Origin of the sequence: Paenibacillus senegalimassiliensis (genome assembly GCF_001486585.1) — a bacterium.
Taxonomy (GTDB): Bacteria; Bacillota; Bacilli; order Paenibacillales; family Paenibacillaceae; genus Fontibacillus; species Fontibacillus senegalimassiliensis.
This window is the reverse complement of the sequence record NZ_LN909044.1, coordinates 115,344-173,014: the sequence shown is the minus strand read 5'-3', so window position 1 is coordinate 173,014 and position 57,671 is coordinate 115,344. Positions and strand designations below refer to the sequence as shown.

General features: G+C 50.4%; 49 protein-coding genes, 1 pseudogene and 1 riboswitch (2 of these 51 cut by a window edge). Of the genes and pseudogenes, 37 read left to right on the top strand and 13 right to left on the bottom strand.

Annotated features, from left to right (window positions below; all coding sequences use genetic code 11):
* The 7 genes from BN3279_RS06545 to BN3279_RS06515 form a co-directional block, all read left to right on the top strand.
* Positions 1–1,192: the 3' portion of a response regulator gene (locus BN3279_RS06545; protein ID WP_059049844.1), read on the top strand. Its footprint begins 428 nt before the window's first position; 1,192 of the gene's 1,620 nt are visible here — the last part of the coding sequence; its start codon lies off the left edge, out of view; it ends in the stop codon at positions 1,190–1,192.
* A gap of 23 nt (positions 1,193–1,215) precedes the next feature.
* Positions 1,216–3,060, top strand: coding sequence for a cache domain-containing sensor histidine kinase (locus tag BN3279_RS06540; RefSeq protein ID WP_059049843.1), 1,845 nt, complete (start codon positions 1,216–1,218; stop codon positions 3,058–3,060).
* A gap of 173 nt (positions 3,061–3,233) precedes the next feature.
* Complete coding sequence (locus tag BN3279_RS06535; protein WP_082673005.1) at positions 3,234–4,100, top strand: ABC transporter permease; 867 nt, start codon at positions 3,234–3,236, stop codon at positions 4,098–4,100.
* 12 nt (positions 4,101–4,112) lie between these two features.
* Positions 4,113–4,988, top strand: a complete 876-nt coding sequence (locus BN3279_RS06530) for a carbohydrate ABC transporter permease (RefSeq protein WP_059049841.1) — start codon at positions 4,113–4,115, stop codon at positions 4,986–4,988.
* 44 nt (positions 4,989–5,032) lie between these two features.
* Positions 5,033–6,562, top strand: coding sequence for an extracellular solute-binding protein (locus BN3279_RS06525; protein WP_059049840.1), 1,530 nt, complete (start codon positions 5,033–5,035; stop codon positions 6,560–6,562).
* A 17-nt stretch (positions 6,563–6,579) separates the two neighbouring features.
* Entirely contained in the window at positions 6,580–7,923 is a 1,344-nt protein-coding gene (locus BN3279_RS06520) for an FAD-dependent oxidoreductase (RefSeq protein WP_059049839.1), read from the top strand.
* Positions 7,924–7,986: 63 nt separating this feature from the next.
* On the top strand, positions 7,987–10,308 hold the full coding sequence (locus BN3279_RS06515; RefSeq protein WP_059049838.1) for a golvesin C-terminal-like domain-containing protein: 2,322 nt from the start codon (positions 7,987–7,989) through the stop codon (positions 10,306–10,308).
* A gap of 58 nt (positions 10,309–10,366) precedes the next feature.
* Here the strand turns inward: BN3279_RS06515 and BN3279_RS06510 are convergent, their stop codons facing one another.
* The gene (locus BN3279_RS06510) at positions 10,367–13,081 is read right to left on the bottom strand and encodes a glycoside hydrolase family 2 protein (protein WP_059049837.1); all 2,715 of its coding nucleotides are present in this window, start codon (positions 13,079–13,081) and stop codon (positions 10,367–10,369) included.
* A 123-nt stretch (positions 13,082–13,204) separates the two neighbouring features.
* On the opposite strand from BN3279_RS06510, the gene BN3279_RS06505 reads away from it, so the two are divergent.
* Together BN3279_RS06505 and BN3279_RS06500 are read left to right on the top strand one after the other, a co-directional pair.
* Complete coding sequence (locus BN3279_RS06505; RefSeq protein WP_059049836.1) at positions 13,205–14,242, top strand: LacI family DNA-binding transcriptional regulator; 1,038 nt, start codon at positions 13,205–13,207, stop codon at positions 14,240–14,242.
* 27 nt (positions 14,243–14,269) lie between these two features.
* Positions 14,270–14,728 carry a DinB family protein gene (locus tag BN3279_RS06500; protein WP_059049835.1) on the top strand — a complete coding sequence of 153 codons (459 nt, stop codon included), beginning with the start codon at positions 14,270–14,272 and terminating at the stop codon, positions 14,726–14,728.
* A gap of 70 nt (positions 14,729–14,798) precedes the next feature.
* Here the strand turns inward: BN3279_RS06500 and BN3279_RS23355 are convergent, their stop codons facing one another.
* The 3 genes from BN3279_RS23355 to BN3279_RS06485 are packed head-to-tail and all read right to left on the bottom strand — an operon-like array spanning position 14,799 to position 19,310.
* Complete coding sequence (locus BN3279_RS23355; protein WP_232436775.1) at positions 14,799–16,331, bottom strand: methyltransferase domain-containing protein; 1,533 nt, start codon at positions 16,329–16,331, stop codon at positions 14,799–14,801.
* Positions 16,328–18,151, bottom strand: coding sequence for a glycosyltransferase family 2 protein (locus BN3279_RS24190; RefSeq protein WP_232436774.1), 1,824 nt, complete (start codon positions 18,149–18,151; stop codon positions 16,328–16,330). Before BN3279_RS24190 ends, BN3279_RS23355 begins: the two co-directional genes overlap by 4 nt.
* Positions 18,144–19,310 carry a tetratricopeptide repeat-containing glycosyltransferase family 2 protein gene (locus BN3279_RS06485; RefSeq protein ID WP_059049834.1) on the bottom strand — a complete coding sequence of 389 codons (1,167 nt, stop codon included), beginning with the start codon at positions 19,308–19,310 and terminating at the stop codon, positions 18,144–18,146. Before BN3279_RS06485 ends, BN3279_RS24190 begins: the two co-directional genes overlap by 8 nt.
* 117 nt (positions 19,311–19,427) lie before the next feature.
* Here BN3279_RS06485 and BN3279_RS23955 point away from each other — a divergent pair, with 117 nt between their 5' ends.
* From BN3279_RS23955 to BN3279_RS06465, 4 genes are read left to right on the top strand one after another with little or no spacing between them, the layout of a single operon-like run.
* On the top strand, positions 19,428–20,105 hold the full coding sequence (locus tag BN3279_RS23955) for an alpha-helical endospore appendage domain-containing protein (protein WP_187377747.1): 678 nt from the start codon (positions 19,428–19,430) through the stop codon (positions 20,103–20,105).
* Complete coding sequence (locus BN3279_RS06475) at positions 20,092–20,526, top strand: hypothetical protein (protein WP_059049833.1); 435 nt, start codon at positions 20,092–20,094, stop codon at positions 20,524–20,526. Before BN3279_RS23955 ends, BN3279_RS06475 begins: the two co-directional genes overlap by 14 nt.
* A gap of 28 nt (positions 20,527–20,554) precedes the next feature.
* Positions 20,555–21,685: a glycosyltransferase gene (locus tag BN3279_RS06470; RefSeq protein WP_148466811.1), complete on the top strand. Its 1,131-nt coding sequence runs from the start codon at positions 20,555–20,557 to the stop codon at positions 21,683–21,685.
* Positions 21,682–22,014: an alpha-helical endospore appendage domain-containing protein gene (locus BN3279_RS06465; RefSeq protein ID WP_059049831.1), complete on the top strand. Its 333-nt coding sequence runs from the start codon at positions 21,682–21,684 to the stop codon at positions 22,012–22,014. The genes BN3279_RS06470 and BN3279_RS06465 overlap by 4 nt, the downstream gene beginning before the upstream one ends.
* Positions 22,015–22,855: 841 nt before the next feature.
* Here BN3279_RS06465 and BN3279_RS24180 read toward each other — a convergent pair.
* Positions 22,856–22,954, bottom strand: a pseudogene (locus tag BN3279_RS24180) (hypothetical protein); the annotation flags it as partial.
* A gap of 242 nt (positions 22,955–23,196) precedes the next feature.
* Here BN3279_RS24180 and BN3279_RS23565 point away from each other — a divergent pair.
* Positions 23,197–23,703, top strand: a complete 507-nt coding sequence (locus BN3279_RS23565) for an exosporium glycoprotein BclB-related protein (RefSeq protein ID WP_187377760.1) — start codon at positions 23,197–23,199, stop codon at positions 23,701–23,703.
* 162 nt (positions 23,704–23,865) lie between these two features.
* Here the strand turns inward: BN3279_RS23565 and BN3279_RS06455 are convergent, their stop codons facing one another.
* Together BN3279_RS06455 and BN3279_RS06450 are read right to left on the bottom strand one after the other, a co-directional pair.
* Positions 23,866–24,024 carry a hypothetical protein gene (locus BN3279_RS06455; protein ID WP_018749814.1) on the bottom strand — a complete coding sequence of 53 codons (159 nt, stop codon included), beginning with the start codon at positions 24,022–24,024 and terminating at the stop codon, positions 23,866–23,868.
* Between the two features lie 62 nt (positions 24,025–24,086).
* A complete protein-coding gene (locus tag BN3279_RS06450) occupies positions 24,087–25,025 on the bottom strand; it encodes an oxidoreductase (RefSeq protein ID WP_059049829.1) in 939 nt (312 codons plus the stop codon).
* Between the two features lie 379 nt (positions 25,026–25,404).
* Here BN3279_RS06450 and BN3279_RS06445 point away from each other — a divergent pair, with 379 nt between their 5' ends.
* The 9 genes from BN3279_RS06445 to BN3279_RS06405 all read left to right on the top strand — a co-directional run bounded on the left by BN3279_RS06445 (position 25,405) and on the right by BN3279_RS06405 (position 34,266).
* Positions 25,405–25,815, top strand: coding sequence for a MerR family transcriptional regulator (locus BN3279_RS06445; RefSeq protein WP_059049828.1), 411 nt, complete (start codon positions 25,405–25,407; stop codon positions 25,813–25,815).
* Between the two features lie 575 nt (positions 25,816–26,390).
* On the top strand, positions 26,391–26,783 hold the full coding sequence (locus BN3279_RS06440; protein ID WP_059049827.1) for a NusG domain II-containing protein: 393 nt from the start codon (positions 26,391–26,393) through the stop codon (positions 26,781–26,783).
* Entirely contained in the window at positions 26,767–27,321 is a 555-nt protein-coding gene (locus tag BN3279_RS06435; RefSeq protein ID WP_059049826.1) for a Gx transporter family protein, read from the top strand. The genes BN3279_RS06440 and BN3279_RS06435 overlap by 17 nt, the downstream gene beginning before the upstream one ends.
* A 48-nt stretch (positions 27,322–27,369) precedes the next feature.
* On the top strand, positions 27,370–28,176 hold the full coding sequence (locus tag BN3279_RS06430) for an ATP-binding cassette domain-containing protein (RefSeq protein ID WP_059049825.1): 807 nt from the start codon (positions 27,370–27,372) through the stop codon (positions 28,174–28,176).
* A gap of 14 nt (positions 28,177–28,190) precedes the next feature.
* Positions 28,191–29,123, top strand: coding sequence for an energy-coupling factor transporter ATPase (locus BN3279_RS06425; protein ID WP_059049824.1), 933 nt, complete (start codon positions 28,191–28,193; stop codon positions 29,121–29,123).
* 1 nt (position 29,124) lies between these two features.
* The gene (locus BN3279_RS06420) at positions 29,125–29,925 is read left to right on the top strand and encodes an energy-coupling factor transporter transmembrane component T family protein (protein ID WP_059049823.1); all 801 of its coding nucleotides are present in this window, start codon (positions 29,125–29,127) and stop codon (positions 29,923–29,925) included.
* Between the two features lie 65 nt (positions 29,926–29,990).
* Entirely contained in the window at positions 29,991–32,018 is a 2,028-nt protein-coding gene (locus tag BN3279_RS06415) for a peptidase U32 family protein (protein ID WP_059049822.1), read from the top strand.
* Positions 32,019–32,073: 55 nt separating this feature from the next.
* Positions 32,074–33,357, top strand: coding sequence for an aspartate aminotransferase family protein (locus BN3279_RS06410; RefSeq protein ID WP_059049821.1), 1,284 nt, complete (start codon positions 32,074–32,076; stop codon positions 33,355–33,357).
* A 36-nt stretch (positions 33,358–33,393) separates the two neighbouring features.
* Positions 33,394–34,266, top strand: a complete 873-nt coding sequence (locus tag BN3279_RS06405; protein ID WP_059049820.1) for a UbiA-like polyprenyltransferase — start codon at positions 33,394–33,396, stop codon at positions 34,264–34,266.
* 66 nt (positions 34,267–34,332) lie between these two features.
* Here BN3279_RS06405 and BN3279_RS06400 read toward each other — a convergent pair whose 3' ends face one another.
* From BN3279_RS06400 to BN3279_RS06385, 4 genes are all read right to left on the bottom strand, one after another.
* A complete protein-coding gene (locus tag BN3279_RS06400) occupies positions 34,333–35,316 on the bottom strand; it encodes a polyprenyl synthetase family protein (protein WP_059049819.1) in 984 nt (327 codons plus the stop codon).
* Between the two features lie 13 nt (positions 35,317–35,329).
* Positions 35,330–35,782 carry a hypothetical protein gene (locus BN3279_RS06395; RefSeq protein ID WP_059049818.1) on the bottom strand — a complete coding sequence of 151 codons (453 nt, stop codon included), beginning with the start codon at positions 35,780–35,782 and terminating at the stop codon, positions 35,330–35,332.
* A gap of 140 nt (positions 35,783–35,922) precedes the next feature.
* A complete protein-coding gene (locus tag BN3279_RS06390) occupies positions 35,923–37,800 on the bottom strand; it encodes an NAD(P)/FAD-dependent oxidoreductase (protein WP_059049817.1) in 1,878 nt (625 codons plus the stop codon).
* Positions 37,801–37,842: 42 nt separating this feature from the next.
* Positions 37,843–38,742, bottom strand: a complete 900-nt coding sequence (locus tag BN3279_RS06385) for an FMN-binding protein (RefSeq protein WP_059049816.1) — start codon at positions 38,740–38,742, stop codon at positions 37,843–37,845.
* 383 nt (positions 38,743–39,125) lie between these two features.
* Here BN3279_RS06385 and BN3279_RS06380 point away from each other — a divergent pair, with 383 nt between their 5' ends.
* The 10 genes from BN3279_RS06380 to BN3279_RS06340 all read left to right on the top strand — a co-directional run bounded on the left by BN3279_RS06380 (position 39,126) and on the right by BN3279_RS06340 (position 51,142).
* Entirely contained in the window at positions 39,126–40,550 is a 1,425-nt protein-coding gene (locus BN3279_RS06380) for a sensor histidine kinase (RefSeq protein WP_392396842.1), read from the top strand.
* 62 nt (positions 40,551–40,612) lie between these two features.
* A complete protein-coding gene (locus BN3279_RS06375; RefSeq protein WP_059049815.1) occupies positions 40,613–40,993 on the top strand; it encodes a RidA family protein in 381 nt (126 codons plus the stop codon).
* Between the two features lie 198 nt (positions 40,994–41,191).
* A complete protein-coding gene (locus tag BN3279_RS06370; RefSeq protein ID WP_059049814.1) occupies positions 41,192–44,374 on the top strand; it encodes a DEAD/DEAH box helicase in 3,183 nt (1,060 codons plus the stop codon).
* Positions 44,371–44,997: a hypothetical protein gene (locus BN3279_RS06365; RefSeq protein WP_059049813.1), complete on the top strand. Its 627-nt coding sequence runs from the start codon at positions 44,371–44,373 to the stop codon at positions 44,995–44,997. Before BN3279_RS06370 ends, BN3279_RS06365 begins: the two co-directional genes overlap by 4 nt.
* 411 nt (positions 44,998–45,408) lie before the next feature.
* Positions 45,409–46,845, top strand: a complete 1,437-nt coding sequence (locus BN3279_RS06360; protein ID WP_059049812.1) for a hypothetical protein — start codon at positions 45,409–45,411, stop codon at positions 46,843–46,845.
* A 215-nt stretch (positions 46,846–47,060) separates the two neighbouring features.
* Positions 47,061–47,228, top strand: coding sequence for an aspartyl-phosphate phosphatase Spo0E family protein (locus BN3279_RS23350; protein ID WP_082672964.1), 168 nt, complete (start codon positions 47,061–47,063; stop codon positions 47,226–47,228).
* Positions 47,229–47,416: 188 nt separating this feature from the next.
* Complete coding sequence (locus BN3279_RS06355; RefSeq protein WP_059049811.1) at positions 47,417–48,253, top strand: zinc-ribbon domain-containing protein; 837 nt, start codon at positions 47,417–47,419, stop codon at positions 48,251–48,253.
* Between the two features lie 220 nt (positions 48,254–48,473).
* Positions 48,474–48,779 (top strand): hypothetical protein, encoded by a 306-nt coding sequence (locus BN3279_RS06350; RefSeq protein ID WP_059049810.1) that lies wholly within the window; start codon positions 48,474–48,476, stop codon positions 48,777–48,779.
* Between the two features lie 113 nt (positions 48,780–48,892).
* A riboswitch (purine riboswitch) is annotated at positions 48,893–48,992 on the top strand.
* A 174-nt stretch (positions 48,993–49,166) separates the two neighbouring features.
* A complete protein-coding gene (locus tag BN3279_RS06345) occupies positions 49,167–49,745 on the top strand; it encodes a xanthine phosphoribosyltransferase (RefSeq protein ID WP_059049809.1) in 579 nt (192 codons plus the stop codon).
* A 53-nt stretch (positions 49,746–49,798) separates the two neighbouring features.
* On the top strand, positions 49,799–51,142 hold the full coding sequence (locus BN3279_RS06340; RefSeq protein ID WP_059049808.1) for a nucleobase:cation symporter-2 family protein: 1,344 nt from the start codon (positions 49,799–49,801) through the stop codon (positions 51,140–51,142).
* A gap of 42 nt (positions 51,143–51,184) precedes the next feature.
* Here the strand turns inward: BN3279_RS06340 and BN3279_RS06335 are convergent, their stop codons facing one another.
* Positions 51,185–51,523 (bottom strand): DUF4870 domain-containing protein, encoded by a 339-nt coding sequence (locus tag BN3279_RS06335; protein WP_059049807.1) that lies wholly within the window; start codon positions 51,521–51,523, stop codon positions 51,185–51,187.
* Between the two features lie 367 nt (positions 51,524–51,890).
* On the opposite strand from BN3279_RS06335, the gene BN3279_RS06330 reads away from it, so the two are divergent.
* Both BN3279_RS06330 and map read left to right on the top strand, forming a co-directional pair.
* A complete protein-coding gene (locus tag BN3279_RS06330; protein ID WP_059049806.1) occupies positions 51,891–52,079 on the top strand; it encodes a hypothetical protein in 189 nt (62 codons plus the stop codon).
* A gap of 107 nt (positions 52,080–52,186) precedes the next feature.
* A complete protein-coding gene (map, locus tag BN3279_RS06325) occupies positions 52,187–52,963 on the top strand; it encodes a type I methionyl aminopeptidase (RefSeq protein ID WP_392396841.1) in 777 nt (258 codons plus the stop codon).
* Between the two features lie 179 nt (positions 52,964–53,142).
* On the opposite strand, the gene BN3279_RS06320 is transcribed toward map, so the two are convergent.
* The gene (locus BN3279_RS06320) at positions 53,143–54,459 is read right to left on the bottom strand and encodes an IS4 family transposase (protein WP_198343571.1); all 1,317 of its coding nucleotides are present in this window, start codon (positions 54,457–54,459) and stop codon (positions 53,143–53,145) included.
* 520 nt (positions 54,460–54,979) lie between these two features.
* Between BN3279_RS06320 and coxB the strand changes: the two genes are divergently transcribed.
* Together coxB and ctaD are read left to right on the top strand one after the other, a co-directional pair.
* The gene (gene coxB, locus BN3279_RS06315; protein WP_059049805.1) at positions 54,980–56,038 is read left to right on the top strand and encodes a cytochrome c oxidase subunit II; all 1,059 of its coding nucleotides are present in this window, start codon (positions 54,980–54,982) and stop codon (positions 56,036–56,038) included.
* 106 nt (positions 56,039–56,144) lie between these two features.
* A protein-coding gene (gene ctaD / locus BN3279_RS06310; RefSeq protein WP_187377759.1) for a cytochrome c oxidase subunit I crosses the window boundary here: on the top strand, positions 56,145–57,671 show its 5' portion. The gene runs 324 nt beyond the window's last position; 1,527 of the gene's 1,851 nt are visible here — the first part of the coding sequence; its start codon is at positions 56,145–56,147; its stop codon lies beyond the right edge, outside the window.

The following is a 57,671-nucleotide window of genomic DNA, read 5'->3' as shown; positions in this document are numbered from 1 at the left end:
CATGCCATTACTCAGGGAAAAGTTCCTGATGTCGCTCATCAAGGACGGGTTAAAATACCAGCCTGATCAGGTTCAGGAGAGGCTGGAGTTCCTCGGGCTGAAGCTGCCGGTCGATGCTGATTACTGGATTATTTCAGTCAGTCTCGATGGACAGAAGGAACTGGCAGAGCAGCAGACTGAGGCGTCCAGGCAATTGGTCTCCTATGCGATTATGAATGTCTGCCAGGAATTAATTGATCAATATATGGGCGGTTATATCATTGAGAACAGGGACGGCGAATACATCGGCATCTTATGGTCTGAGCAGGCAGATGACCCGGAGGATGGACTTTACTTCCTGGCTACCGAGATTCGCGACAATCTGGAACGTTGGCTGGGAGTGAGCGTGACGATCGGAGTGGGGGAGCGGGTGAATGGGCTGGCGGAATTACCCTTGTCCTACAGCTATGCGCGGGAAGCGGTTCAACAAAAATGGTATCTGGGAGGCCAGCGCATTATTACCCTCGATCACTATGCCAGTAGAGAGGATGAATATCCACGGGTGGAGCATGGCTCCAATGATGTATTTGTATCTGCCATGCGGACGGGCGATGCTGCCGAATTGAAGGAAGAGCTGCGCCAAATATTCGGCCAGTGGGCGCGTCACCGCCACAAGGGTGTAATCTATGTCCGCAACATCACCCTGGAATGGCTGCTTATCGCCAATCGGCTGCTGATTGAGTTGCAGATTCATGATGCGGAGACGGACAGCAAAGAGAAGGAATTGTTCGAGCGCTTGTATCGTCTGGAGACATTAAGCGAGCTGGAGCAGGCAGTTACGGGCTATTTGCTGGAAATCTGCGAGAAGATTCGCGACAAGCGGCGGACGAAGCCCAAAAATGCGGTAGAACGGATCAGACAGGTCATTGGTGCGAAGTACGGGGAAGATTTGTCGATTGAAAAAATAGCGGAGGAGGTCTTTCTGTCTCCGACCTATATGTGTTTTTTCTACAAGCAGGAAACGGGCGAAACGGTGGTAGAGTATCTGACCAAGGTACGGATGGAGAAGGCCAAGGAGATGCTGCGCGACCCAGCCATTAAATTTTACGAAATAGCCAGCAAGGTGGGCTACATGAACCCAAGCTATTTCAGCAAGCTGTTCAAGAAGCATACCGGTGTGACACCCAGCGCTTACCGCAATGAGGTGCTGTGAGTGGCTGAAGGAGGAGAACATCCGTGGCAATCCGCTTGAGAAGACATTGGGATGGCTTGAAGAGTATGCTTCGCGAGCTGGTGGGAGCCCGCAAGTGGCTGGCCGCTTACCTGATCATAGTGTTGCTGCCAGCTTCCTTCATGATCCATTTCTACTCGGGACGCGCTTCGGATATCCTGGTGGATGAAGTGACCCAGACGATGCTGCAAACGTTGAAGCAAGCCGGAACCAACATTGATTACCACTTTGGACGCATCGAGGATTTATCGGATTCATTGATGATCAATCCCGTCTTGATTGGCTCGCTGAGCACCGACGGTACTGTGGAATCTTATATGGAGCAGCATAAGCAACTGAAGGATTTACGCGAGAAAGTCATTGAGCCGGCACAGACAAATGACAAGGTGGATAAGATCCGCTTGTATGTAGACCATTCAAAAAATTATTCCCGGGAGGGCATTAATTTCTTTGCCCTTGATGATGTGTTTGGCACCCCTTGGGTAACTCGGGCACTGGAGGCAGGCGGCTCGGGCGTGTGGGGTGGCTTGCATCTTCAAAGCTATCTTGACCAGTCCCCCGCCTATGTATTTTCCAATGCCCGGGTCTTGCGTTTCTACCGCGATTTCAATGTGCCCTCGGGCTTGCTGGTCATTGATCTGGACATGCAGGCGGTAAGTGACATTGCAGCCGATCTTGGTGGAATTGGCAGCGGCGAGGCCGGAGCCGTATATTTGGTGGATGAACACAATACAGTCATGTACCATAGCGATTTGCAGGCAGTTGGCGGAACGTTGGCGGAGGACGTGCGCGGCGTAATCTCCAATCGTACGGAGGGCGTGCAGGCTTTTGAACGGGAAGGGGACAAGCAGTACGCGATTTTCACCTCGCTTCGTACGACGAATTGGAGGCTGGTTGTGGAAGTGCCGCAGGAAGTCATTGCTGGCCGGGTGGTGGAACTGAATCAATTTTCCGGACTTACCGGCTTGCTGGGAACCACGTTATTGTTCGTCATCTTGCTGTTTGTGCTGCAAATGTTCTTTGTGCGCAGCATGAGCCGACGAGTGCGCACAGTGGTCCATTCAATTCGCCGGGAGGGGATTGAGAGTCTGGACGAGCAGATGCAGGATGGTGCTAAAGACAACCGGATACTTGAGAGTAGCGTCAACGTATTGATTCACAAGCTCCACCGCTTGATGGGAGAGGCCTATACTGCCAAGGTTCAGGAGCGTGAGGCCATGCTGCGAGCTTTGCAGGCACAGATTAATCCCCACTTTCTCTACAACACGCTGGATTCAATTAATTGGCTGGCGCGGAAGCATGATGCTCCGGATATAAGCCAAATGATTGACGGACTGGCCCAGTATTTCCGCTTGAGCTTGAATAAGGGGCAGGATATGGTCAGTGTTGCGGATGAATTGGAGCTGGCCAGAGTGTACCTGGAAATTCAGAGACATCGGTTCAAAGATAGCTTCGAATACGAAATTATTGGTGGTGACGAATTGGCGGGGTACATGATGCCAAAGCTGACGCTCCAGCCTTTAGTGGAGAATGCTCTACTGCACGGTATTCAACATACAAGAGATATGTCGGGACGAATTCAAATCGAAGCTTATACCGAAGGGGAGGAATTGTGGATGGTGGTGTCGGATGACGGCGTAGGAATGGAGATGCAGACAGCCAAGCGAATGCTGCACTACGGTAAGCCTGATGCTGATGCTGCGGGTCGGGGAGGCTCGTATGGACTGTATAATGTACATGAGCGCATCCGGCTGTTCTCTGGCGAAGGTTATGGCTTGAGCATTTATTCCGAACCGGGTAAGGGAACGGCCGTTACCGTAAGGATGCTGCTGCAACGGATAGAAAAATAATACATTTCAGCCTTCTCTTGTTGGTTTAGGGAGAGGGCTTTTTGATACTTCGATAAATCGAGTCAGAAATCGAAAGATCGATATCTACTAACCTCCTCCTGCCTTTTCTATAATGAGGCTAACAACGGAGGGGGGAGACAAAAGTGGTTAGGCAGATTCGACAACACTGGGAGATGTATCTGTTATTACTGCCCGGGATTTTATTCATGCTGTTGTTCAAATATACGCCGATGTACGGTGTGCTAATCGCCTTTCAAGACTTTAATATTTTTAGCGGCATTGGGGGAAGTCCGTGGGTGGGGCTTAAGCAATTCGAGAAGCTGTTCCATTCACCGGAATTTCTCCAGGTATTGGTCAATACCTTGCTGATCAGCTTTTACAAAATCGTGCTGCTCTTTCCGCTGCCGATTTTGATCGCGCTGCTGCTAAACGAAGTGAGAATTCTATGGTTCAAGAAAACCGTGCAAACAATCGTATATTTACCCCATTTTCTATCCTGGGTCATTATTACGAGCTTGTTTGTCACCATCCTATCACCCTCGGGAGGGATGGTTAATGAACTGATCAAGATGTTTGGGGGATCGCCAATTGCCTTCTTTACCGACAACAGCGTCTTCCGAAGCCTGGTAGTCTTCACTGCTGGGTGGAAGGAGTCGGGCTGGAACGCCATCATCTTTATCGCAGCCATCTCCGGGATCGAGCAGGAGCAATATGAAGCGGCCGAGATTGATGGAGCAGGGCGGATACAACGTATGCTGCATATTACGCTGCCCGGCATTTTGCCTACCATCGTGTTAATGTTCATTTTGCGAATTGGCAATGTGCTGGAGGCCGGGACCGAGCAAATCCTGACGATGTACAATCCGATTGTTTATGCCACGGGGGATGTCATCGGGACTTATGTGTACCGAATGGGCTTGGGTAAGCTGGATTACAGCTTCAGTACCGCCGTGGGCCTGTTCAATTCCGTTGTCGGATTTTTGCTGGTTATCTTCGGGAATCAAATGAGTAAAAAGCTAGTGAAGCGCAGTATTTGGTAAGGGGGAGCAGCTATGCTAAAAAAGAGGAACGCCAAGGACTGGCTGCTTGACGGATTCATCTATCTGTTCATGATCGCCTTGGCTGTAATGACCTTGACGCCGTTCCTGAACTTGCTGGCCAAGTCAGTCAGTGAAGAATGGGCGGTTGTCTCGGGGAAGGTTACAATCCTTCCTATCGGCTTTCAATTGGAAACGCTTAAATTTGTAGTAACCTCCAGCAACTTTACAAGCTCGCTGGGAATATCTGCGCTGGTCACTGTAATCGGTACTGTCATGGCCATATTGCTAACCGCCGTCACCGCGTACCCGCTGTCCAAGCCGCAAATTCCGGGAGTCAGCTTCATTCTTATTTTGTTCGTGTTCACGATGCTGTTCAGTGGAGGGATTATTCCCAACTACTTGCTGATTCGCGAACTGAACCTATTGAATCATTTAGGCTCGTTAATCTTGCCGGGCATGATCAGCGTGTTTAATTTGCTGGTGATGAAGAGCTATTTCGAGGGACTGCCTGAAGCATTGGAGGAATCGGCAAAAATAGACGGAGCAAGAACGTTCACCATTTTGTTCCGCATCATTCTACCGATTAGCAGTCCTGTGATTGCGACGATTTCGTTGTTTTATGCCGTAGGCTACTGGAACGATTTCTTTAGCGCCATGTTGTATATCAGTGATCCGGCTCTAAAGACTTTGCAAATTTACTTGAAGGACATCGTAATCAATGCGGACCTGGCAGCCTTGGGAATGTCACCTGACGACATGATGAACTTGCCGGGTGAGGGTGTCCGGGCGGCAGCGGTCATTGCGTCGACGGTTCCAATCCTTTGCGTCTATCCTTTTTTACAAAAGTATTTTGTCAAAGGGGTTTTGATTGGCTCAGTGAAGGGATAACTACCTGGGCAAGAAGTGGCAACTAACTTAGAGGAGGGTTCTGCATGTTACAGAGAAAATGGTTGAGTGTGTTATTATCGGTGGCCTTAATGCTGGGATTGGCGGCGTGCAATACAGGAGGAGGGCAGCAAGGGGATACCTCGACGGCACCTGGGCAGGAAGCGAATGCGACCAAGCCGAAGTTGAAGGTGCTGTATCCGAGCCAGCCGGAGGATTACAATACGTATCCGGTGGCAGCGGTGCTTGAGGAACGAACGGGATACAAAGTTCAATATGATATGCTGCCTGCCGATAATCCGCAAGACAAATTGAACATCGTCATTGCCTCGGGCGAGGAGTATGACGCCATTGCGGTGAGGGGAACCAGTGCGGATAAAGCGCTGTTTGCGGACTATGCGGTGCGTGGTGCTTTGACGGACCTGACCCCGTTAATTGACGAATACGGTCCCAATATCAAGAAGGCACTTTCCGAGGTTACCTTGGACGCCTTGACGATTGACGGCAAGATTTATGGTATTGGCAACCGTACGATGGAATTTGTGGGCGGCGGCTTGCTGATTCGCCAGGATTGGCTGGATCAATTGGGATTGCCGCTTCCAACAACGGTAGATGAATTTGTTTACGTGCTGGAGCAGTTTCAGGAGAAGGACCCTGGAGGCAATGGGGGTCAGAATATTCCGTTCAGTATTTTGGGAACCGATCCTTTTCCGGCCAATATTTCCGGTGCTTTCGGCTTGACCAATGCCTGGAACGAAGTGGATGGGGAACTGTTACCACGTGCGCTGGCTCCGACCCTGGAGGATTATGTAGCCTTCATGAACGACTTGTTCCAACGGAAGCTGCTGGATAACGATTTTGTTATTAACAAGGTCGCTAACCTTAAGGAAAAATTGACGAACGGTCAGGCCGGTGTCATCCCGACAACCTGGGCTGAGGTAACACCTTTGGTAGAAGCCATTAAGAAGAATCATCCCGAAGCCAAGCTGGCTTTTATCCCGACACTCCAGGGAGCCGACGGACAGATGGGCCTATCGGCAGCGAGTGGCTTTGACCGGATTACGATGATTCCGAAGTCTGCCAAACACAAGGAGGACATCATCAAATGGATTGATGCCATGCTGGAAGAAGAGACCTTCAAGCTGGTGGTACTGGGGGAAGAGGGCAAGCATTACACCTATGAGAACGAAGCTTATGTGCCGATCAACCCTATTTTCACGGATGAGCGCAACCGGGCTAACAATTTCCTGATCGGACTGGATGAGGAGAAATACCCGATTTACTGGCAGGCTCGGGTACGTAAGGACCCGGTCATGTTTGAGGCTTACGAGTTCCTGAACATGAAGCAGCCGGAGGAAGCGGCACAGCGTGATGCGTTGCGTCTGGCTCCCTACCTTCCCGAGTTCTCCAAGAACAGCCAGAGCCTGGACACCTTGTCCAACGATACGATGGTCAATCTAATTTTTGGCTCGACATCAGCCGGCAGTCTGGAGAGCTTCCGTCAGCGGTTCAACGCCGAGGGTGGGGAAGCTACGGTGCAAGAAGTGAATGATTGGTACAAGACATCAGGCAACTAATACAGGAGGTGATCCAAGTGAATCGAATCATAGAAGCGGATGTGGTAGTAGTAGGTGCAGGTCCGGCGGGAGTGAGTGCGGCGATTGCTGCCGGACGCACAGGAGCGCGTACGGTACTGATTGAACGCTATGGCTTTATCGGCGGCATGTCCACGGCTGCACTGGTCTATCCGTGGATGACTTATCATACTTCTGACGGGAAGCAAGTGATTGGCGGTATCGCGCAAGAGATTGTAGAACGCTTGCAGGCGCTGGGGGCGTCCCCGGGGCATGTCCGGGACACTTGTGGTTTTGTTCATACGGTGACGCCCTATCATCCCGAAGTGTATAAGGTGTTGGCAGTTGACATGCTCAAGGAAGCTGGCGTCAAGCTGTTGCTGCATAGCTTTGTAGATGAGGTCCGTAAAAGTGAAGATGACCGAATATCTTCGGTCATTCTCACCTCCAAGTCCGGCCGGATCGAGGTGGCGGGGAAGGTGTTCGTAGATACGACGGGTGATGCCGATATTGCCTATCTCTCCGGTGCCCACTGCTTGAAGGGAAGGGACCAGGATGAGGCCACGCAGCCGATGACCATGAAATTCCGCATGCGGAATGTCGATCTTGAGGTCGTGAAGCAGTATATGCTGGAGCATCCGGAGGAATTTTATCCCAAGACACCGATCGCCGAGCTGCCGGAACTGCCATTAACGGCGGTGCAAGGCTTCTACAAGCATTGGAAGCAAGCCGAATTGCCGATTAATCGTGATCAAGTCCTGTTCTTTACCGGACCGGAATCCGACGAGGTTCTCGTTAATATGACGCGTGTACAGGGACTGGACGGTACGAAGATGGAGGACCTGACCGAGGCGGAGGAGCAGGGGCGCAAGCAGGTGTTGATGGTGGCTGACTTTATGCGGAAGGAACTGCCGGGCTTCGAGTCTGCGGTCATTTCACAGGTAGGTGCTCAAATTGGCATTCGTGAAACCCGGAGAATAGAAGGCGTGTATACGCTGGAAATGGATGATGTGGTCGCCGGTCGCCGGTTTGAAGATTGTATTGCAAGAAGCGGATATCCCATCGATGTCCATTCGCCCAAGGGCGGGGATGTTATCGTATCCTGGGTGGAGGGCGACGGAGCCTACGATATTCCATTTCGTAGCTTACAGTCCAGAAATATTAGCAATTTACTCGCAGCGGGTCGTTGCATTTCCACCTCGCATGAGGCACTGGGCACCACGCGTCTTACGCCGAGCTGCATGGCCACCGGCCATGCAGCGGGGACGGCGGCCGGACTTGCAGTCCTCCAGGGGACAGAACTGCGTGATCTGAATGTGCAAGGCTTGCAACAAGCATTGGTAGAGCAAGGCGCATTGCTATAAATACATGATACTGGAGTGGAAGGAACCTGTTGATGATCAATCATATCTAAGGAGTGATGATGCATGAAACAGATTTCTTTCAGCAAAGCATGGGTGTTGTCATTAATAGCGGTATTCTTGCTTGTGGGTGTCTTCCCTGTGGCTCCTGCCCAACGGGCAGCGGCCATGGAGACAGGCGAACGAATCATTGTGGATAATGCCGATAGCGGATTCACCTTTACCCCGCAGGCGGCCTGGACGGACAGTACGCATGTACCCGGGTATTACGGCAGTAATTACAAAGGCGATGTGAGTAGTGGAGCGGATACGGGCGTGGCGGCCAAGTGGACCCCGACAATTACGGATGCCGGCTACTACAAAATTTATATGTGGTGGTCCGCAGCAGATAACCGTCCGGATGCCGCTCCAATTGAGATCAAATATTTTAATGGACAGAAAACGGATACTTCCTTGACGGTGAACCAGACGATCAATGGTGGGCAGTGGGTCTATCTCGGCACGTATTATTTGGGAACGAACGGGCAGGATTACGTGAAAATCAAAGGTGATGATGCTGGCTACACAGCCGCCGATGCGGTGATGTTTGAACTATCGCAGAAGCTGAGTACGCCTCCGAAAGCCTGGCCTTCTGTAACGCCGGAGCCTGCTCCGGAACCCTTGCCACTTAACACGGAAATAATTATTGATAACAAATCGCCGGAGTTCAGTTCCTTTATTGATGGTAAAGCAACTGCATGGAAGACTAGCAACGAAACACCGGGGATGATTGGCACGGATTATGCTGTTTGCAGCACCAAGGGGAACTGGAATTATGCGAAATACACACCTGTGCTGACGACGCCGGGTACCTATGAGGTATTCATTAACTGGACGGCCCATCCCAACCGGGCTGATGAAGTGGGCGTCGTAGTTGAGCACCGAGGTGGAGTGGACACCTCACAAACAGTAAATATGAAGCAAAATGGCGGACAATGGAACTCGATAGGTCAATATCAGATGCAGGGAGCGGGTAAGGACTATGTAAGCATCGTCTGCGACGATGAGGGCAACGTGGTGGCTGATGCGGTGAAGTTCAAGCTGATTGCTTACGATACACCAGCCGCTCCTTCTTCTCCTCAATATACAGGCGTGAAGAAGGTAGCGATTGTTCAGGATGAGAATGGACAATTTGGCCTTACCGTAGATGGAGAGCCCTTTGAGGTGAAGGGTGTTGCCGGTGCTGAGGTTATTTCAGAGATTGCCGATGCGGGAGCAAATGCGGTACGAACCTACGATGCTTCGGACAAGCATATGAAGGGCTGGGAAGTGCTGGATGAGGCCGAGGCGAATGGCGTCAAGGTAATGATCGGGTTATGGATCGAGCATTACAGCGATGATGATTTTGTCAATAACAAGCCTAAGATCCAAAGCAACTTAAATCAATTGAAGACCTATGTGGACAAGTATAAGGATCATCCTGCTGTATTGGCCTGGGGTGTGGGCAACGAGGTAGATAAGACGACTAGCCCAAGAGAGGTCTATGATGCCATCAATCATTTGGCTCAGTATATTAAAGAGCAGGACAAAAATCATCCAACCGTCATCGTATTGGCGGGCTCGAGTCCGATCAAGGTGCAAAATACAAGATTGTATGCGCCAGCTATCGATATTGTGGCCGTGAACTCTTACAAGCATATAGGCAATGTCCATACGAATGTAACCGGCACGGCATCTGGCCAAGGGCATTGGATTGGTCCTTATATGGTGACCGAGTTTGGCGTGGACCAGTCCGCTACCAGCTTGACTGAAAGTGCCAAGACGACTTGGGGGGTCACTCTGGAGCAGGAGAGCTACTACAAGGAACAGCAATATATAGATCGTTATACTAATCATATTGCACCCTATCAGGGCAGGAATATCGGTTCCTTTGTCTTCAAGGGCGCCGATGTGGTGGGGATGACCCATACCTGGTATAACATGTTCCTGGAGAATCATACCCAGAAGACCGGAATTTACGACGCGATGTACAAAGCGTGGAACGGAAGCTATCCGGCCGACCGCGCCCCGGGAATCCAGACCATTACCTTGAATGGCCAATTGGATTCTGACAGCATTATTCTCGCACCGGGCGTGGACGCCCTAGCCCAAATTACGGTGGATACGTATGGTGAAAGTGACCCGTTAACCTATGTATGGGAGATCAGGGAGGAGTATAAGAAGGGAGCGACCGCTTACCCGGCTGATATCGTTCCGGTGGCACAGGAACCGGACCCGTCAGCTATCGGGGATGTGGGGCGGAGGCAGCTTAGAACTCCAGAGATTCCCGGCTATTATCGACTGTTTGCTTATGTATATGATGCGACCGGGCACGTAGGCACGGCAAGCTTGCCCTTCAAGGTAGAATAGCATTGAACTATAAATGACCTCAGCCTCCACCATAACATGGAGAGCTGAGGTCATTTGTTTAATCCATTCGCATGAGCTTGATGGCATCGCCTGCAATCCATCCGTTGTCGCTGCCCGCCACCAGTTTGATGCTGTTCTCAAATTGCCCTGGTTTCATAGGCAGCGGGGCGCTTCCCAGCCGTAGCCAGCCTGAGCCCGAGAGGTCGACGCTTAGGGTTGTATTAATAGTATCATGCTGAATCTCGACCCTTTGGCTACTGCCTGGGCGCACATGCTCTTCAGGCACATGTAAGTAGATGTCGTAGTTGCCCTCAAGACCAATCCAAGGATTGAATTGAAGGTAATAAGCATTGTGCTCATAGCCATGCTCATCGTCCAGTCTCATCTCCATGCTGTTGCCGCCTGGCTCAGACTGATACGGAGTGATGCCTGCTTGTTGTCCGCTATCCAGATAGACCGTTTCTGTGAAGCGCTCTACTCCTGATTTGTAGGCCTTGTAGGTCACGTGAATCGCGGCTTCGTCTCCGAAGTGGAGAGCGAGGGTATGCGTACGCATGCCGCCCAGCGGTACCTCCAGCGTAAAGCTGCCCTGATCGATCCTTTGCCCTGAAGCTGCTGCGGTTACCTCGTAGAGAACCTCGATTTCGGTAGCCATATCTTGCAGATCGTCATTGTGAACGGTCAGCCTTCTGATCGGCGTCGCCTTGCCCCAATACGGATTGTCGGCTGCTTCAATGCTTGTACGCATATCATATTCATAATCAAAGACGGCGACCGGAGCATAGGAGCGTCTCCAATAGGCTTCAGGTGAATCAGCATAGCCGGTAATCGGGTCCAGCACGCGTGGATGACTGCGGTCCGTCCAAGGGTCAAGCAAGGGCATTATTGCAAAGTCGGGCCGATATCCGGGCTGTGTCAGGTCTTCCTCGGTCCAGCTAAGGGGCAGGCGTTTTGTCTCCGGCGTGGTTTGCTGCCCGAATACCTTTTGCAAGGAATAATAGGTGTTGATGATTTCATAACCCGTAGCGCGGTGTCCGCGAAAAATCGTCATAGCCTGCTGTACCGCACGCACGCGCTCCTCAGGGGCCGGCTGGTCATAACAAGCGTTGTCTTCATATACAAAAATAAGCTGTGGCTTCCAGTGTTCGTCATGGCGGTGATAAATGTCCGGCGCATATCCGTTAAGGCCAAAGCTATAGGAGACGCCCGCTGCCGCCAACGAGGGAGAGGGATACCTTGGGGTAGCCTGCGTGACTACCATCGGCCGGGTGCTGTCGTGAGCTTGTGCTTCTGCCGCCCAGGCTTCATCATAGCCGGATTCATTAGCCAGTGACCACATAATAATAGAAGGGTGATTGCGTAGTGTGGTCACCATGTCCCGCACGGCCGTTAGCTGATTGGCCTGGGTACCGATGGCCCCATGGTGATTGCCATTATTGATGGTGCTCTCGGCAATCATGAGCATGCCCTTCTCGTCGGCAATATCGAATAACGCCTTCACCCACATGCCCCGATGGGTGCGGAGCACATTAATATTCAGAGATTTGGCGGTATCGATGTAGCAGCTCCAGTATTCAGGATTATACAGGTATAAGCCACTGGTCCCTACGCCTTCTGTATACCCGTCCTTCCAGGTGGGCTCGACGGATTCCCCGTATAAGCGGGTCCTCACGTTGTTCAGATAGAAGCCGCGTACATCGTCATCCGTATCCTTGATGACCTCGACTTGCCGAAAGCCAAAACGTTCCGTATGTTCGGCGAAAGCTTGATCTTGCTCCTTGAGTACAAGCTGCAGTTGATAGAGGAACGGGGCGTGTGGCCACCACAGCACAGGATGGCTCCAGGGCTGGCTAAGGGTTAGAGCCAGGCTCTCGCCTGGTGCCAGAGTGACCTCCGGTTGATTGCTGAATGGCAGGGCTTCCCGTTCACTGGCATATTCGTAGACCGTGGCGCACACGTGGAAGGTGCGGCTCGCAGATCCTTCATTTTGCAGCAGGATGTCGGCCTCAATGGTCTGCTCGGTTACCGATGTCCGAACATAAACATCCTTGACATGAAGCGCCGGGACGGATTTGAGCAGCACATCGCCAATCAGGCCGTTATCGAGATTTCTCCAGCCACGATCTTTATTGTAATATTCACATCGGTCACCGAGGGGATAATCGGTTCCGCAGGCAGGATCGTAAGGATAATCCTCGTTCGGATACTCTCCTTTGAAGGCCGCCGTATAGTCCTGAACGACAACGGTCAGACGATTGTCCGTTGAAGGGACATTCACCAAGTGCGTGATATCGATTTCAAAAGGATGCTTGTTGATATGGGTATAGTCCTGATCAACTTCTTCCGTAGTAACCAACTTGTCGTTGACATATACCCAGCATTTGAAATTCACGCTCATGAACTTCAACTTGACGCGCTTGCCAATAAATGAAGCGGGAATATCGAATCGTCGTTCATACTGCCCCTTATGGACATATTGCCAAAAATAAGGGAAATCAAAGTCGCCCATTACGGCGGCGTCTCCAGGTTCAGACAAGGCGGATGACCAGGACATGGGAACCCGTACCGGGGTTGATGTATGCCAATCATTAGCCGGATCTTCGAGAGCGGCCTGAATAAAGGAATGGTTCTGATTAGGTTGCTTCCAGCGGCCCGGCTCATCGAGCTCGTAACCAAATAAGGGCATACGCAACGGTTTGAAGGTCCACATGGGGCCATTCAGGATAAGTTCCTCACATCCGGCAGCAGAAGTTGGCAGGATATTAGGTTTCATTTTGCAAATCGCTTCCTTTCTATGAACGGTTGTTTTGTAAGCTCAATCTCAGTATAGTGGAGGGGAAGTTTCGTTTTTAGTTTCGTTTTAGTTTCGCTTTTCACTTGAAAGGAGAAGGAATACATGCCACATCGCAAGAAAATAACATTGCAGAGATTAGCTAGTCAGCTTGGTCTCTCAGCCCATACTGTATCCAAGGCTCTGCGAGGGTTGCCTGGCATGTCCGAGGAGACGCGAGAAATAGTGGTGAAGGCGGCGAGCAAGGCGGGTTACCTCACTCGGGATCAGAAGAGGGGGCTGGCGGCCGAGCATATTCCACGCTTCACGCCCAGCCCCCGAGTCTTCCGGTATATATGGACTAATGAACTGCGAGGGTTGTCGTTGCACCAATTAATCCTGCAAGGGATTCAGGAGAAGATGGAGGAGTTCGGTCATGTGGTCCAGACGTTAGCAGCACCGGGCGAGGGCGACACGGCATCCATACAGCAGTGGCTTGATCGACAGCAGATGGCCTATTGGGATGGCATCTTTATTCCTCCGGCACTGCCGGCCAAGCTGGAGCGGGAATTGTTAGCCCTGGAGCTGCCACGCATTCTCATTAATTTCCCTTCGGCGGCGGAAGCGGTAGACAGCGTTATTTGGGATGTGGGCACAGCCATTCGTCAAGCGGTACGATATCTGACAGAGATGAATCATACACGCATTCTGTACATCGGAGACACGACCCGGCACCGGGGACTTGAGATTCGTTGGAAGGCATTTAAGGAAGCAATGGAGGAAGCGGGGCAACAGGTCCGACCGGAGCAACATGTCATCGGGCGGATTGTAGATAAGGAGCAGTGGGCCGATGCCGTAGCCTCCCAATTGGACAAGCTGGAGGCTACCGCTATCCTGTGCGCAGTCGAGCATGATCCGGCGTGGATTTATTACGCCAGCAGCCGGGCAGGGCGCAGCATTCCGGCCGATTGTTCACTGGTAAGCCTGGAGAATGATCGAAATCCGCTGGTGCCTGAACTAACTCGTCCCATCTTGCTGGTCAGGGAAGCAGGCGCTCGTGCAGCCGAGCGAATGCTCTGGCGCATGGCCAATCCGTCCAAGCCCTACGAGCATACTCTATTACAGGGAAGCTTCTATGAGGGGAATACGGTATTGCGTAAGTAATCTGAATTTTAAAAAAGGAGTACTGCCATGAAAAAGAGACATGAAGTTTTGTTTGAACAGCTTCGTACCTATCGGAGTGAACTGTTGAGTCTAGTAGATGGACTTTCGGATGCGGAGGCAGACATAATTCCAGAAAGGTTCAACAATAATATTCGTTGGAATCTGGGACATGTTCTTCTGGATCAATATTTGTGGATTTGGGTACTGGCGAAGGAAGACGTACTGATTCCCTCGGGCTTTAGTGAATGGTTTGGGTTCGGAACAGCACCTTCTCATTTTACAGATACAACGCCTAAGCTATCTACACTAGTTGAATTATTAAGAGAACAGCCGGACCTGATTCAAGGCCGTTATCATGACAGGATGGAAGAAGAGTTTGCCCCCACAGATATGGGGATAATCACCATTGAGCAAGTGCTGATTCGAACGATCTTTCATGAAGGCCTGCATATAGGGGCCATCCAAGCACTAAAGCGCAGTCTGTAGATAGCATCGGGCGATCATCAACGCAACGAAATATTCGCCACATCACGACCGCCCTGCCATAGAACTCCTACTACAGCTTAATCAGCCACACCTGCAAATAGCCGTTGAAGGGCTGCAGAGACTGGATACTGAACCCGGCAGCTTCGGCCAGAGCATAGATCTCATCGATGCTGTAAAGCTTGATGGAGACGGATTCTTGTGACGATGGAGAGAGAGGGGCGGCATCGGCTATGGTCTGATGGCTATACTCAGGCAAATCGGTAAAATCCTTGGCGGGAGACAGAGGATCGACATACCGCTTCCACGGTGTCGTCAGAAGCAGGCTTCCTGGCGTTGCCAGCCGGGCATGGATATTACGGAGTACAGGCAAAGGATTGTAGCGTAAATGCTCCAGCACTGAGGTCAGCAACACAATATCATAGGTGGCTGAACCGGGAATCCCGGCTGCTTCAATATCACGCTGAATCCATTGCAGCCCGTACCTAGTGGCTAACGCATCTGACCAATATTGCGTGGTGTTATCCAGAGCGTAGCACTCTGCACCCGAGAGGGCACTGAACAGCAGCAGTGTACCGTAAGCGGGTCCGATATCCAGCACACGGGCCGGGCTACCAGCGGTCGCTCGCTCGTTAAGCAATCGATTAAGGATGGAGACAAGTGGAAGCCAGGTGGAAGCCTCCACTTGCTGGAAGCGCGTCAGTTCATCGGATGAAGTATCTTCAAGAGGAGTGTGGTGCTCCCGAATCAACTGCTGGGCCTGAACGATGCGGGCCATAGCCTGCTTCAAGCCGCCGGGAACCACTGTGCCTTGCTCCTCCTTGCTTGTTGATGTAAGATCCTCCGACTGGATTGGAGCGGTTCGGCCTACAGAACATAGCAGATAGCCAGGTAACTCCCGTTGCTCGGTCTCTGTAAGAGTGAGATACCACTGGCGGGCAATTTGCTTAAGCGGACCTGTGCCAGCGATAAAATCCAGAAAAGCCAGGCTGTCGAGGAAGCCAATGCGCGATTCCTCCTGAAGGGTCAGACCTGCATCGCGGAATACCTGCTCCATCGTGCCTACGGGTGTCTCCTGGCCATACATCCACTTTCCGGATTGCTCAGCGGCAAACTTCCCTAGACGGTAGGGCAGGGAAGCGGCAGAAGGGGTAAGGATGACCAGCAGCCCGCCGGGCTTGGTGATTCGTATCATTTCCTGCACGATGCGTACCTGCTCCTCATGAGAGAAATGCTCCAGCACACCGGCATTCCAGGTCAGATCCACACTGTGGTCGGGCAACGGAATCTCCCTTATATCGGCAAACAGGTAGTTGGCAGACAAGCTTTCCTTATCGAAGGCCGCTTTACTGTTAGCGAGTGCTTGCTGGCTATAGTCGATTAGAGTAACCTCTGCTCCCTCACGGGCGAGCCGGAGCGATATTTTCCCTGTGCCCGAGCCTGCCTCCGCGATATTTAAGCCCCTCAGGGTTCCTCCCAAAGCGATAAGCTGCTCATATACCGTTTGGCTAACGCTATCCCATTCGTAGGACACGGGCTGCGACCACAGTCGTTCCCACACATGTTGCTGTAATTCTTCCTGACGCGATGTCACTGTACCAATCACTCCTTTGGCTCGTTTAGATAATGCTCCAGCATCACTTTGAAGTCCGGGTTGTCATGTAAAAGAGCTAGCTGCTCTAGCCCATAACCTCCGTATTGCCGGAGTAACGCCTTACGATTGAGGTCGAAATCGGTCCATTTATCCGGTAGGGACATGCGCTGCGCCATGGTCGCGTGGTATACCCAGCTTGAGAGCAGACATTTGGGGCGCCAGTCGGTACGCGTTCCCATATAGTTGGCGTATCCAATTAGCAGACTGTCGTCCTCGTAGCCTTGCTTCCCCGCAAAATAACGCAAATCATATCCGCCGACAGACTCCAGTGCTTCCCTTCGATGGATGACTGGATGCACAAAGCCAGGGCGGACACCGCTCTGCGGGAGACTTGCAAGCAAGGCCAGCAACTCTTGTTCATTCTCGGGCAAGGTCACCTGTTGCTTCAGGGGAAGCAACTCTCCGGAAGACGTTAATATGCCCGGACAAATCATGGGGTCGTCGTGATCGTCGAGATATTGAATGAGTGGAAGATACCAATTCTCAGGGAAGTACATATCCACATGGATCTCGGAAATATAAGGAGTGTCTGAATAATGGGTGTAAATATGCTCGAAGCAAGCCTGGCGGGCCTGGGCAATTCCGACGTTATGCCCATCGCCAAGCACCTCGGCAGTAACCCCGCTGCGGAACAACAGATGCTCCAGTTCGTTACGGTTCAGCTCCCCTTGATGGTAGACAATGACGTGATGCTCCGGAGAACGGCTTAAGCTCCGCAGACATTCCAGGGTCATAGACAAATCCTTCTCCCTGGTAGTTTGCCGGATCAGCAAGGGGAGGGTATGAATGATAGAGTTACCTGACTTGACCCGGACCGGAGGGAAGATAGCGGAACAATTGTCCTCCCTTGCATTATCGAATTCCTTACCCGCTACGGAAGGCAATTTCGGTGTATCAGGGACCCAAGCAAGGGTATGCTCTTCTGCAACAGCCGTATCTTTGAGAAATTGCTCGCTCCCAGGCAAATCGCTCTCGCGGTAGATGTGGTAGGCCGGGTAATGAGTATCAACATAAAGAGGGATACCCAGCGCAGCCGCACGGATACAGAAATGACGGTCTTCCCCCCAGAAAGATAAATTATAGATGGGGTCAAAGCTAACCCCGCGAAGAAGTGCTTCCTTTCTAATTAAGGTACAAGCTCCCAATCCCCCGACTGGATATAAACCCGGAATATTAAGCATTGCGATAAAGCGTTCAGACCTCTCCCGAATTTCTTCCTTCTTCAGCTTCTCCCCCGGAGCTTGCTCCCATTGCATATATTCATCCATCATCCACACTTGGGGGCGGGGATAAGCATCAGGCTGCCAACGGGTCCAAAATATTTCCGATACAATCGGCCTCCTGCAACTGTACAATTGCTCCAAGGTCTGCGGATGAAGGAGAATATCGGAATCAATGAGCAGCAACGCGTCCACGTTTTGCTGTATGGCATAGGCTATCATTTCATTCTTGTAGGTGGCGACCTTCCAGATCAGTTCATGGCTCCAATAGTGGGTAGTTTCATTACGGAGATAGGAAGAGGGAGCTTTCTTGGTAATCAGGAGCGTGTCTGGATGATTGGTTGCAAATGTGCGAAGCAATTCTGAAGCATCAGGATCATCATTCTCATCAATGAAATAATAGCTGATGTTCATAGTGGATGTTATCAGCCGCTCCAGGGACTTTAAGAACCATCTTAAAATGGCAGGCGACTGGCGAATTGGACTGGCAATGATGATGTGGGGATTCTCCTTTAATGAAAGAAGTTCTCCCTGTTGGTCTAAATTAGTCATGTGCCACCTCGCCTGATGACCCTTGACCAGAATCCGGCTGCTGATTAGATGTGGGTTCTCTGAAGATGACGGCATTCAAGGTTTGATCCAGGCGGGCGGAGAAGTAACGGCGATTAGCGAGCATCATCTCATCTTCCGGGCGATAGGATAGAGCAAGCTCGTTGTGCTGGCAGGCCAATTCATATTTGCCAAGCTTGTCGTAGCAGACGCTTAGCTGTAAATGAGGCAACCAGGTAGAGCAGGTGGGGTTATTGAAACCCAGAAAGTGTTCGGGAAGGGGGATGGATAATGCCAATTGGTACCAGACGACCGCCGCCGTATAATTCCCTGCGTGCAAAAAATGATAACCCATTCGGCAGCAAGTATCCGGGCGTGGAGCATCATACTTCAGAGCTCGCATTGTGGCATCCAGTGCAGCCTGCTCATTTTGAAGCTCATGATAGCAGTCGGCCAGCTTCCCGCAGGCTGCAATACAGTCTTCGACCCAACCATTGCCATCGCCAAGAAAGGCTTGATAGTAGTGGATGGCCTTATCCAGCTTACCGTGATCCTTTAACTCGTTGGCATAATAATAAAGGTCTCGCGGAGACAGCGTCCTTCCAAGCTCCAGTTGCTTCTCATAGATTCGTAGATTGCGAGTAGAGTCCCGTTCGGAAGCCTTGCCCATATGTTGAATGGAAATATCGCTGTTCATGAGCTTGCCACCAACTTGCAAATACTCATGCACAGCGCCGGCCCACCGAAAGCCTGCTTCTCTGCGGACTAGTCGATTACGTCTCAAGCTAAAGGTACTGTTGCCATATTTGTCACGGGATAAATGGTAGAGCATGGTTACCGAATCTACGGTGGGGTCTAGCTGCTCCTTGAGAGCTTTTAACTTCATGCGGTCTTCTTCAAGCAGAAGGTCATCTGCATCAAGCCACATAATGTAGTCTCCCGTCGCTTGCTCAAAGGCATAGTTGCGTGCAGCGGCAAAGTCGTCAATCCAGGAGAAGAAGAAGACGCGGGCCTGGAAGCGATGCGCAATCTCCACAGTGCGATCTGTGGAGCCGGTATCTACGATGATAAGCTCCTCTACCAAATCGGCTATGGATGTGAGGCAATGCTCCAATGACTGTTCCTCATTCTTGACGATCATGCACAAACTGACGGTAATCAAGGCAAGCCCTCCTCAGATACAAAGGTTATTGTTAATCATATTGGGTTGCCCTGCCTCATATTCTTAGAGTATGTGTGTCTATACCGACTTTTTACGTTCCCTTGGGAGGTCTTATCAATGAGTATGCCAACAATACCGGAGGAGCCGCACCGGCCGAACCGTGAGCAGGTCGTGAATGATCTCCTCAAATCGGTGGCTATGGAGGAAACTGCTCTTGCCCACCTGATGAACACCGAGGCTGAGAAGCTGCGTAGTTTGATGGGGGCATCGGCCACGTTGCCGGTCGTTGATCGAAGCAACTTGCTATGCCGGCATGCCGTTCAAACCATACAACTTATGGATATGATCATCATGAAGGAATGGCTGCTGTTGCGGAAGATTGACCATACGCTGGAGTACAGTTGTGCTACCGACCCGAGTTGTACTGACCCTCAAGCTAGGGTAGCAAGTGCGGTATCCAGTGCAACGGTCTCAGCCGATCCAGCCCAAATTACAGCTTTGGCTGATCCCGCGGACCCGGCCGATCCCCCGTATCCAGTGCTGCCAGTAGATCCGGCTTCGCTAGCTGATCCTTCCTCTGATCCTAGCGATCCAAGTGACCCAGCCGATCCCGCACAATCTGAGGACTGGGGGGAAGACTGGGGCGAAGATTGGGGGGAACAAACGGATTGGGGCAAAGGCGGCGAAGATTGGGGCAGACCTGGGACCGGACCTATTATCGGCTTCGGACCTCATATTGGCGGGGAACATTACTATGATCATGATGAGCCTGAGGCCGAAGATGAAGAGGAATGAAGCTGGCCCTGCATTCACTCTTTCACTTCAGAATTACCAAGGTGCTGTCAAGCAACTGTTGGGGCAAATTGAAGAAAATGGCCAGAGTATGCCAGGGAACACAGTTGAAGAAAGCTTTGAACAACTGCTGCGCTTGAACAAGCGCATTGCGGGGGCTTTCTTGCGCGCTCAGAAGTCCGAAGCACCCAGTTCCAAGGGGGGAGTTTTGTCGCCTACTTCGCCTGCTGGTACTCCAACCGTACATTCTAGCAGTGTTCAATTGAATCCAACGGCCGCTCACTTTACGAAGAAGAATATCGATTCAACACCACGAATAACCAAGACCCCACAAACCACCAAGAAGGCCAAAGCAGCACCATCCAAGGCGGCAGTTCGAGGAGCCCGGCCCCTGATTAACACCCGGTTGGGTGTCAAGAAATGAGCCTCTTACAGAAGGGAGAGAAGCTGACGTGTTACTGTCACTGTGCATGATCGTCAAGGACGAGGGCGAGAATCTCGGACGCTGTCTTGACAGTGTCCGGCAAGAAGTAGACGAGATCATCGTAGTGGATACTGGATCAACCGATAACACCATAGACATTGCCAAGGCTTACGGAGCGGAAGTGTTCAGTTATCCTTGGGACGGCAGCTTTGCCAATGCACGCAATTTTAGCTTGGAGAAGGCCCAGGGAGAATGGATTTTGTGGATGGATGGGGATGAAGAAATGGAGCCAGGGGATGCAAATGTCCTGAGACTGGAACTCCATTCCAGAAATGAGAATATACTGTTGTTGCAACTCAGAAATTATTACGGAGATGGTGAGCCTAATCCTTATCAAATGTACACCTTAGCCCACCATCGGTTATTCCGTAATCATCTGGGGTTTCACTTTACTAATCCCATACATGAACAATTGTATCTGCCAGAGGAGGAAAGGAGAGTGGTTGCTTCCGGGGCGGGGTTGACGGTGCTGCCGGTTCGTATCCATCATTATGGATACATGAATCAAGCCATCCACGGAAAACAAAAGCACGAACGTAACTTGAGCATGCTGCTGGAAGAGAAAGCCAGAGACAACAGCAGCTTATGGGTGGATTACCATATTGGAAGTGAATATTACCGTATTGGTGAATATGAGCAGGCCTTTGATTATGTGAATCAAGCCATAGCTCAATTTCTCCATGCCCGGCAATTACCGCCTTCCATACTCTATGCCCTGAAGTATGCCATTCTGGTTGAAACGAACAGCATCGCCAATGCCTTGGAGGGCATTCGACTCGCCACTTCGCTGTATCCGGACTATGTGGATTTGAAGTTTTACGAAGGAGTCATTTTGCATGGACAGCGAAGGTATGCCGAGGCTATTGAGGTTTTTGAAAAATGTCTTGAAATGGGTGAACAATGCAGCATCCATTTGAGTAAAGCCGGCGTGGGCAGCTACTATTCCGAGTACTTTATTGGGATATGTTATGAGGCGCTTGGGTCTGAAGCCTTGGCTGAAGCGGCTTTCCTGCGGGCCCTTAAGGCATACCCCAATTTCTTGGATGCAAGATTGAAGCTAGACAAAATCGGATATGCAGGAAGAGGTGAACGGTCATGAGTCAACCGGGAATGCCGAATATAACGCCTGTCATATCCGTTGATATGGATCAAACCATCGTGATGCTCCTCTCCTCCATTGCCATGGAGGAGATGGCAATAGCCCATATGGTGAATGCGGGAGCGGAGCAGGTGCAATATGTATTGGGTACTTTGGAGAATGGATCAGATATGCCTTCTGCACCTACGATGGAACAATTGATGCTAATGCAGCGTTCCATGAGTACCATGATGCAAGGAGTCATTCTGAAGGAAATGATGCTAATGATGAAGATGGGGCAGGTTGTTGAAATGGATCGCGAGCGGCAAGAACGTCAGCAAGAAGATTAAAAGCAAGAGCAGGTTTGGAAAAAAGCCAACTGGGATGTAGGCCGTACAGGATGACGTAATTGCTTGCTCTATTGTCTATGCGTTTTTTCTGAAGATGTACGGCATGTGTTCAGAGACAATTTGAGGAGGAAAATGTATGTCGCAAGCTAATTTTCCCAATATTACTCCGTCCGTTACATTATCTCGAGAAGACGCTATTAATTTGCTGCTATCATCCATCGCTATGGAGGAACTGGGATTAAGTCACATCATTAATGCCGAGGGCGAGAAGTTGCAATATGTGTTGGGGACACTGCCCGGGTTGTCAGGTCCTGCACCAACCATTAGTGATTTGCTCACGATTAATGAAAGTGTCAGAAGCACTTTGCAGGAGTCTACGAAAAAGGAATGGCTGCTGCAAAGCAAGCTGGATACCATTATGTCCTTGCCTATCTCTGTTGGCCCCACAGGCCCTGTTGGTCCAACGGGCCCCACAGGACCTTTAACTCCTGGAGAACTGTTGTTTAATGTATTTGGTACCACAGGCTCTGCTACGGTGGGAGCCTTGGAGAATCTTAACTTCTTGTCCAATACGCTGGATATCATTGTAACGGAAGGCTCTGCTAACGTACAGATTGAAAACACGATGTCTGCTACGGGCCCAACGGGTGCCACAGGTCCGGCAGGACCGACGGGAGCGGACGGAGTTACAGGTGCGACTGGCGCAACCGGTGCGACAGGTCCTGTAGGCCCAGCGGGAGCGGGCGGAGCAACAGGTCCAGCAGGCCCAGCGGGAGCAGACGGAGCAACAGGTCCAGCAGGCCCAGCGGGAGCGGACGGAGCGACAGGTCCAGCAGGCCCGGCGGGAGACACCGGGATGCTCAGGATCATCGGTCTTGAATACATTTCGCGCTTCTTCTCCCTGATCCACAGTGAAGATACTCTCAATGTCCAGCAGGCCCAGCGGGAGCGGACGGAGCGACAGGTCCAGCAGGCCCAGCGGGAGCGGACGGAGCGACAGGTCCAGCAGGCCCAGCGGGAGCGGACGGAGCGACAGGTCCAGCAGGCCCAACGGGAGCGGACGGAGCGACAGGTCCAGCAGGCCCAACGGGAGCGGACGGAGCGACAGGTCCAGCAGGCCCAACGGGAGCAGACGGAGCGACGGGTCCAGCAGGCCCAACCGGCCCAGCTGGTGAAGGGGCTATTATTCCGTTTGCATCAGGTACACCCGTAGCACCAACAACCCTAGTAGGTGGTTTGGCTGGACTTCCTGCTGTTGTGGGCTTTGGGAATTCCGGGTTATTGCCCAACGTTCTGGGAGCAACCATTGACCTTACTGGTGCGGCTGGATTGCTTACCAACTTCTCGTGGTCGATGCCGCGTGATGGCGCCATCACTTCAATCTCGGCATATTTCAGCGTTACAGCGGGACTAAGCTTAGGTCTTGGATCAGTAATAATTACAGCTCAATTGTATCAATCAACCACACCTAACAATATTTTCTCTCCAGTAGCAGGTGGGTTGGTCACGCTTCCTCCTCTTACGGGATTAATTTCAATAGGTACTGTTATTTCAGGAAATAGTGGGCCCTTAAATATACCTGTCACAGAAGGAACTCGTTTGTTATTGGTGGTTTCGGCTGGATCAACAGGTCTGGCAATTGCCTCTACCACTGCAGGGTATGTGAGTGGCGGTGTCAATATCATCTAATTAACACAACAGTTTATTTATTCAATAACCACCGGCTTTTTGCCGGTGGTTATTTGCTCTCTTATTTGCCTAACAATTTACTCTGAGATTTGAAAGGCTTGGGATATACAGGTTAAGGGAAGGGTTATCCCGCAGGACAACCCTTGTCTTCCAAAGCAAAGCTTAGCGGTGCTCGATCAGATCTATGGCGCCGAGCACGATATGGGCCAAGCCAAATCCAAGCACACCAGTAGCGGCAAGCTTATACTTGCTTCCGAGCAAAGATGCGGCAGAAGCTGACACTACGGCTCCAAGAACGGTGGGAATTAATCCTTCACGCATGCTTAACACCCCTTTACATTCGTTTGGAAAGACAAGCTTATTCTAAGCCAAACAAGCAGTAGCTATTCACGCCAGGGCCTGCTCTGTGTTAACCTTTCAGATTCTTCCCATAGTCTGGAGGCTGCCTTGGTATCCAAGGCTTGCGGAGCGATCTTCGCTACCGAGGGATAACCTCTAAGCTCATTCAACTTGGAGGGTCCGTAATAAGTACCCCCTGTTGCTTCTTTTGCTGTTGCGGCAAAAAGAGAGGGCCAGGCTCCATGAGCTGCTGGCTGGAAAAAGAATGGACCGAATAAACGTCGAACTAGGCCTGCCGGGCTGTTTTTTCCAGATCCGTTAGGGATTAATTCAGTTCTTGAAATTCCCGGATGTGCCGCCAGACTCTTTATCCCCCAGCCCGCAGCATCGCTTCGACGTTGCAGTTCCAGCGCAAACATCAGGCAAGCCAGTTTTGATTGTGCGTAGGCTTCCATGGGTTTGTACTGACGCTCCGATTGCAAATCATCAAAATTGAGTGCACCTGAACGATGGGCTACACTACTCAAGGTGATTACCCTAGGCTGAGTTGCTGCTGTTAAGAGGGGAAGTAATTGTGCAGTTAGGGCAAAATGTCCAAGATAATTAGTGCCCCATTGCAACTCAAATCCATCCTTCGTAACCTTACGCTGAGGCGGGCTCATGACGGCGGCATTGTTAATTAATACATCGATGCTTTTGTGTTGTGACTTCATGCGTTCACTAAAGGCTGTAACAGATTCAAGGTCGGCCAAATCCAGCTTCTCAAAGCGAATCATGCCTCCGGGAACCAGGTCGCCAATCTTGGTGATCGCGTCATTCCCTTTCGAATCGTTCCGACCAGCCATAATTACGTTGGCTCCTGCGCGAGTCATCTCCAACGCAGTTTCATACCCAATTCCCCCGGTCCCGGTGATTACAACGGTGACGCCTTTTTGCGCGGGAATGTCCATGGCAGTCCAATCACGCTTCATTCCTTCGGACATCATACATTCTCCTTATCATTTTATATTGGAAATTAAAACGCATCCCTACATGAAGCGCCTTGAGCGGTCCCCGGGTGTGCTTTATACTAAGGGTAGCATTTAGAGTTCTGTCTAAGTCAAACGAAGGTATTTATCTTATTTTAGTGCGTGTTCAAAAAGTAGAGTTTCTAGGACCGAGAAGATTGGATGAAGCTAGGGGCTGAGTAGCGGAGCGTACGTAGTGGGTACGTGAGCAACTCAAATGTTTCAGAAGGAAACATACTACGGAAGCATACGCTTGGCCCGGCTGAATTCAAGATTCGATGTCGAATTCACTCCTCGAATAACTTCGTCATGGGAAGACGACTTTTTGAACAACCTTTTTAAGGAGACATTGATTATGTACACGATCCACGAGGTGGCGGAGGCCTGCAATATTACTGCCCATACCATTCGCTATTATGACAAAGAAGGACTTTTGCCTTTTATCAATCGGAATAGTACCGGAAACCGGACATTTAGTGAGAACGACCTGGAAGTCATCAAGCTGATCTGCTGCCTGAAGAATTCAGGGATGCCGGTCAAGAACATCAAGGAATATATGGATTTAGTCATGCAAGGTCCGGACACCGCTTCTGCACGGAGAGAGCTGTTGCAGAACCATCGTAAAGCCATCCAGCGGGAAATTGAGGACTCCAAGAAAAACCTGAATTTGGTTGATCTGAAGATTGCTTTCTATGATTCGTATCTGGCTGCCCCGCAGGCTGGTTATGATCCGTTAAAATTTATGATGGAACATAAGAAGCCTTGAATGCTCCGCACAGGAAATAAAAAGGAAATTACTTAGAGTTGAGTCTAAGTGATTTCCTTCTTAATTAATGCTCTGTATTGTTACGTAGGTCTTCCTGTACACGTAGAAAGACACCCCGGTGTTCCTGCTTTGACTACAACTAACGAATAGCGTATTTCTAAAACAACAAAAGCCCTACCTCTCATTTGTCCTTGCGGCTCCGATGACCGCGCCAGTTTGAATCAGAAAAACCTTAAAATTCTTACTCTTATTGGGTCATTCAAATAGGAATTTCATACCGAAACGGTATAAGGAGAGTTATAATCTTTTGAGGAACGATCAAGCGGGTTTTTTAACAATTCAATATCTAGTATACTTGATTGTGGAGAAAATGCAACCATGCTTGCTTGCACTTCCTGCAAACAAGCGCTAAAATAGCCAGATATCGTTCCATAATATACCTTCTTAGGTGATGATTTTGTGAAAAGCAAAGAAAGCATAATACAAAGAGACATAAATCACACTTAAGGACATGAAAGACCATGTATAATAGGTTAATCTAAGATTTACATATTTAAAAAATAAGGGAGTTTGCCATGAAACGCGGAGATATCCTGTTAATCGGATTAATTGTGGCGGTCGCCTTGGTTTTTTTGGTGCCAAGATGGCTCGGCAACAACACAAGTGAAAACAATCACAACAATGAAGAACGAGTTGCCAAAATTACGGTTGACGGGAAGCTGTTCAAGACGGTGGCTTTAACCGGGGAAGAACAGACGATCGATATTAACACGGAGTTTGGTTACAACCAGCTCAAAGTTCACAGCTATGGTATTGAAATGATTGACGCTGATTGCCCGGATAAAGTGTGTTTAACCTTTGGCTTTATTGATCGGAACGGGGGGACCATCGTATGCCTTCCTCACAAATTAATGGTTGAAGTAGTAGCTACCGGGGGAGGGGACGATGTAGATGCGCTCATTAAATGAGCAATCCAATTTGATGTTAAAGAGAACGGTCATTATTGCGATATTCGCGGCCGTTTCTGTCGTATTAAGCCTGATTGAGGCTTCGATTCCTATTAATATGGGCGTCCCAGGGGCCAAGCTTGGCTTGGCTAATATTATGGTCCTGACCTGCCTGTACTTCCTGCGAGCGAGAGACTCGCTGATGATGGTGTTGTTAAAGACCTTGTTAACAGCGTTTATATTCGGAACTTTTTCCAGTTTCTTATTTAGTATTATGGGGGCGCTATTCAGCTTTGCGGCCATGTGGTTCCTGCTTGCAGTGGGCCGGAAAAAGCTGAGCGTCATCGGAATCAGCATCGTCGGCGGAATTGCGCATAATGTGGGGCAGCTCACCGCTGCGGCTTTTTATTTCCGTACCTCCAATATTTTTTACTACCTGCCGATGCTTCTGATTATGGGCGTGTTGACAGGCATCGCCGTCGGGATTGCCGTCAGATATTTGATCCCGGCTTTATCCAAGCTGGAGCTGTTTGAAGGCTTTCTTACCGAAAAGGACTGAACAAATTGAACTAGCGTTGGCTTTAGCATACCGAGGGGAGAGAGAACCATGAGTGAGAATGGACTGGCGTACGAATTGCAGCGAGTGTCTTTTGCCTATCATCCGGACCATCCTGTACTTCACGAAATCACGCTCGATATCCCTTCGGGAAGCTGGGTGTCGCTAGTGGGGCCTAACGGCTGCGGCAAATCGACCTTGGCCAAGTTGCTTGGCGGCTTGCTCGCTGTCAATGGCGGAGAAATCTGGGTGGAGGGCACCCGGCTGGACCGGGATACGGTTGCCAGGTTGCGTCCACGTATTGGAATGGTCTTTCAAAACCCAGACAATCAATTTATCGGAGCCACAGTTGAGGAGGATATTGCCTTTGGCCTGGAAGGCCGCTGCTTGCCGCGAGAGCAGATGGTGGAACGTGTAAAGGAATATGCGGAAAAAATGCAAATCGGCCATCTGTTGTCCAAACATCCTGCGGATCTTTCCGGCGGGCAAAAACAGCGGGTGGCCGTCGCTTCGATTTTAGCGATGGAGCCAGGCATCATTATTTTTGATGAGGCCTCTTCTATGTTAGATGAGAAAGCTCGCGGAGAACTACTGGCTATACTGGAAGAGATGCAGGGCAGCGGTAACTATACAATGGTCTCCATTACACATGATGCCGATGAGATTCTTGCTTCAGACCGGGCCATTGTGCTTGGAGGAGGCAGCGTAGTGGCTGACCTGTCCCCCGCAGAGCTGTTTGAGGATGGAGCTTTGCTTGATTCCTGCCGGCTGATTGCCCCCTATCGTATCCGATTAAAGCATGCTATAAGAACACGTGGACTGGAGCTCCCGAAAGAGCTTAAGTTAGAGCGGGGATAAGGGGGGACTCGGGGATGTCCATTGACTTTGAACAGGTGAGCTTTGCTTATGACGAGCATAGCCTATGGCGAAATAGTGCGCTCGAACAAATCAGTTTGCATCTGGAGACGGGGGTGTTTGCCGGGATTGCCGGGGCGTCCGGTTCGGGCAAATCGACGCTGATGCAACATTTTAACGGAATTCTAAAGCCCACAGAGGGTAAGCTGCGGGTGCTTGATGTTACGATGCAGGCCGGTGATAAAGCCCCTCCACTGCGAGAGTTGCGGCGCCGGGTGGGTCTGGTATTTCAGTTCCCTGAACAGCAGTTGTTCGAAGATACGGTGGAGAAGGACATTTGCTTCGGCCCGCTAAATTTTGGTTGTACCCCGGATGAAGCCAAGCAGCGCGCCCGCAGAGCGCTGTCACTGGTTGGCCTTGATGATTCATTTCTCCCGCGCAATCCGTTCCACTTAAGCGGTGGACAGATGCGTAAGGTAGCGATCGCTTCGGTGCTCGCCATGGAGCCCGATATCATTGCGCTGGATGAGCCGGCGGCGACACTGGACCCGCAGAGCCGGTCAGAGCTTGCCAGCATGCTGTCGCGATTGCATCGCGAAGAGGGGAAGACGGTGCTGGTCGTTACACACCGGATGGAAGAAATTTTGCCCTTTGCCGATCAATGGATTGTGATGGAGGATGGGCATAAGTCGTTTCAGGGAAGTGTGAAGGAACTGGTTCAGGAAGCAGGACGATTGCAAGCATCCGGTCTGGCCATTCCTGATTGTATTCGCTATTGGAATGAAGTAGCGGCACATTACGGGCTTGAAGAGGAAGAACCGTGCTTGACCGCAGAGTCGCTGGCCGACCGTCTGGCTGTCTTGTCGGATCAAGTGGGGAATGCTGTTACACCGTTACCTAAGGAAGAGGCCCCGCTGGGCCTTGAAACTTCCAGAGAGGGGGACGGCTAATATGCGCAACAAGCTGTTGTTTGGACGCAGTATTGATACGGGCTCTTGGGTCCACGGCGTTGATCCGCGGGCCAAGCTGACCGGCATGGTCCTTTATCTTGTGGCTATCGTAGCCGTTCAATCCTGGATTGCGCTGGCAGGGGTCGCGATATTTTCGCTAGCTTATATGTTGTCCACGCGCATTCCGCTCAAATACTATTTGAAGGCGGCAAAGCCATTATGGACCTTGATGGTATTCATATTTATCGTGCAATGCCTGGCGGTGAAGGAAGGTCCTCCACTGTGGCAGATTGGCTCATGGACGCTTTATCAGGCCGGCCTGAGCAGCGGAGGGATCGCCGCCTTACGGATGGCCATGCTGGTCTCATTTACCGCAATTCTAACGTTCACCACCACACCTGGGCTGTTAAATCAGGGGATGAACGGCGTACTTAAGCCGCTGCGCCTCATTGGTATTTCCGCGGACCGTCTTACGCTGATGATGAGCATCGCTTTGCGCTTTATTCCAACCATTCTCGATGAGACGCAGAAGATCGTGAAGGCCCAGGCTGCCCGGGGAGCCGATTTGAAGGAACTTCCCTGGAAGGAGAAGGGACGGATGCTGGTATCACTGCTGGTACCGGTCACGGTTAGTGCGTTCCGCCGTGCGGAGGAATTGGTGCTGTCGATGGAATCGCGTGGTTACATCATTGGTGCTGCGCGTTCAGAGTATCATTATCTGGCATGGAGGCAACGGGATACGTGGTTCGTGGTCTCCTATATTTTATTGGCCGTAGCGAGTGTGGCATATCATTGGATTTAGCAACAAGTAGACAGAGAAGAAAAGAAACTAGCTTGAAGATGGATTTTGGTAAGGAGGAGACAACTGTGGCACGTTATTTTAACGGAAAAGAAGTAGAGCTGCTTGCACCTGTGGGGACGTTTGAAATTTTTAAAAAAGTAATTGAAGCGAACTGCGACGCTGTCTATCTGGGTGGTCCCAGCTTGAATATGCGCTTAATGCGCAAAGGGTATAATTTTACCTTGGAGGAAATTACGGAAGCGGTCCGGATCGCTCATGGTTTGGGGAAAAAGGTATACGTCACCGTCAACAACCTGCTTAATGAAGGTGAGCTTGAAGAGGCGCGGACATACTTGCAGTTTCTGGATTCGGCCGGCCCGGATGCCATTATCGTGCAGGATTTTGCCGTCTTGTCCTTAATTCGGGAAATGGGACTTGGCATTAAGGTGCATTCCTCGGTCATGATGAACGTGCATAATGTAGAAATGGTTCGTGCGCTGCAAGAACTGGGCGTTACACGGGTAGTCACTTCGCGGGAAATGGATTTGATGACTACGCGGCATCTTAGACAAGCGACCGGTATGGAGCTTGAATATTTCATTCATGGCGATATGTGCTCGGTGCATGGGGCTAACTGTTATTTCAGTTCCATGGTATTTGGCATGAGCAGCAACCGCGGGAAATGTCTCAAGCCATGTCGCTGGGATTACCGGGTGAAGAAGGATGGCAACGTGTATCCTGCGGAATACCCACTGGCTGTAAAAGACATGTTCATGTATGAACATATCCCTGAATTGATTCATGGAGGGATTACATCCTTTAAGATAGAAGGTCGGATGCGTGATGTAGATTTTGTACTGATGCTGGTTCAGGCTTATGGTGATGCGATCGATCGTTACATTAATGACCCTGTTGGCTTTGAACGCAGTCAGGATACCAAGTTGTTGTATGAGAACCGCAAACGTGATTTCTCTACCGGCTACGCCTTCGGACGCCCGGGATTAACTAATATTAACCGTCGTTATGAGGGAACCGGCAAATTTTACAGCACCGGCAAGGTATTCAGTACGCCAACCGCAGAACGCGAACTTGGCGAGAAGCGGGTTGGCGTCATTCGCGCTGCATTGGCATCTGTGGGCCATGAGAAGAAGCTAGCTGGCTCTGATAAGAGCACTGTACAACCAGGTGTGTCTGTGCATGTGAATAATTTCTCGCAGGCCAAAGCGGCTTTGGAGGCGGGCGCAGACTATATCTATCTCTCCGGCGATGTGTACGAACCGGATCGTCCGTTTACCAAGGAAGACATCAAGGCACTGGCTTCTATGAAGGGCGATGCCAAGCTGGTCCTGTGTCTCCCGCGTATGATGACTGAGCTGCATTTTGAAATCTATGATGGTTTATTGTCCGGAGAACGATTGCCCCTTGATGGCTTGATGGTTACCAACCTGGGCGCCATCCGCAAATTTGCGGACAAAGGATATCCGCTCATTGGCGACTTTAACCTCAACGTATACAATCCGCTCTCTGCGGCATTCTACCGTGAACTGGGCGTTACCCGCTTGACTGCATCCATGGAGCTGCCGCTGAAGGACCTGACGGGCTTGTTAGCCCATACGCCAGGACCTCTGGAGGTCATTGTCCACGGTTCACCAGCTCTGATGTATATGGAGCATGATCTATATGAAAATGCGGAGACCTTCCAGTCAATCGGAGAAGAAGATAATCATTATGTAGACAATAGCATTCTGGTGCTCATGACTGATAAAGGCGAGAATCCGGTGTATCGGGACGTTCACGGCCGGAATCATCTTATGATGGCCAAAGAGCTTTGCCTGATGCCAGCCGTTAAGGAACTGGTGGACGCTGGCTTATCCGTGTTCCGCATTGAAGGAGCCACCTATCGTCCAGAGCAGCTTGGCACCATCGTTCGTGCCTACAAAGCGGCATTGGCTGACCCTACGGTATCATCCAAACAATTCGAGGAGCTTGTACCTGTTTACGCAGGCTATACGCTGGGCGCATTGCAATTTGATGGTGGCAGTGCCAGCGGTATGGCCGGAGCAGGGGCAGAAGCCCCAACGGAGGAAGCCGAGAGCGCTCCAGCGCTTCATTAACAAGTTCAAGAGCAGGGGATGGCAAGTAAACGAAAAGGGAAGGGAAGCGGAGAACATGCAGAGTTATATCGGGCCAGACGGTATTTTGGAGAAGCGTCAACAATATTTCTATCCTTGCACCAGTCATTTTTACCGCAATCCACCGCAACTGGTGAGGGGGGCAATGCAATATTTGTATGGTCACGATGGCAAGCAGTACACCGATTTCTTTGCCGGTGTGTCTGTGGTTGCCAGTGGTCACTGTAACCCCGAGATTGCGGAACGTACGGCAGAGCAGCTACGAACCTTGCAGCATACGTGTACGATTTATTTGACGCAGCCTAACGTGGATTTGGCTGAGCGGCTGGCTAATGTGTTGCCAGGCGGCCTGAGACGCACGTTCTTCGTCAACAGCGGCTCGGAAGCGAATGAGGGGGCTTTGCTGCTCGCTCGCCTTCATACGGGCCGTAGAGGCTTTCTGGCGCTGGAACAAGGGCTGCATGGCCGAACGTACCTGACGATGAGCGTAACTGGTCTGAAGATGTGGCGTACAGACCCTGAGCTTGCGCAGGACACGGATGTGACCTTCATCCCACGCCCCTTTGAGCCAGGAATGAGCGCCGACGAAGCAGGCCGTCGTTCGATTGCAGCTCTGACGAGCGTTCTGGAGGAGAAGGGCGACAGCTTCGCTGCGATGATCGTTGAACCGATTCAAGGCAATGCCGGGATCGTGACGCCCCCGGAATGGTACTTCCCTGAAGTGAAGCGGCTGCTAGAGCAATACGGAGTATTGTTGATTGCTGATGAAATTCAGACCGGCTTTGGCCGGACCGGGCGGATGTTTGCCATGGACCGTTATGAGGTAACGCCGGATATCCTGACTATGGCGAAGGCGCTGGGCAGCGGTATTCCGATCGCGGGCTTTGCCACGACGGATGAGATTGCCGCCAGCTTCAACCGTCCATCGGCTTCCACGTTCGGGGGAAATCCCGTATCGTCCATGACTGCACTGGCGGTGCTGGACTACATTGAGGCACATCGTTTGCCTGAACGTGCTGAGCAGTTGGGGGCATTGCTGCGTGCGGGTCTGGAACGGCTTGCTGTCCGTTTCCCTATGTGTGTATCCGAGGTGCGAGGAGAAGGTCTGATGCTGGGAGCAGAGCTGAGAGCTGATGATCCTGATGCAGCGGCAAGGCTTACGGATGATGTGCTTGAAGGCATGCTGGAACGTGGGTTTATCATCGGCAAGAACGGGGTAAATCGCAATGTGCTTGCCTTTCAGCCACCGCTGGTCATTACGGAAGAGGATGTGCGCGGGATGCTGGAGGCGTTGGAAGCCGTGCTGGAACAATTGGCCTGATTTACGGCCTAAGCATTGAAGGAGTGTGTACTTATCATGGAAGTTGCCAGAAAAATCGGTACTAAAATAAGGCTGTACAGCGAACTGGTCATGTTTTCACATACGTTGTTTTCCTTGCCCTTTGCCATCATTTCGATGGTGTGGGCCGCCGAAGGCCTGCCCTCCTGGAGAATTATGTTCTGGGGACTGATCGCCCTGATCGGGGCACGAAACGGAGCTAACGCCTTCAATCGCGTGGTCGACCGTGTCTTTGACGAGCAGAACCCGCGGACAGCGCACCGCCATTTGCCAAGGAAGCTACTGGAATCCCGGGAGGTACTCGCTTTCGTTGTTATTAACTATGCCATCTTTATTGTTGCTGCGGGCATGCTTAATCCGCTCTGCCTGATTTTGTCGCCGGTGGCGATTTTCCTGATCTCCTCCTACTCGTACACCAAGCGTTTTACCTATCTAAGCCATCTGTATTTAGGTTTTACCATCGCTTCAGCTCCCATCGGGGCATGGTTCGCAGTAACGGGACAATTTGCCTTCACACCGTTTATCCTGGGTACGATTGTTATGCTGTGGATTGCCGGCTTTGATATTATTTACGGATCTCAGGATATCGATTTTGACCGCAGTCATGGCCTCTGGTCGATTCCTAGTGCCTTTGGTCTCAAGAATGGCTTACGTATCGCGGCTGGGCTGCACTTGATCATGGTGCTTCTCCTGATCGTTCTGATCCCTATACGCCAGCTTGGCTGGATGTACATGGTAGGAATTGCTCTTGCCATCATCCTGCTATTGACCGAGCATAAGATCATCAAGCCCTCGAATCGCAAGCGGATGAACGTGGCCTCATACAATTTGAATCAGGTGATCAGCATGGTGATTCTGCTGTTTACGCTCGGAGATTTTATGTTAGGCTAAAAAATTGTATAAAACAAAGGCGATGCCAAAGGATTTATATCCTGGCATCGCCTTTGTTTTGTTGTCTTATTTCTCTCGTCCACCCAGATAATCCAGCAGAGCTTGCAGGTCTTGGTGGGAGGGATAATCATTAAGCTGATAAATAATCTCCTCAGCTTCATTCAAATATCGCTGACTTAACGCTTCCGTTTGCTGGAGCGCGTCGCTAGCCCGAATGGCCGCCACAACCTCATCGACTTGAGCGGTCGAGCTGTCCACAGATATGGATCTGATCTGCCTTGCCAGGCCTTCGTCACGCAAGGCGAACAGGACGGGAAGGGTGACTTGGCCACTGCGCAGATCACCGCCAGCAGGCTTCCCCAGCTTCTCAGAAGACTGTGTGAAATCTAGCAGGTCATCCCGGATTTGAAAGGCAATGCCGAGCTTCTCTCCAAAGGAATATAAGAGATCGGAGGTGGCCGTATCGGTTCCGGTAGCCTGAGCCCCGATTTGCAGGCAGGTCGCCATAAGCTGTGCTGTTTTGTTCTTCGACTTCTCCAAGTATTGTTCGATGGTCACATCATAATCGTATAACAGGGATAATTGCTGGTACTCGCCCAAGCAAAGCCTTGTGGTCGCAAGAGAAGAGAGGTGATAAGCAAATCGCTCCCGCTCCGCGGAATAGACGGAAATCAGCTCGATTACCCTTGCCGACATGTAGTTACCGATATGCAAGGCTTCACTAACACCTACTTTGGTATGCATAGCCTTCTGACCACGCCGTAGCGGCGAGTCGTCAATGATATCGTCGTGAATCAGCGATGCAGCATGAATGAATTCAGCCGCAGCGGCGAGTCGCCATACCTTCTGGGGGTCGGAGACAGGCCCGAATCGGCTGCCCACAATAACCATCAAAGGGCGAACCCGCTTGCCACCAGACCGAATCAATTCCATGATGCTCTTGGCAAGCTGAGAGGAGCGGGGGACATCCCGGTCAAATTTGACCATATTCTCAATCTCCCGGTCTACGGTCTTCAACGGAATATTCAGCGTTTCCTCAAGTCTCCTCATGGCGTCTCCTCCGCTAAATGGCCTGACTGGCGGTACTGCGGTTATGCTCAAGCCGCAGGAACAACTCCCAGCCCTTAAGCAGCCGCTCGTCTTCGGGGCGGCCTTCCGCGCGTTTGATCTGAATTTGCTTGATGATGGGAGCCAGATGCGAAAGTAAATCGTATTCCTCCCATTTCAGGCATAGTTCCACGTAAAAGCTGTATAGGTAGTCGCCATCCAGCACTTTGCGGGTAAGCTCCTCGCCAGAGGCAAGAAGCTCACAATCCTTATGGCGCTGTAAAGCGAGCTTGATTGCAATGTAAATGGTAAGCAGGCGGCATTGTCGTACTGCAGTCATATCGTATTGCTCCAGAAGCATTGCCAGCGGTGCCGCTTCCAGGGCAGGTAAATCTACAATAATGCCGGCCTCGGGCGAACATTCGCCCTGCAATAAGCGATAAGCATCTTGGATGAGGTGATGATTCATAAGGACACACTCCTTAAAAAGCAGGTAGGCTTGCAGGGTAATCTAACACCGATTTCGGCAGGAATAGAAAAAGGAGAGTAATGTGCGCATACAGCGCACATTACTCCGGGTTTCAAGCTCTCAACAGAAAAGGTAACTGTCTACTCGGTATATAAGTACCATCTTCGTACAAGTGGGATTCGTTTCCATTGTTTCTTGAGCCAAGGAAGAACGTAGTAGTCCAGACCGAACATGCTACCGGAACCGCCGATCAAGGCAACGCCTGCAGTCATGTACCACAGCATTTCAGAGGAAGCCATGCTGGAGGACCAGATCATAACGCCCAGTGCTACAGTAGCTGCAGAAGCTACGGCAGTGAACAGACCTACGATCAGCATAATACCAATCGCAATTTCCGCGAATACCATGAAGAATTGGAACACAGTAGCCAAAGCGGTATAACCGCCGTCTGGCGTGTAGAAGAAAATATCCATAACACCATTAACCATCGATTTGATGAATCCGGGTACAGGCAATGCGGTTACTGCTGTCGATGCACTTTCAACTGCCGAAGCGGCAGCTTGCGCATCCACGGTCTCAGTAACGGCACCAGCAGCTTCACTGGCAGCAGAGACAGCGTCTGCATGAGGAGCAGCCGGAATCAAGAAGATGTTCGAAGGGTCCTTAAGGATCTTCGGCAATTTGTCGATTCCTTCTTCAAGCCATTTGTAACCTACGAATACACGAAGCGGCAACAGCCAGAAATTCGGCGAACGCTTGGAGAAATGACCTCCAAGGAAGCTTCTGCGGTTGTTCACATGGAAGAACTCGTGCATCATGTAAGTCCAGACTTTAGCGAAGCCAGCTACGGTGAAGAGATAATACATGTTGATCATGTGCTTGCTGAGCATAGCCATGAAGCCGGTCAGCATGAACATTTTGTTAGGCAAGCCAACATTGGCTACGCCGTAACGGCTACCGATACATACCATCGTGCCATGGAATCCAGGCTTGTATGATTTCTTCGGCTTGCCGTGGATATCGGCATGAATATTATGTGCGATAAGCGGTCCGGCTTGCTCGGCATTTTCCACCATTTGCGGCACGGGACGCGTTTCGCCTTCAGGAATGAAGAAGATGTTGTCGCCAACGATATATACGTCTTCATGATCAACGCTTTGCAGCTTGTCATTAGTGACGATCCGTTTACGACCTTCTTGCTTAACATCAAGCTTGCCAACCAGTTCAGAGCCTTCAACACCGGCTGTCCAAACGATGGTATCAGCTTCAAGCTCCTGACCTTCGCCCAATTGTACGCTGGATGGAGTAACGCCAGTGATTTTCGCACTTGTTACAATTTCTACGTTCATCTTGCGCAGGCGTTTCGCTGCTTTCTCAATCAATTTGTCAGGCAAGATTGGCAAGATCTTCGGAGCCATATCGGCAACGACCAGACGAACCTCACTTGGGTCAATGAAGAACTCTTTGCAAAGCTCGTCCCGGAATTCAGCCAGTTCCCCGACCAGTTCCACACCGGTAAAGCCAGCGCCGACGACAACAAAGGAGAGCATCTTGCGACGTTTAGCCGGATTTTTTACTTTAGCAGCTTCGCTGAACATGCGGCGAACTTGCTCTTTCAAGCGAACAGCGTCTTCATAAGACCACAGGGTCAACGCATGCTCTTCTGCACCTGGAATACCAAAGAAGGTTGGCTTACAGCCAGAACCGATAACCAGGTAGTCATATTTGTAAGTATTTTGCTCGGAACGAAGTTCCTTGGCATTAAAGTCGATGTTGTCGATGGAGTCCAGAACAACGTCAACTTTTTGACCAGCAAAAATCTTCTTGAGTTCGATTTTTACTGAATCTTCAGGAGCCCGGTTAGCTGCGACTTCGTGCAACTCAGTCAACAGCGTATGGTACGGGTTGCGGTCGATCAATTGGATCTCTACATCTTTATCTTTTTTCAACAGTTTGGCCAGATGCTTGGAAGTGACGACACCGCCATAACCACCGCCCAAAACTACGATCTTCTTCAAGAGATTCACCTCTTCTTAATTTAGATTCATTGGTGACTATAATTATTTAGCTTGTTCAAGTGCTTTGCTGACGAGTTCGAAATAGGATTGCAGGCTGATGGTTGCTCCAGCGATAGCATCTGTTTTGCCTTCTTCATTGAAAGTTACAGCCGCAGGATCTTGACTTTCCACCAGGAAAGCTTCAGCAGTAGCTGCTTCTTCATGCCATTCGCCCACGGAACCGGCTGCTTTCATGCCATAGTTGCCATCGATCGAAGTTTGCTTTTTGTCTTCACCTTTTTCATTCACACCACTGAAGTTAACTTTAACAATTTTACCAGCAGCTACAACGACATCTACGGTTTCTTTCCAACCGGAATTAGCGTCGAATTCAGCGCCTTCTTCATGGTAAGTACCATCTTTGTACGTTACTGAATCAACAGGGCCAGCAGCCAAAGCTTGGTCAGCCAGTGTGAAGAATTCATTCACATGAACAGATACGCCAGCGATAGCATCTGTTTTACCTTCTTCATTTAGGGTAATATCTTTTGGGTCTTGCTTTTCAATTAAATATTGTTCCGCTTTTTCGGCTTGCTCATGCCATTCGGAAGCAGCACCGCCGTCTTTCATACCGTACTTGCCTTCTTTGGAGTAGGTTACTTTATCAACGGGAACTGTTGCATTAATAGCATTCCAATTTGCTTCTGTAATCTTTCCTCCAGAAACTGTGAGGGTAACATAATATTGCCAACCTGTTTTTGCATCAGCTTCACCTTGAGCATAGTAAACGCCGTCTTGATAGCTGCCTGCTTCAGCACTGTTCGTGCTATCGCTTGCATTGGTTTCAGTAGCAGCAGGCGTATTGTTCGCCGGTTCTGTTGTATTTGCGCCATTGTTCGAACCACAACCTGCCAACAAACCCAACAGCAAAGCGCTGCTAAGAATGATTGAAGCTTTTTTCATGATAGAGACCTCCAGTGAATGAATTATATATATTAAAATGTGAAGACATTTTAATAACTTCCTTATTTAACTACATAAACTCAAAACGGGCAAGAGCTAAAAAGTGGGCTGTCACAAGGAATTGAGCAGTCTGAAAAACCTTTGTCGAGGGAATTTTAGCATATAAAAATACGTGATAATGTGAAATGAATCACATTAATTGTGACATAGCTCAACGTCCTGAATTGAACAAAGCTATACCCCGCAAGGGATATAGCGCCTGTAAACGGTTGCTTAATATTTAAAATATTTATTTTTTAGAAAGCTTGGGTATGTCATACTGAAAATATTGCGGCAGGGTTATTGCTGTATGGCCACGAAATTAATTTTGGGAGGTGAGTCGGGTGGGAATAGGGAATACTTTTTTACTGAATTTGGGCATGCTGGTTACCGTCACTTATCTGGCTAATATCCTATATAAATATGGGCTGCGGAGAACGTCGCCACGTATGATTTATGTATTGTCCGTGCTGCTGATGATTGTATCGGGCTGGATTTGCATGAAGTTTGGCTTTCGCCTGAAGGATGATGTGATATTTGATCTGCGTTACGTACCGTTAATTATAGCGGCCTTCGTTTATGCGCAACCGGCGACCGTCATCTTGATTGGTGTCGGCATTGGTATGGCCCGTTTGACCTTTGGAGTGAGTGAGGCAGCGATCGTCGGTCTGGTCAACCTGACAATTCTTGGTTTTGTCGGGGCAGGGCTCAGCGTCTGGATGAAGCGGACCAATTACCGTTTTTTCATTAAGGGCTTGGTGACGATTCTGGTCATTAATCTTGTTCATTACGTAGACCTTGCCTTGTTCGGCGTCATTCCCTTCAGCAAATACATGCTGGAGATTATGCCGGTGACTTTGCCACTAGGCAGCTTTCTTAGCATCCTGTTTGCTCTGATTCTACGAGATTTTCAGTTAGGGCATCGACAAAATCTGGAGCTTAAATACGCCAATGAACTGCTTCGTAAGCAAACAGATGAGCTACATAAGGCCAAGATTGGTCTGGAGGACCGGGCTAAGCAATTGGCTCAGGCATCCAAATACAAATCTGAATTTTTGGCCAATATGTCCCATGAACTGAGAACCCCGCTGAACAGCATCATTAACCTGGCGGAAATTATCTCGGAGAGCGACGAAGCGGGGGAGGATATCCCGGAATACGGACGAATCATTCATAAGTCCGGTCATGACTTGCTACAAATCGTTAATGATGTACTCGACCTATCTAAGGTAGAAGCGGGCCGATTGGAAATTGTTGAAGAGGATGTCGTGCTCGCCGAATTGCCGGACTGGATGCAAATGCATTTTGAACATATTGCCCAGCAGAAGGATATCCAGTTTGTGATTAATCTGGAGCGAGGGTTGCCTAATACGGTCATAAGTGATGCACAGCGAATTGCCCAAATCTTACGTAATCTGCTGTCCAATGCGTTCAAATTTACCCAGGAGGGCCAAGTACAATTGGATATCCGCCGTGCGGGGAGTGAAGAGATTCCGCATCCCGGAGAGTGGCTGGCATTTGTTGTGACCGATACCGGAATCGGCGTGCCAAAGGAAATGCATGATGCGGTATTCGAGGCGTTCCAGCAGGCGGATGGCTCAATCAGTCGCAAATTCGGTGGAACAGGACTGGGATTGTCCATCAGTAGTAATTTGGCCAGGCTGCTTGGCGGATACATCGATATGGACAGCGCAGAGGGCCAAGGCAGTACGTTCTCCTTCTACCTGCCGTTAAAGCCGGGGAAGATATGTCCCGATCAGGCGGATTAGGTTGATCTTACGGGGTAATTATCGCTACAATGTAGAAACAAATAATAGAAGGGATGAGGAAAATGGAGAAACAAGTGATATCGACGACAGCAGCGCCGGGGGCAATTGGACCTTATTCGCAAGGGATCGGGCTCGGTGATTTAGTGTTTACTTCTGGGCAGCTTGGCCTGGTGCCAGAGACGGGAGAACTGGCAGAAGGCGTAGAAGCGCAAGCCGCTCAATCGCTACGTAATGTGGCTGCTGTTCTGGCAGCCGCTGGCAGTGGATTGGACAAGGTCATTAAAACGACAGTGTTCCTGAAAGACATGAACGACTTCGCGAAAGTAAATGAGGTATACGGTACGTTCTTCACAGCACCTTATCCCGCACGCAGCGCGGTTGAAGTAGCTCGGCTGCCTAAGGACGGCCTGGTGGAAATTGAAGTTATTGCTTTGAAATCCTAACAAAAGCTGACGAGAAGGAACTCCCTGCCGGGTGTAGGGCCTTATTTGCTCGCCGTGCTCCTAAACAAAATGATTAATGCATAGTATGGAGGGGGTCGGCGCATATGCGTCCGGAACCCTCTTCTCTTTTCAGTTTTATATGGTTCGCTTTTCGTATAAGATATTAGTAATGAATTAGGATATCGACGGGAGATCATCATGAATCAACGCCTGTATGGAATTTGGCTCGGGGAGGTGCTATTCTGCTTCTCCGGGGAATTATCGGAGTCCAAAGTAGACGCCTGGACCGCAGTGTTAAGGCGTGTGGAACTTGAATCCGGGGATCGTCCGTTTCAGCATGCCGTACTACGGCTGGCTGAAATTCGCTTCCCATACGCTACGCTGCGGAAATCTCCCAGGACGGGAGAACGCCGCAGCTTGATTGGCCGTACGCTGGAGGGCTTGACGTTGCCGGTGGAGAAGGCATGGCAGTTGCTGCTCGGCTGGGATGAATCGGCTTGGGAGCAGCGTGGTTTCAAGCCGGGAGCGGAGATGAGCTACTGGAGCAAGGCGGCGCGGTTTGTGCTTGAACTGTTAATGCGGGGACGCATTGCTCCTTCAGTACGTCCGTCACCTGTCTCCGGGGCGCGGCGCCGGGGAGCGCAAGGACAGGTGCAAGCGGTCTGGGGACCGTTGCTAACGGAGCCGAAGGATGAAGAACGGTTTCGCCTTTTGGCTGGCTCGATGCCACCCGTCTGCCTTGCCGCAGTGCAGAGTCTGCCTGCGGAGGAAGGAAGCACGCTGGAGGAACGCCAAATGGTGATTCTGCATAATTTCATGACAGCGATGATCGATTATGAGACACGGGGAGCGGTAAAGGATTTAGGAAGGAAGCTTAATCCTGCTCGCGCCGATTATCGACGGGGGTACTCGCCGCTAGCGGAATTGTGGTGGAACAGCCTGTTAACCGGAGGGCAACCGCCAGATATTCAAGCAGTTACGGCTGAGTTAGCCAGTCTGACCCAAGAGGTGGCTGAGTCTGGAGGGATGCGGCCCAAGGCTGAGGATGTGGAAGCCGAAGATGAGCGTACTGATAGCCTGCGGCTTTGTCTTCGGCTGGAGCCGATGTTCGCAGAAGAAGGCAGCACTCTTCAGGGAAATGGCGTGGTGGAGGAATCTCGCCTGTCACGAATGTCGGCATGGAGATTAAGCATCTGGGGAGAAGGGGTAGAAGAAGGCTCTGTGCTGCTGCCCGCAAGCTTGATTTGGAGTTACCCAGCCTCCGATATGCACATTCATGGTATGCTGTACCGGAATGTTCAGGAGACGTTGTTGCTTCGGCTGAGCAAGGCCGCCAGCTTGTCTGGCGAATTGGCAGATGTCATGAAGATATGGCGACCGGAAGAATTAATCCTCGGGCCGGAGGTCATATACCATTTCTTAAGCAAATCCGTTCCTGTGCTGCGTAAGCATGGGGTTACCATACAGATGCCCTCGAAGTGGACGCGAGAGGGAAGACGGTCCGTAGGCATTCGCATTAAAGCCGAAGGTTGGGCGAGCGGTTCCGGAGAGACAGCGATTGAACGAACTTCCAAGCTCGGAATCGAGCAACTCGTCACCTTTGAGGCCGAAGCCATGCTCGGAGGCCAGAGCGTTAGCCGTGAGGAACTGGCAGAACTTGCGGCGGCGAAGCACCCGCTTGTTTTTTTTCGCGGGGAATGGATTGAAGTAGACGTCAAGGAAATTCGTCAGGTATTAAAATTTATGAAGCGCCGTGAGGACGGTACACTCTTGTTCCGCGAGCTTATGCATCTGTCTGCCGGGGAAGAAAGCGTGCAATTTGAGGGTGTAGATATCGAAGGTGTGGAGACTTCGGGCATGTTATCCGCATTCGTCTCCGGCTCAGTCGTCCGGCACCCGGACCCAAGACCTGTGCCACAAGGGCTCAGGGGGACATTGCGTCCGTATCAGGAGCGTGGATATCAGTGGCTCTCAGCTATGCGAGATTTAGGATTCGGTGCGTTGCTGGCTGATGACATGGGCCTCGGCAAGACCATCCAGGTTATTACGGTGTTGCTCGACCGTGTTAATAGCTCTCCAGGGAAAAGTCTGATCATCTGTCCGACTTCGCTACTTGGCAACTGGCAGCGGGAGATTGCACGATTTGCGCCAGAACTGCGCCTGTATGTACACCACGGGAGCAATCGTCACCGGGGGGAACGCTTCGTACAAGAGTATGCTGATGGCGATGTTTTGCTTACGACCTATCAACTGGCTGGCCGGGATGCGAAGGAGTTGCGTTCGGTTGAATGGAGCACGGTCGTACTGGATGAGGCGCAATATATTAAAAATTATGGCACGAAGCAGGCGCAAAGTGTCATGAAGCTTAATGCACCACACCGTATCGCGATGACGGGAACTCCGGTGGAGAACCGTTTGGGTGAATTGTGGTCTATCTTTCAATTTCTGAATCCCGGCTATCTGGGGACACAGGCCTCCTTCCGTTCCCGGTTCGCCTCAGGCGTTGAGCAACCGAGCGATGAGTTGCAGAAGCTGCGGCGGTTGGTAGCGCCCTTTCTGCTGCGTCGTTTGAAGAGTGACCCGGATATTCGCAAGGATCTACCGGAGAAGATCGAGTTAAAGTCCTATTGCACGTTGACGACGGAGCAGGTCCGCCTTTATCGCTCGGTGACGGATGAGCTTATGGGCCGAATTGGCGAGCATGAGGGCATGGCCCGCAAAGGCCTGGTGTTGTCATCGCTTACCCGCTTGAAGCAAATCTGCAACCATCCTGTGTTGGCCAGGGGGCCACTGCGCCCGTCTGAATCGGTGGCATCGGGGCGTTCCGGCAAGATGGAGCGTTTGGAGGAATTACTGGACCTGATTATGGACAGCAGGGAAGCGGTGCTGATATTCACTCAATATGTGCGGATGGGTGAGTTGCTGCAGGAGCGATTGACGGAGCAATATGGAGTACGGCCGTTTTTTCTGCATGGTGCCGTACCCAAGGCTGAGCGGGATGAGATGGTTCGTTCCTTTCAGGAGGGTGAGGGATCACCGATCTTTGTATTGTCTTTGAAGGCGGGTGGGGTTGGTCTTAACCTGACTCGTGCGAATCATGTGGTTCATTATGACCGGTGGTGGAATCCCGCGGTAGAGAACCAGGCGACAGACCGGGTATTCCGTATCGGTCAGCGCAAGAACGTGGAGGTTCATAAGCTGATCTGTCAGGGAACATTGGAAGAGCGGATCGACGAACTGATCGAACGTAAAAAATCGCTATCAGAGCAAGTGGTTGGCTCGGGCGAGCAATGGCTGACTGAAATGAACGATGAAGAATTGCAAAGCTTGATTATGCTTCAAGAGGGAAGCTTTGGCGAGCCGGGAGGAGGTTACCGATGAGCACTGGTGATGCAGATAAGTTCGGAAAGGGACAGAAAGCTAAGAAAATGGAATCCGCGCAGCAGCTAAAGGAATTACAAAGCGCTATTCTTGTGGACACAGATGGGTTAAAGGTAGCTGCGGCGGTGGGACATACGGTGCTGATTCCGGTTAGCCCATCGGTAGAACAGGCACGCCGAGCCGTCGTGGAGCGACTTCAGCATGAACCTGACCGGATTGCAGATTTGCTGGAGCAGGGCATAACTGCGCTGCTACCTCTGTTGCCAGAGCAGGGGCCTTGGCTGTTGGCAGAAGAGAAGGTCGGCCAAGGTGCGAGCCACTATGCTGGCCTTGCAGAGGCCCAGGGAGCTGCCCAGACCAAGCGGGCCCAGGATCTTGGCGGGCAGGTGGCGGGAGATGACGTTCGTGCTATGACCAAGCGCGAGCACGAGCACGAGAGCATTCCCGCGGCGCAGCAACCCGGCTCGCGGGAAGCTGCGCGCTGTGCGGGGCGCGGCGACCGGCCTTACGCTGGTCGCCAGCCAGGTCATGCAGCGGGCAGAGGAACTCGCCGCCCCGCTGCGCACCAAGCCGCAGTGACGCGCGGCTTTGGCCTTGGCTGGGCCCTCCCGTTAACACATTAACGGGAATTTCTCCCGCTAATTTCGGTTTATAGCATACAATTCGCGATTTAGATGGAAAAGCTCCCGCTAATTCAGCCGAATAAATCCAAAAACTCAATTATTGTTCAAATTAACTGGAGTATTTCCCGCTAATTCTCTATTCCGCTTGAAAAGTGAGAAATTAGATGGAGCTTTTCCAGTTAATTTGGTTTTTAATTTGGCTTTTAAGTGTTAACCTATGTTTTCTACCTCGACAGTTATCCGAACAGCAGCTACTTTGTTCCCTCCGCAAATCTTGCTATTACGCACTTCTTCGACACTTTCTCTGAAATTATGACTAAAATCTATTATTATTTATTGTATAAACCTTCCAATAGAGATTTGTTTATGGTAAAAGTATTATGAAGGACAATTTAGAGGTGATTAAGCACAATGCAGGCCATAGAAACAGAGCCGCATCATCTTCAACAAGTCATTACAAGAGAAATGGCAAAGCAAGGCTATACCATAACGAGCCTATCAAAAGAGATGGCTGTCAACCGGGGACTGCTAAGCAGCAGCTTGAATCGTTTGACGAAGCTTATTCCTGTTCCTCTGTTGGACGAGTTGGCTAAAGCTCTGGGCCACCCGGAAGGATGGTTGTACGCGGAGTACGTTGAAGAGTGCTTCAGAGAGAAGCCTCATTGGCGGCGGGTAAAAGTTTTACTAATGCGTTGTCTTGACCTGCAAAGGTGGGACTTGGTTGATGATGTATTAGATCGGCTTATGGAAGAGCCGCAATATGTAGCGGCTGTGTTCGAAATGGCGGAGGAACTGTATAAGGCTGGACGTAAAGTTGACGCTATTCCTTTGTATCGGTGTGTGGTGCAGAATGAAATAAAACAACACTCCGAGCGTTTTGCCATTAGCCACTATAAATGGTTTCGCGCTGAGATTAGCCAGCCACTGGATATTGATACATATTACCAGGCTGCCATCAGATTCTCGCCTTATCTCAAGCGTCTGTCCATTCACCATCAGCTTGATGCCTTGTTGCAACTGGCAAATGTACATTTCATTCTCAAGAAGTGGGATGATGTTGAGAAGTGCTGCCTAGACATGCTGGATTGTGTCCAAATTTGTCTTCGACAGGAAGAAGGAGCACAGAGGAACTCCTTGGCCAGAGAAGCAGCAGAGAGACCATTGGTGGTCTACTATGGACAAAGTTTTTTACTCAGGGGTAATGCTCTGGAGAAACAAGGAAGGTATGGGGAAGCCTTTCAGTATATAAAGTCTTACGAGGATTTGAGTTGGTTTAGTAGCCTGGATGAAAGAGGCCTGAAGGAAGTAGAACGGCTTTCTGTTTTTGCCAGGGGCAACCGTTTAAGCTTATATATTTTGTTAGGTGAGTTCAAATATTTATCGGATTATGTGGACTTTCTTGATTGTCATAAGGCTGAGCGTTTGCCGGGGCTAATCACTATTATTGAGGCTGCACTTCGACATAAGCATGATGTTAATTCAGTTCTTCCACGGTTTGAACAAGAGATACAGGAACTAACTACAAATATTTCGACCGATGGAATTACATATTACGATCCAGCGTTTAGTGCAACACGTAGAATGCAGCTTTTTTATGGACTGGCACTCTACAATTTTAACCAAGGATTGATTTCCCGCGGGCTTGACTATCTGCTGCTGTCATTGCAGTGGATGATGTTATCAAATAATAAGCTTTCAATTACTTGTGTAGCTTGGTTTGAGAAATATCGTAATCAAGCCAATTCGACTCAAACGAGTCGGTATCTAGAAATTATGAAAGGTGTGATCAGGAATGAAGAAGTGGATGGCTACCCTGTTGATTTTGTTGAACATTGCCGTATTGTATAAGGGAGACTTCATAGAAGTCGAAGGTAATGGTAATAGCCCTGTACCACCAATCGTTGTTCAGACCATGTCTCATGGTGAAGGCGGTTAACTCACGATACAACGAAAAAGAAACGCATCTCAATCATGAGATCGTTTCTTTTTTTAATTTATTTTTTTCTTGTTTTTAGTAACCTATACTAATATAAGGAGGGAGAAAGAGAGGAGAAAGACACAGCATGAAGAAATCGCCGATCGAGAAGAAGCGTCTGGAGATGCATAAATTGGCTCAAAAGTACGGGATTTCCGCTTCTCAGGTACTAAAAAAATCTAAAGAACTGGACCAATTGCTCAATACTTATTATTCAGAGCAGTCAAAGGATGGTAAGGATTCGAAGGAAAACTAAAATTTGAAGGAGTCGACTCTGGGAAAAAGCCCCTTATTCAACTACCTATTCATGCCATGAATCATTTATGGAATTGACAACCATTTTCTTTCCAAAGCGTGGAAGCCGCGTCCTGAGTCGGAAGTCGGTTTTCATAGCGGCGTGAAATCTGGTATGATAATGAATATTTCGCGGGGAGGAGTCATCTCATGAATATTTTACAACGACTGAAAGATGGAGCGGGAAAGGTGACCGATCGTGCGCAAAATGTCGTGGAGATCGGGAAGCTAAATACGCAAATTTCAAATATCGAACGAGAGCTTGGGTTATATTTTCAAAAAATGGGTGAGGTCTTCTATGATGCTTACCGGAAGAAGGACATGTCCGAAGCGGATAAGGAAATGTTGGATCTCGCCAAGACCTGTGATCTGTTGACGGAGGAGCGGGACGAGATTCGCCTCAAGGTGGCTGAATTGAAGAATGAACGTCTGTGCGGCGCTTGCGGACGTAGCGTGGCGGAGGAGGCCATGTTCTGTCAGTATTGTGGTCATAAGCTGTTAAAGGTGAAGCCAGCGGCAGCCAAGGAGGAATACACGGAGGCGCCTGTCAAGGAGACATCAATCGATGCAATAGCAGCTCCGGGTGTAAATGCGCTGCTAGAAGAGGACGTCTTTGTCCCTAGCGAATCTCAGACAAGCGAGCCCAAGGTGGATGGCAAGCTGGAGAAGCTGCTGGCGGCGACCTTGCAGGAGGATCAGATCGAATATCGTGCACCCCAGCGGGAGTTTGAACCGGCACAGCCTGAATTTGATCCCGAAGAGGAAGAGCGTTTACAGCGTGACCTGGAGCGGGAGCGCAAACGTCAGGATGATCTGGATCTTCGAATTCGTAAATGGACCGAAACGGCGGAAGCAGCGGTGCAGACGGAGGAACCTGTGCAGGAGCCGCCACAGACTCGGGTCGCCACGGTCAAATGTCAAATTTGCGGCTCGATTCTGGTCAAGGGAACCAAATGGTGCCCGCATTGCGGCTCAGAGCAAATCTAGCCTAACGGGGGCTATTCCAATTCATGAGCACTTAGCTGGCTTGTGCTCGTAAATGGAAAAGTTCACGGTGTTGTAATAAAATGAACCGCCCAAGCGGCGGGGATGTCCGTAATATATAGTAAGTACGCAGCCGCCGGGGTTCTGCTCCGGCGGCTGTATGCTTATGAAGCCGGCAGGGGAAGCTAAATGCCGCAACTATCATTTCGGGAGCGTGAGGCATATGGAATGCATCGTACACTTCGATGTTGTACATAAAGATGGCACGAAGGAGCTGAGGGGATTAATCTTCATTGACCCAGGGAAGCTACCGGACGAGAGCGATCTTCTGCAAATGTTTGAAGACATGGGCTACCATCTACGGTTAGAAGACCGGGAGAACCTAATCTTCAAGCCGACGCAGGCCAGCGCAGACTATGAAGAAATCCGTGTGCGCCACCTGGATACGGGCGAGACCACTTACAAAGAGGATGGGGAGCTGAAGTCCCTGCTTAACCATTTGCTACCGCGGAATTCCAGACCTTTATAGATGTCGCTTTGGGGCGGACACAAAAACGAAAAACTTTTTAAGAACTTTTCCCGCGCCCACCAAATCCCTCTTCCATTCCCGCGTACATTTGCGTTATACTTCTAACATTGTGTGCGAAGTTAAATTCATTTTCTCGTATAAGTGCAAGAATGGGCTTGCATGTCTCTACCTGATCACCGGAATGATCGGACTACGGGAAACGCTATGGATTGGCTGGGGGACCGGTAGGCGTGTAACGTCTGTTGTTTCGGTTGTCCCAAGCGACGAATAGGGTTTCTGTCTGCACGTCCATTTCCGATTTAGGGAATGGGCTTTTTTGCGTTTTGGCGCGGACTGCAAATTCGTATGCCTGGAATCATGTTAAAGAAGACCAAGGGGGAAGCTGTAATGAAGCTGCTACAAGACAAAGTCATCAAGGAAGGTATCGTACTGGGGAATCAAGTATTGAAGGTGGACTCCTTCCTGAATCATCAAATGGACCCGGTGCTGATGAAGGAAGTGGGGGCGGAATTTGCCCGGCGCTTTGCGGATGCGGGGGTTACGAAGGTGTTGACGATCGAGTCTTCGGGAATTGCCCCGGCGATCATGACAGCGTTGGAACTAAGTGTACCGATGATCTTTGCCCGCAAGCATAAATCATTGACGCTTAAGGACGATATTTTTGTGGAAAAGGTGTACTCGTTCACGAAGCAAGAAACGAACGAGATTACAGTGTCGAAGAAGTTCCTGTCTGCTGAGGATCGGGTGTTGATCGTGGATGACTTTCTGGCAAATGGCGAGGCAGCCTTCGGTCTGGCCCGCGTAGCCGAGATGGCCGGAGCCAGTGTGGCCGGCATCGGAATTGTCATTGAGAAGTCATTCCAGCCGGGAGCACGCCTGCTCGCGGAAGCGGGCTACCGCGTGGATTCGCTGGTGCGCATCGCTTCGCTGGATGAGGGTAAGGTGACCTTTGTAGAGCAAGCGTAAGCGTAACACTATAAATATAAATTACCGATACACCGGGGAGGAACTGGATTCACATGGAACAAGAGAGAGTATTTCAAAGACACCGTCATCCAATCAAGACGTTGTCGCTAGGTTTGCAGCATGTCCTGGCTATGTATGCCGGGGCTGTGATTGTGCCGCTGATTGTGGGGGGCGCGCTGGACTTCACCCATCAGCAAATGACGTATCTGATTGCCATTGACTTGCTGGCTTGCGGTGTTGCTACCTTGCTGCAGGTTTGGGGCAACCGCTTCTTCGGCATCGGACTTCCGGTCATGCTGGGCTGTGCGTTCCAGGCGGTATCGCCAATGATTGCTATCGGATTAGAGGATGGGGCGGGGGTATCTGCTATTTATGGGGCGATCATTGCTTCGGGTCTATTTGTACTTCTGTTTGCCAATTTGTTCGGCAAATTAATTGCGTTATTTCCACCGGTCGTTACCGGATCAGTCGTCACGATTATTGGTGTTACCTTGATTCCGGTAGCCATCTCCGATTTGGGCGGTGGCAATCCAGGAGTGAATCCTGAGTTCGGTAGCCCGTTTAACCTGGCGTTAGGCTTTGGGGTACTGCTGTTCATCATACTTATGAACCGCTTTGCCACAGGGTTCCTGCGCTCTATCTCTGTACTGCTTGGATTGCTTGCAGGTACGCTCGTCGCTGCTTTTGCCGGACAAGTAGACCTGACACCGCTGAAGGAAGCAAGCTGGTTCCACGCGGTACAGCCGTTCTACTTCGGCAAGCCAACGTTCCATGCTTCCGCAATTCTGACGATGATCCTTGTGGCGATTGTCAGCGTAGCGGAATCCACAGGCGTATTCATGGCACTGGGCAAAATCGTGGGTAAAGACATTACCTCCAAGGACTTGACGCGCGGCTATCGTGCGGAAGGCTTGGCTATTATTCTGGGCGGGATTTTCAATTCCTTCCCGTATACGACTTATTCACAGAACGTGGGTCTGGTGCAAATGAGCCGGGTCAAAACCCGTGACGTTATCTTTGTTGCCGGGGGACTCCTGGTGCTGATCGGCTTTGTGCCGAAGATTGCCGCATTGACGCAACTCGTACCCACATCCGTGCTGGGGGGAGCCATGATCGCTTTGTTCGGGCTTGTCTTGTCCTCGGGTATTCGTATGCTGGGCGATCAAGTGGATTTGAATCGGCATGAAAATCTGCTGATCATCGCTTGCTCCGTAGGGATGGGGCTGGGCGTCACCGTCTTGCCGGAAATCTTCGACCGTCTGCCGGCGGGGCTGCGCATTCTGGTCGATAACGGTATTGTGGCTGGTAGCTTTACCGCCATTGTCATGAATTTGCTGTTTAACGGGCTGAAGGGCAACAAATCGGTCAAGGCGGAACCGGGACAAGCCGGCAATTAAGCTAGGAGCCCCGCAGACCTTAGGTCCATTCGCCGGCTCCGGCTACATCCGGTGAAGCTGCTTCTCAGCCAGTTCGCCAATCCAAGGCAGCTTTAGCCACTTGCCTTGCAAAGTTGCCAGCATGAGCACAACCCAAAGGGTGACACCCAGCAGGGAGAGCAGCATGCTGACGGCCACGCCAATCACGGGCAAGAAGCCGGACAGGGCATGCGCCAGCATCAGTCCGCCGAACAGCATGACCGATTGCAGCGCATGGAACAGGACGAACCGACTGCGCTTCTCCAGCACGAGAAAGACGACGCCACCAACAAAGGCGAACAGGTAGCATAAGAAACCTGCGACGTTCTCGTATAGACCAGTAGATGATTTGAATGGGGACATGGGCCAACCTTCTTTCTGAGAAAAGGATGTCTTCATCACCCACTATATGACGAGCCTTCACTTGAAAGAACCGCTTGGCCGCGATCGGCAGCAAGCAGGTAAGATCAGGGTTTGGCATGAACTCCGTAAGCATTGGGCTTGCGGAGTTTCTGCATTTTCTGGGAAGAAATTGCGTACAATGAAAAAAACGCTTGCAAAAATGTATGTTTGGAAGAAAGCTGAAACCTGTTTCTGAATATGATACAATAGGCAGTAGGAGGTTTTTCCACAACTGAATAGCCGGCACGACTTCAAGAATCTCACCAAACACTTTTCGGCGTCACGAAATCGGAGCATTTACCTTAAACGTTCTGGGAGGGAAAGAGTTATGGCAACGAAAGGTCATGATGAAGTTAAAGAAAGTTTACGGGAAATGACCCGAATCTTTAAACCTAAAGATCCGAAGAAGTTCGTGAAAGAATATGTTCGTAAATATCGTATTATGGGCGGCTATGAGGAGGAATTGACTAACCTAGTAGAGCATGAGATGGGAAAGATGAATTCTTCCGTTTCTTGATCGATTTAAAGGCAAGTATATGATCGTTCCGGCGCGTAAGTGATGCGTCCGGGACGTTTTTTTGTCTAAGCCAAGCTGTCTTGAATGAGCAGAGACGGAAGTGGAGCATGGAAGGGAGACAATGGAACGTGAAGGTACGTTTAAAAACAAAAGATGAGATTGCTCGAATTCGCGATGCGGGTATCATTCTTGCGGAATGCCACCAAGGCATTGCGAAGCTGATTGGACCGGGAATCACAACGATGGAGATTGATGCATTTGTGGAATCATTCCTGGCTAAACGCGGGGCGATTCCGGAGCAGAAGGGGTATCACGGGTTCCCCTACGCGACCTGTGCTTCGGTCAACGATGTGGTGTGCCACGGTTTTCCCGGGACGCGTAAGCTGGAAGCGGGAGATATCGTAACGATCGATATCGTGGTGAACAGGAAGGGCTGGCTGGCGGATTCGGGTTGGTCGTATCGGATCGGCGAGGTTAGCGAGGCGGCAGAGAACCTGCTGACGGTAACAGAGCAGGCCCTGCTGGCAGGTATTGCTCAGGCTATGCCGGGGCATAAGCTCGGTGACATCGGTTATGCGGTCCAGCGAGTAGCCAAGGCATCCAGAATCGGCATCGTGAAGTCTTTGATTGGGCATGGTATTGGCCGAGTCATGCATGAAGCGCCGGATGTGCCAAATTTCGGCCGACCTCATACAGGGATTACCTTGCAGCCAGGTATGGTGATCACCATTGAGCCGATATTTACCGGTGGCGAGACCGGGGCTGTCTTATGGGAGAATGATGGTTGGACCATTCGAACAGCGGATGGAAGCCTGGGTGCGCATTATGAGCACACGCTGGCCATCACGGAGGATGGACCGGTAGTGCTGTCTGGCGGAGAGTAGAGAGGGGGCAACCAATGTCATTAAGTTAAGCCTAGAGACAAAATGATAATTGGTGATGGGGAAACAAACGGCATAAGGAAAATCCTGTGTCGTTTGTTTTTTTATGCAGACAATTGGAAATGCGTACAGCAAACAAAGCGGATGGAATGTCCGCTTTAAAAATGTTCATCCCTATTGAATTATGCTACTCTATAAACGAAGCTAACGACTGATTGCGAGCGGACTTTGCGCGTATTCGTCTGCCCGGGGCGATGGGACCGAATCGGCAAAAGGTTCTTGCGAATCAGTGCTTCAACATCGGGCGGGGGATCATCATCTCTTGAGCGCAGAAATTGTCTACAAACGTAAACGGCCACCGTGAAGTTGACTTGGTAGGGGTGCCGCTTATCCATTTGGGAAATGAAGACGTGCGAGGTCATCATTTCAGCAAAGTTGTACATGATCATTCTTGCGAAAATCTCTTGGAGGATGAACTCCCGTTTCTTCGCGTGAAAGTTCGTCAAACCGACGGTATATTTCAATGCCCTGAACGAGGTCTCAATGCCCCATCGCATATTATAGATAGATTTGATCTCCTCTGGCGGAAAGTCAGCGTCAGAAAGATTCGTCATGACCGTTTCGTATTCGCCGTTAGGCAGGTGGAGGCGAAGCACCCGAAAGGAAATCGGGTAAAACAAGTGCTCACGCAGATCTAAAAAGTCAAATGTAGAAGTAGCAGGGACGAATCGGTATATCTCGGGATGAGCCTTGATCTCGTTGGTTTGTTTTTTGGTGAGTGTCAGGTGAACCGGGAGATCAAACTCTCCATCTGTAGGCAACGGCAAGCTTCTAACCATGCCGCTAGAATCCCTTACTCGTATGACATAGTTCCACCCTTTGCGTTCAATATGTGCGAAATTGTTGTAACTTTCATAACCCCGATCCGCAATAACCATGGTTTTTCCTTGGATAGAGGAACGGTCCACCATGTCGGCTAGTGCCTTCCCTTCATGACATAACCTTCGCGGCTGAACAATCGCATCCACGTAAAGTCGGTTGCACAAGTCATAAGCTGCGTTCAAATGAAGAAGGTTATAGCCCTTCGTGTCCGGCTGGCTTTGAAAGTAGGTATTCGTGTCTAAAGGATCCGTGGCAATATGTAAATCTGAGCCGTCAATGGCCAGTAATCGATAGCCGCGGTAGTCCTTGATATCCATGTACGATTGCGTAAATTTGTGAAACAAGCCCTCCACCGCAGACGGAAGAATCTTATTTCGCTGCTGAACAAAAGCAGAAGTGGTCGCCGTGTTCACGTCATAGCCCTGCAATTCCAAAAGTTCCTTGTACAGGCTGTTGCCGCCCATGGAAATCAGGAGCTGCATCACCGTTTCAAACGGTAGCTTTTTCGTTCGGGTAAAGTCCTTACCGGGATGTTTAACATAAGGTTCGGGTGCCGCTGACATCTCTTGTATCAGGGAGGTCAGCGTTTTTTTAAGCGTGTCCGCATATGTTTTCAATGACAAAACCTCCTCGTTTTTCAAGGGGCTTCGCCACACATTTCAGACCACTTGTCAAGCCTTTTTCCTTGTTGTCGGCGCAAAAAAAAGAGCGGGCTATCTTTTCGATAACCTGCTCTTTTTCTTGATTCTGGGCTCATTCCTTAACTTAATGACATTGAGGGGGCAACCCCTCTTTTTTTGTCTTAATGTCGAAAAGTTTAGAAAAATGTCAAAAAATTGCGAAATCTGTAACTTGGAAAAACGCCCTTTACTGGTCTATTTGTGAGAGCCCTTTCAAGGATGGGGTAAAAAATAGAAACCGTTAACAAACCCTTTCGTAGCAAGGGTTTGTGTGTTTTCCAATAGACTGGAAACGGATGTTGAATCATTGACAAAAAAGGGGTTCAATCATATATTTAATAGGTGATCATTATAATTGACATAAACATGCTTTTCATGGTATTAATCGCAATTTTTAAGGGTATGTGCAGAAATGATGAAATGAAACGGAAGAAAACGTAAGAAGTGGGGTAGATCAATGATGAAATCGTGGAAGGCTGTAAGGCGGCTATTGCCTTTGTTTGCCATGCTGTCGCTCATCCTGTCCGCATGTGGCCGTGAAGACCTGTCCGTGCTAAGGCCGCAAGGGCCTGTGGCGCAAGGCCAACTTGGGCTGATTACGTTGTCGATTACCATTATGGTAGCCGTAATGCTCGTGGTGTTCGGTATCGCTGCCTATGTGTGGATCAAATTCCGCCGTAAGCCTGAGGAGACGGAAATTCCCAAGCAGGTTGAAGGCAGCCATAAGCTGGAGATCCTCTGGACCGCGATTCCGCTGGTACTGGTTCTGATTTTGGCGGTAGCCACGGTACAGAAGGTGTTTGCCTTTGGGGAGGATTATTCCAAGGATGCCAATGCGGTCAAGGTGAAAGTCACCTCGCATTTGTATTGGTGGGAATTCACTTACCCGGAATACGGGATAACAACGGCTCAGGATTTGATTATTCCAACAGGGAAGAAGATTGCCCTTGAACTGAAGACGGCCGATGTGCTGCACTCGTTCTGGGTTCCTTCACTGGGGGGCAAGACGGATACCAACACGGATGGAACGATCAATAAGGCTTGGCTGGAGGCGGACAATGAAGGGGTATTCCTGGGCAAATGTGCCGAATTGTGCGGAACCTCCCATGCCTTCATGGAGTTCAAGGTTAAGGCTGTAAGCCAGGAATCTTTCGACCGCTGGATTGAATCGATGAAAGCTCCGGTACAGACGATTGAAGACCCGGCGCTGGCAGAAGTGTTCAAGGCGCAGTGCTTGAGCTGCCACGCAGTGGGTGATCAGGGGGGACCGCTTGGACCTAACCTGACGGGGATCGGTAATCGGGAGACGGTGGCGAGTATTCTACATAACGCCGAGGCTTCAGGCAATCCAATCAACGGAAAGCCGGTTAAGGACAACCTGGTTGAGTGGCTGACTGACCCGCAGAAGGTGAAGCCGGGCAACAAGATGCCAAGTCCGAAGGAGGACCTGGGGCTGACTGATGCCGAGATTGAGGCCATCGCCGAGTATCTGGCGAACAGCACCTTATCCTACTAGAGGTAGTTCAAAAAATCGTCTTCCAAGGATGAACCGGATGGATAGGAATTTAAAGGAGGTACAAACCTTGGCTCATGCTCACACTGTCAAGCGGCACAAGGGGTTGATGGATTGGTTGACGACAGTCGACCATAAGAAAATCGCCGTTTTGTATTTGCTGGCTGGCGGCTTCTTCTTTGGCATCGGCGGGATTGAGGCTTTATTAATCCGTATTCAGCTTGCCAAGCCAATGAATGATTTTGTAACCGCGCAGCAATTTAACGAACTGATTACGATGCACGGAACTACGATGATTTTCCTGGGTGTCATGCCCATTATTTTTGCACTGATGAATGCCGTTATTCCGCTCCAGATCGGGGCGCGTGATGTAGCCTTTCCTTTCCTGAATTCCCTGGGGTTCTGGACATTTCTGTTCGGGGGGTTACTGCTGAACCTGAGCTGGATTATGGGCGGAGCACCGGATGCAGGCTGGACCGCCTATACTCCGCTATCAACCACGGAATACAGTAAGACGCACGGGGTTGACTTCTATACGATTGGTCTGCAAATTGCGGGCTTGGGTACACTGATTGGCGGGATTAACTTCTTGGCAACGATTATTACGATGCGGGCTCCAGGCATGTCGTTCATGCGGATGCCGATGTTCACCTGGACCACCTTCGTAACATCTGCCATGATCTTGTTCGCCTTCCCTGCCATTACCGTCGGCCTGGTTCTGCTGACATTTGACCGGATACTGGACGCCAATTTCTTTAACGTAGCGAACGGCGGGAACCCGGTGCTGTGGCAGCATATCTTCTGGATATTCGGGCACCCCGAGGTTTATATCCTGATCTTGCCGGCCTTTGGTATGATTTCCGAAGTGGTTAGTACCTTCTCCCGTAAGCGTTTGTTCGGGTATAGCTCGATGGTGTTTGCTACGATTCTGATTGCGTTTCTTGGCTTCATGGTCTGGGCGCATCATATGTTCACCACCGGTATGGGACCGGTTGCGAACGCCTTGTTCTCCATTGCTACGATGCTGATCGCTGTACCAACAGGGATCAAAATTTTCAACTGGCTGTTTACAATGTGGGGTGGCCAGATTCGTTTTACCACAGCTAACTTGTTCGCTTCCGGGTTTATTCCGACCTTCGTTATGGGCGGGGTAACCGGCGTGATGTTGGCTTCGGCGCCTGCTGATTACCAATACCATGATACTTATTTTGTAGTGGCACACTTTCACTACGTTATTGTCGGGGGCTTGGTGCTAGGCTTGTTTGCCGGTTTGCATTACTGGTGGCCGAAGATGTTTGGCCGTGTCCTGGACGAGAGGTTGGGAAAATGGGAGTTCTGGACCTTTATTATCGGTTTCCATTTGACGTTCTTCATTCAGCATTTCCTGGGTCTGATCGGGATGCAGCGCCGCGTATTTACGTATTTGCCCAATCAGGGATTTGACCTAATGAACCTGGTCAGTACCATTGGTGCATTTCTGATGGGCGTTGGCGTGATTATATTCCTGGTCAATGTGGCTATCACGGCCAAGCGGCCACAGAATGCTGCTGCGGATGCCTGGGAAGATGGCCGTACATTGGAATGGGCCATTCCATCGCCGCCGGAAGAATATAACTTCAAGCAGATCCCGCTGGTG

Coding starts and splice junctions, on each gene's coding strand:
- BN3279_RS06535 (WP_082673005.1), top strand. CDS start 3,234: ATGTATCTGTTATTACTGCCCGGGATTTTATTCATGCTGTTGTTCAAA.
- BN3279_RS06530 (WP_059049841.1), top strand. CDS start 4,113: ATGCTAAAAAAGAGGAACGCCAAGGACTGGCTGCTTGACGGATTCATC.
- BN3279_RS06525 (WP_059049840.1), top strand. CDS start 5,033: ATGTTACAGAGAAAATGGTTGAGTGTGTTATTATCGGTGGCCTTAATG.
- BN3279_RS06515 (WP_059049838.1), top strand. CDS start 7,987: ATGAAACAGATTTCTTTCAGCAAAGCATGGGTGTTGTCATTAATAGCG.
- BN3279_RS06510 (WP_059049837.1), bottom strand. CDS start 13,081: ATGAAACCTAATATCCTGCCAACTTCTGCTGCCGGATGTGAGGAACTT.
- BN3279_RS06505 (WP_059049836.1), top strand. CDS start 13,205: ATGCCACATCGCAAGAAAATAACATTGCAGAGATTAGCTAGTCAGCTT.
- BN3279_RS06500 (WP_059049835.1), top strand. CDS start 14,270: ATGAAAAAGAGACATGAAGTTTTGTTTGAACAGCTTCGTACCTATCGG.
- BN3279_RS24190 (WP_232436774.1), bottom strand. CDS start 18,151: ATGACTAATTTAGACCAACAGGGAGAACTTCTTTCATTAAAGGAGAAT.
- BN3279_RS23955 (WP_187377747.1), top strand. CDS start 19,428: ATGAGTATGCCAACAATACCGGAGGAGCCGCACCGGCCGAACCGTGAG.
- BN3279_RS06475 (WP_059049833.1), top strand. CDS start 20,092: ATGAAGAGGAATGAAGCTGGCCCTGCATTCACTCTTTCACTTCAGAAT.
- BN3279_RS06465 (WP_059049831.1), top strand. CDS start 21,682: ATGAGTCAACCGGGAATGCCGAATATAACGCCTGTCATATCCGTTGAT.
- BN3279_RS06455 (WP_018749814.1), bottom strand. CDS start 24,024: ATGCGTGAAGGATTAATTCCCACCGTTCTTGGAGCCGTAGTGTCAGCT.
- BN3279_RS06450 (WP_059049829.1), bottom strand. CDS start 25,025: ATGTCCGAAGGAATGAAGCGTGATTGGACTGCCATGGACATTCCCGCG.
- BN3279_RS06445 (WP_059049828.1), top strand. CDS start 25,405: ATGTACACGATCCACGAGGTGGCGGAGGCCTGCAATATTACTGCCCAT.
- BN3279_RS06440 (WP_059049827.1), top strand. CDS start 26,391: ATGAAACGCGGAGATATCCTGTTAATCGGATTAATTGTGGCGGTCGCC.
- BN3279_RS06435 (WP_059049826.1), top strand. CDS start 26,767: ATGCGCTCATTAAATGAGCAATCCAATTTGATGTTAAAGAGAACGGTC.
- BN3279_RS06430 (WP_059049825.1), top strand. CDS start 27,370: ATGAGTGAGAATGGACTGGCGTACGAATTGCAGCGAGTGTCTTTTGCC.
- BN3279_RS06425 (WP_059049824.1), top strand. CDS start 28,191: ATGTCCATTGACTTTGAACAGGTGAGCTTTGCTTATGACGAGCATAGC.
- BN3279_RS06420 (WP_059049823.1), top strand. CDS start 29,125: ATGCGCAACAAGCTGTTGTTTGGACGCAGTATTGATACGGGCTCTTGG.
- BN3279_RS06410 (WP_059049821.1), top strand. CDS start 32,074: ATGCAGAGTTATATCGGGCCAGACGGTATTTTGGAGAAGCGTCAACAA.
- BN3279_RS06405 (WP_059049820.1), top strand. CDS start 33,394: ATGGAAGTTGCCAGAAAAATCGGTACTAAAATAAGGCTGTACAGCGAA.
- BN3279_RS06400 (WP_059049819.1), bottom strand. CDS start 35,316: ATGAGGAGACTTGAGGAAACGCTGAATATTCCGTTGAAGACCGTAGAC.
- BN3279_RS06395 (WP_059049818.1), bottom strand. CDS start 35,782: ATGAATCATCACCTCATCCAAGATGCTTATCGCTTATTGCAGGGCGAA.
- BN3279_RS06385 (WP_059049816.1), bottom strand. CDS start 38,742: ATGAAAAAAGCTTCAATCATTCTTAGCAGCGCTTTGCTGTTGGGTTTG.
- BN3279_RS06375 (WP_059049815.1), top strand. CDS start 40,613: ATGGAGAAACAAGTGATATCGACGACAGCAGCGCCGGGGGCAATTGGA.
- BN3279_RS06370 (WP_059049814.1), top strand. CDS start 41,192: ATGAATCAACGCCTGTATGGAATTTGGCTCGGGGAGGTGCTATTCTGC.
- BN3279_RS06365 (WP_059049813.1), top strand. CDS start 44,371: ATGAGCACTGGTGATGCAGATAAGTTCGGAAAGGGACAGAAAGCTAAG.
- BN3279_RS06360 (WP_059049812.1), top strand. CDS start 45,409: ATGCAGGCCATAGAAACAGAGCCGCATCATCTTCAACAAGTCATTACA.
- BN3279_RS23350 (WP_082672964.1), top strand. CDS start 47,061: ATGAAGAAATCGCCGATCGAGAAGAAGCGTCTGGAGATGCATAAATTG.
- BN3279_RS06355 (WP_059049811.1), top strand. CDS start 47,417: ATGAATATTTTACAACGACTGAAAGATGGAGCGGGAAAGGTGACCGAT.
- BN3279_RS06350 (WP_059049810.1), top strand. CDS start 48,474: ATGGAATGCATCGTACACTTCGATGTTGTACATAAAGATGGCACGAAG.
- BN3279_RS06345 (WP_059049809.1), top strand. CDS start 49,167: ATGAAGCTGCTACAAGACAAAGTCATCAAGGAAGGTATCGTACTGGGG.
- BN3279_RS06340 (WP_059049808.1), top strand. CDS start 49,799: ATGGAACAAGAGAGAGTATTTCAAAGACACCGTCATCCAATCAAGACG.
- BN3279_RS06335 (WP_059049807.1), bottom strand. CDS start 51,523: ATGTCCCCATTCAAATCATCTACTGGTCTATACGAGAACGTCGCAGGT.
- BN3279_RS06330 (WP_059049806.1), top strand. CDS start 51,891: ATGGCAACGAAAGGTCATGATGAAGTTAAAGAAAGTTTACGGGAAATG.
- map (WP_392396841.1), top strand. CDS start 52,187: ATGGAAGGGAGACAATGGAACGTGAAGGTACGTTTAAAAACAAAAGAT.
- coxB (WP_059049805.1), top strand. CDS start 54,980: ATGATGAAATCGTGGAAGGCTGTAAGGCGGCTATTGCCTTTGTTTGCC.